General features: G+C 37.1%; 39 protein-coding genes and 1 riboswitch. Of the genes, 3 read left to right on the forward strand and 36 right to left on the reverse strand.

Going from position 1 to position 46805, the window contains the following annotated elements; translation table 11 throughout:
- Positions 1-57: 57 nt before the first annotated feature.
- From ACYPXO_RS07710 to ACYPXO_RS07745, 8 genes are all read right to left on the reverse strand, one after another.
- Complete coding sequence (locus ACYPXO_RS07710) at positions 58-507, reverse strand: hypothetical protein (RefSeq protein WP_459640007.1); 450 nt, start codon at positions 505-507, stop codon at positions 58-60.
- 39 nt (positions 508-546) lie between these two features.
- A complete protein-coding gene (locus ACYPXO_RS07715; protein ID WP_459640008.1) occupies positions 547-2121 on the reverse strand; it encodes an ABC1 kinase family protein in 1575 nt (524 codons plus the stop codon).
- 13 nt (positions 2122-2134) lie between these two features.
- On the reverse strand, positions 2135-2461 hold the full coding sequence (locus ACYPXO_RS07720; RefSeq protein ID WP_459640009.1) for a phasin family protein: 327 nt from the start codon (positions 2459-2461) through the stop codon (positions 2135-2137).
- 33 nt (positions 2462-2494) lie between these two features.
- Positions 2495-2866 (reverse strand): diacylglycerol kinase family protein, encoded by a 372-nt coding sequence (locus ACYPXO_RS07725; protein ID WP_459640010.1) that lies wholly within the window; start codon positions 2864-2866, stop codon positions 2495-2497.
- Between the two features lie 76 nt (positions 2867-2942).
- Positions 2943-3617 (reverse strand): CPBP family intramembrane glutamic endopeptidase, encoded by a 675-nt coding sequence (locus ACYPXO_RS07730; protein ID WP_459640011.1) that lies wholly within the window; start codon positions 3615-3617, stop codon positions 2943-2945.
- Positions 3618-4141: 524 nt separating this feature from the next.
- Positions 4142-4273, reverse strand: a complete 132-nt coding sequence (locus tag ACYPXO_RS07735) for a hypothetical protein (protein ID WP_459640012.1) — start codon at positions 4271-4273, stop codon at positions 4142-4144.
- Positions 4274-5614 carry a radical SAM protein gene (locus tag ACYPXO_RS07740; RefSeq protein ID WP_459640013.1) on the reverse strand — a complete coding sequence of 447 codons (1341 nt, stop codon included), beginning with the start codon at positions 5612-5614 and terminating at the stop codon, positions 4274-4276.
- A 24-nt stretch (positions 5615-5638) separates the two neighbouring features.
- Complete coding sequence (locus ACYPXO_RS07745; RefSeq protein WP_459640014.1) at positions 5639-5791, reverse strand: hypothetical protein; 153 nt, start codon at positions 5789-5791, stop codon at positions 5639-5641.
- A 121-nt stretch (positions 5792-5912) separates the two neighbouring features.
- Here ACYPXO_RS07745 and ACYPXO_RS07750 point away from each other — a divergent pair, with 121 nt between their 5' ends.
- Positions 5913-6119 carry a helix-turn-helix domain-containing protein gene (locus ACYPXO_RS07750; protein WP_459640015.1) on the forward strand — a complete coding sequence of 69 codons (207 nt, stop codon included), beginning with the start codon at positions 5913-5915 and terminating at the stop codon, positions 6117-6119.
- 77 nt (positions 6120-6196) lie between these two features.
- Here the strand turns inward: ACYPXO_RS07750 and ppdK are convergent, their stop codons facing one another.
- Both ppdK and ACYPXO_RS07760 read right to left on the reverse strand, forming a co-directional pair.
- Positions 6197-8821, reverse strand: coding sequence for a pyruvate, phosphate dikinase (gene ppdK / locus ACYPXO_RS07755; protein ID WP_459640016.1), 2625 nt, complete (start codon positions 8819-8821; stop codon positions 6197-6199).
- Positions 8822-8962: 141 nt separating this feature from the next.
- A complete protein-coding gene (locus tag ACYPXO_RS07760) occupies positions 8963-10258 on the reverse strand; it encodes a Gfo/Idh/MocA family protein (protein ID WP_459640017.1) in 1296 nt (431 codons plus the stop codon).
- A gap of 151 nt (positions 10259-10409) precedes the next feature.
- On the opposite strand from ACYPXO_RS07760, the gene ACYPXO_RS07765 reads away from it, so the two are divergent.
- Positions 10410-11309, forward strand: coding sequence for a helix-turn-helix domain-containing protein (locus tag ACYPXO_RS07765; protein ID WP_459640018.1), 900 nt, complete (start codon positions 10410-10412; stop codon positions 11307-11309).
- A gap of 93 nt (positions 11310-11402) precedes the next feature.
- Here ACYPXO_RS07765 and ACYPXO_RS07770 read toward each other — a convergent pair whose 3' ends face one another.
- The 6 genes from ACYPXO_RS07770 to ACYPXO_RS07795 form a co-directional block, all read right to left on the reverse strand.
- On the reverse strand, positions 11403-12170 hold the full coding sequence (locus tag ACYPXO_RS07770) for a transposase (RefSeq protein ID WP_459640019.1): 768 nt from the start codon (positions 12168-12170) through the stop codon (positions 11403-11405).
- A 115-nt stretch (positions 12171-12285) separates the two neighbouring features.
- Positions 12286-13674, reverse strand: a complete 1389-nt coding sequence (locus tag ACYPXO_RS07775) for a glycine--tRNA ligase (protein ID WP_459640020.1) — start codon at positions 13672-13674, stop codon at positions 12286-12288.
- A gap of 146 nt (positions 13675-13820) precedes the next feature.
- Positions 13821-14567 carry a DNA repair protein RecO gene (gene recO / locus ACYPXO_RS07780; protein ID WP_459640021.1) on the reverse strand — a complete coding sequence of 249 codons (747 nt, stop codon included), beginning with the start codon at positions 14565-14567 and terminating at the stop codon, positions 13821-13823.
- Positions 14503-14667: a hypothetical protein gene (locus ACYPXO_RS07785; RefSeq protein WP_459640022.1), complete on the reverse strand. Its 165-nt coding sequence runs from the start codon at positions 14665-14667 to the stop codon at positions 14503-14505. Before ACYPXO_RS07785 ends, recO begins: the two co-directional genes overlap by 65 nt.
- 91 nt (positions 14668-14758) lie before the next feature.
- Positions 14759-15655, reverse strand: a complete 897-nt coding sequence (era, locus tag ACYPXO_RS07790; RefSeq protein ID WP_459640023.1) for a GTPase Era — start codon at positions 15653-15655, stop codon at positions 14759-14761.
- A 23-nt stretch (positions 15656-15678) separates the two neighbouring features.
- The gene (locus ACYPXO_RS07795) at positions 15679-18603 is read right to left on the reverse strand and encodes an insulinase family protein (RefSeq protein ID WP_459640024.1); all 2925 of its coding nucleotides are present in this window, start codon (positions 18601-18603) and stop codon (positions 15679-15681) included.
- A gap of 170 nt (positions 18604-18773) precedes the next feature.
- Here ACYPXO_RS07795 and ACYPXO_RS07800 point away from each other — a divergent pair, with 170 nt between their 5' ends.
- Complete coding sequence (locus tag ACYPXO_RS07800; protein WP_459640025.1) at positions 18774-19400, forward strand: GNAT family N-acetyltransferase; 627 nt, start codon at positions 18774-18776, stop codon at positions 19398-19400.
- 50 nt (positions 19401-19450) lie between these two features.
- On the opposite strand, the gene ACYPXO_RS07805 is transcribed toward ACYPXO_RS07800, so the two are convergent.
- The 20 genes from ACYPXO_RS07805 to clpB form a co-directional block, all read right to left on the reverse strand.
- A complete protein-coding gene (locus tag ACYPXO_RS07805; RefSeq protein ID WP_459640026.1) occupies positions 19451-21238 on the reverse strand; it encodes an aminopeptidase P family protein in 1788 nt (595 codons plus the stop codon).
- 76 nt (positions 21239-21314) lie between these two features.
- Complete coding sequence (locus ACYPXO_RS07810) at positions 21315-21671, reverse strand: DUF952 domain-containing protein (protein WP_459640027.1); 357 nt, start codon at positions 21669-21671, stop codon at positions 21315-21317.
- A gap of 21 nt (positions 21672-21692) precedes the next feature.
- Entirely contained in the window at positions 21693-23258 is a 1566-nt protein-coding gene (locus tag ACYPXO_RS07815; protein WP_459640044.1) for a Na+/H+ antiporter NhaC family protein, read from the reverse strand.
- Positions 23259-23443: 185 nt separating this feature from the next.
- Positions 23444-23614, reverse strand: a riboswitch (Lysine riboswitch).
- Between the two features lie 131 nt (positions 23615-23745).
- Positions 23746-27285: a pyruvate:ferredoxin (flavodoxin) oxidoreductase gene (gene nifJ / locus ACYPXO_RS07820; RefSeq protein WP_459640028.1), complete on the reverse strand. Its 3540-nt coding sequence runs from the start codon at positions 27283-27285 to the stop codon at positions 23746-23748.
- A 129-nt stretch (positions 27286-27414) separates the two neighbouring features.
- Entirely contained in the window at positions 27415-28332 is a 918-nt protein-coding gene (gene lgt / locus ACYPXO_RS07825) for a prolipoprotein diacylglyceryl transferase (RefSeq protein ID WP_459640029.1), read from the reverse strand.
- Positions 28333-28353: 21 nt separating this feature from the next.
- Entirely contained in the window at positions 28354-29451 is a 1098-nt protein-coding gene (ychF, locus tag ACYPXO_RS07830; protein ID WP_459640030.1) for a redox-regulated ATPase YchF, read from the reverse strand.
- A gap of 30 nt (positions 29452-29481) precedes the next feature.
- Entirely contained in the window at positions 29482-30141 is a 660-nt protein-coding gene (locus ACYPXO_RS07835) for a thiamine diphosphokinase (protein ID WP_459640031.1), read from the reverse strand.
- Complete coding sequence (gene rpe, locus ACYPXO_RS07840) at positions 30134-30796, reverse strand: ribulose-phosphate 3-epimerase (RefSeq protein WP_459640032.1); 663 nt, start codon at positions 30794-30796, stop codon at positions 30134-30136. Before rpe ends, ACYPXO_RS07835 begins: the two co-directional genes overlap by 8 nt.
- A 2-nt stretch (positions 30797-30798) precedes the next feature.
- Positions 30799-31677, reverse strand: coding sequence for a ribosome small subunit-dependent GTPase A (gene rsgA / locus ACYPXO_RS07845; protein ID WP_459640033.1), 879 nt, complete (start codon positions 31675-31677; stop codon positions 30799-30801).
- 15 nt (positions 31678-31692) lie between these two features.
- Entirely contained in the window at positions 31693-33735 is a 2043-nt protein-coding gene (gene pknB, locus ACYPXO_RS07850) for a Stk1 family PASTA domain-containing Ser/Thr kinase (RefSeq protein WP_459640045.1), read from the reverse strand.
- Positions 33732-34472 carry a Stp1/IreP family PP2C-type Ser/Thr phosphatase gene (locus ACYPXO_RS07855; protein WP_459640034.1) on the reverse strand — a complete coding sequence of 247 codons (741 nt, stop codon included), beginning with the start codon at positions 34470-34472 and terminating at the stop codon, positions 33732-33734. The genes pknB and ACYPXO_RS07855 overlap by 4 nt, the downstream gene beginning before the upstream one ends.
- A gap of 10 nt (positions 34473-34482) precedes the next feature.
- Entirely contained in the window at positions 34483-35526 is a 1044-nt protein-coding gene (rlmN, locus tag ACYPXO_RS07860) for a dual-specificity RNA methyltransferase RlmN (RefSeq protein ID WP_459640035.1), read from the reverse strand.
- A 1-nt stretch (position 35527) separates the two neighbouring features.
- Positions 35528-36877: a 16S rRNA (cytosine(967)-C(5))-methyltransferase RsmB gene (rsmB, locus tag ACYPXO_RS07865; RefSeq protein ID WP_459640036.1), complete on the reverse strand. Its 1350-nt coding sequence runs from the start codon at positions 36875-36877 to the stop codon at positions 35528-35530.
- Positions 36870-37577: a zinc metallopeptidase gene (locus ACYPXO_RS07870; protein WP_459640037.1), complete on the reverse strand. Its 708-nt coding sequence runs from the start codon at positions 37575-37577 to the stop codon at positions 36870-36872. The genes rsmB and ACYPXO_RS07870 overlap by 8 nt, the downstream gene beginning before the upstream one ends.
- 26 nt (positions 37578-37603) lie before the next feature.
- Positions 37604-38533, reverse strand: a complete 930-nt coding sequence (gene fmt, locus ACYPXO_RS07875) for a methionyl-tRNA formyltransferase (RefSeq protein ID WP_459640038.1) — start codon at positions 38531-38533, stop codon at positions 37604-37606.
- A gap of 1 nt (position 38534) precedes the next feature.
- Positions 38535-39008 carry a peptide deformylase gene (gene def, locus ACYPXO_RS07880; protein WP_459640039.1) on the reverse strand — a complete coding sequence of 158 codons (474 nt, stop codon included), beginning with the start codon at positions 39006-39008 and terminating at the stop codon, positions 38535-38537.
- A gap of 13 nt (positions 39009-39021) precedes the next feature.
- The gene (gene priA, locus ACYPXO_RS07885) at positions 39022-41250 is read right to left on the reverse strand and encodes a replication restart helicase PriA (RefSeq protein WP_459640040.1); all 2229 of its coding nucleotides are present in this window, start codon (positions 41248-41250) and stop codon (positions 39022-39024) included.
- Positions 41228-42712: a UDP-N-acetylmuramoyl-L-alanyl-D-glutamate--2,6-diaminopimelate ligase gene (locus ACYPXO_RS07890; RefSeq protein WP_459640041.1), complete on the reverse strand. Its 1485-nt coding sequence runs from the start codon at positions 42710-42712 to the stop codon at positions 41228-41230. The genes priA and ACYPXO_RS07890 overlap by 23 nt, the downstream gene beginning before the upstream one ends.
- A 19-nt stretch (positions 42713-42731) precedes the next feature.
- On the reverse strand, positions 42732-43928 hold the full coding sequence (locus tag ACYPXO_RS07895; protein ID WP_459640042.1) for a Y-family DNA polymerase: 1197 nt from the start codon (positions 43926-43928) through the stop codon (positions 42732-42734).
- Between the two features lies 1 nt (position 43929).
- A complete protein-coding gene (gene clpB / locus ACYPXO_RS07900) occupies positions 43930-46515 on the reverse strand; it encodes an ATP-dependent chaperone ClpB (RefSeq protein ID WP_459640043.1) in 2586 nt (861 codons plus the stop codon).
- Positions 46516-46805: the final 290 nt, after the last annotated feature.

Raw genomic sequence — 46805 nt, forward strand, 5'->3', positions numbered from 1 at the left:
ATTGTCTATACTTAAATTTCTTTATTTTATTCATATCTTTCAGGCAAAAGTAAAAATTTATCTAAAAAAAGTATAATATGTAATCATTCCGACAGCAAATAATAAAAGTAAACATTCGCCCCATATATTGATATACATACCTGCTATTTTTCCTTTTATTATTCCTCTTTTTTGTTGAACAGAATAATACAACTCTACTTCTTTCCCTTTTTCTTTTCTATTAAATTTTTCTTGCAGCATAGCCACATTTCTTGGACGAATATTCCAAGTATGTAATGTGGGAACAAAAGTCGTATTTTCCTCATCTTCCAATGCAACAACCCAAGTATATACTCGACAGTCCCCTACCCTATACAAATATGTACTTCCCGTACGCAATAAACCTACTACTCTTCCTTTTCTTAAATCTTTCTTTTTTACTATTTTTCTAATTTGTTTCCAGTCCTTATATCCTTCCCAACTGATTACTATTAAACTAGCAACACTAAAAATCCATACAAACTTCATACCCTCTCCTTTGCTTTTATAAGCAACTTGAAATTCTGCTTACTTTTTAGAAAAAATATGCTTCAAAAATACATACATTACAATAGCAAAGGCAATCAAATATCCAAACGCCCCCAGCGCCGGAATCCCCCAGATTTTCGGTTTCATGTTCGTCGTACATATAATGCTGGAACTAATCAAAAGCGCCATTACCCAAAGTCCCATTACTATATTTCGCACGAGTCTTCTCAGAAGTCTTTCCAATTCCATAGAAGCGTGTAAATCTAGATTAATCTTTGTCTGCCCTTTCAAATACCCCTGTAAAATATCAGAAATCAGCGATGGAATATTTAGCGCCTTATGAAATGAACGATAAATTGTTTTTCCACTGTTTTTTAATTCCTGTTTCCAATCCTTTTCTTTTAGCATTTTTCCTGCCATATGTCTGGAAGCAATCTCTACCATATTTAATTGTGGGGCAATGTCAGCAATCACGCCTTCCATGTGCGTCATCCCTCTGGCAAGCATCGTCAAGCCATGGGGCATAATAATTTTATTCTCTTTCATTACATCCATAAGACTCATTGTCACTTTGGCTATATCAATATTTCCCATTTCTGCATTTCCATACTGTGTAAGCAGATTACTGATACCTTCATACAGACAACTCTGGTCCGGCGCTTCCTTAAAATCACCGAGAGCCATTACTGCATTTTGAATCATACCGATGTCACCTATCGCAATTCCCTCTACTGCTTTTCCGATTAACTCTCGATCCCGTTCTGTCAAGCGTCCCATCATCCCCATATCAATCCAAATAATTTTTCCATCCCGAATTTTCACATTGCCCGGATGGGGATCTGCATGAAAAAATCCGTCATCCATTACCTGCTTAATATAGTGGTCAATCAATTTTATTCCAACTTCTTCCAAGTCATATCCGTCAGCCAAAAGTTTCTCTTTATCATCTACGGCATATCCGTTAATATATTCCATAACAAGAACGTAATGGTTTGTATATTCGTGATATAATTTCGGCACTCCAACAAAAGCAATATCTTTATTTCTCCGGGCAAATTCTTCCAAATTTGCCGCTTCTGTAAGAAAATTCATTTCCTCTTTCGTAACAGCCCACAGTTCATCCAATACCATATCCAAATCGACCATATCTTTTAAACTGACCGGTGGAAGTAATTTTACAGCACGATGCAAAAGTCCTATATCTCTTGACATCTTGTCATAAATCCCTTTTCGCTGTATTTTCACAACAACTTCTTCACCGGTCTTTAATGTTGCCTTGTGAGCCTGTGCAATCGAGGCAGAACCAAGCGGTTTTTCATCAATTGCAGAAAAGATTTCTCTCCACGGACATTCATATGCTCCCTGTAACACTTCCTCCACTTCCGAAAATAGCATCGGCGGAACTTCAGAGCGAAGTTTCATTAACTCATCACAATATCGTTTCGGCAAAATATCAGAGTGCATGGACATAATTTGTCCCAACTTAATAAAAGTCGGTCCAAGGTCCTCCAAAATTAAACGTAGTTTTTCCGGAGATACTCCTCTTGTAATATTATGTTTTCGGAGTACCTCCGTCATTTCTTTCAATCTTTCTTTATATTCCTGCCGATTCATCTTTCACATCTTCCTATTCTGCCCGTTCATTCTCCGCTTCTTCTTTTTCCATTGCGTGTAATCTTTCTTTTAAATCTGCTATCTGCTCCGGTGTCATTTTTTCCAAAAGTTCATCCAATTCCTCCGGTGATGATGGTTTTACTGAAACATTTACATTTTCCTTAACTGTCTTTTTAATATTATGTTTCAGTTCTTCATTCAACGCCTTCCCCTGCTCCACTGTCAGTTCACCTTTTTCCACCATATCATCCAACAACTCTTTTGATTTTTCTGCTGTTGTTGCTACCGCACCAATACCTGCTAATAATAATTTTTTAATGTTTTCTCCAAAACCTTCCATAATAATAACTCCTTTCTTATTACAACCTCATTGTCATATAAGCGCCAAAATTTTCGGAACAAAAATAATAATTCCTACTCCTGCCGCCATAAGCGCCGCAATCAGAACAGCGCCCGCAGCCGTATCCTTTGCAAGTTTTGCAAGTGGTTTTCTCTCTTCCGTAACCAAATCTACCACCGCTTCAATTGCCGTATTGACAAGTTCCAGTGAAAGAATCAATCCAAACAATATCAGACATATGCACCATTCAACTATTGAAATTTGTACCAAAAATCCTGCTGCCACAACACATATCATTACCAAACAATGAATTTTCATGTTCCTTTCTTTCTTAATTCCGGCAAAAATTCCTTCAAAAGCATATCCAAAACTTTTATATAGTGGATTTTTCTTTTCCTTCTTCATACTTTCACCTTCTTGTCCCAGATTTTCTTTTATTATACTACAAAATCAGTTTTTAGTGGTATTTTTTAGTTATTTTTCATATTTTCTTTGTTTTCACAAAAACTTTTGTTTTTATAAAAGGGACAAAACAAATCATCAGCGAAATAAGAGCCAATGTTGCAACTATATAGGCATTTTTTTGATTTGTATCTACCAATATATACGAACTATTTATCAAAAAATGCAAAAATGCCACTAACCAAACACTTTGTGTTTTTTCAAAAACATACCCTAAGAATATTGCGAAACATATACAAATACCTATTTGAAATATATTTTGTATAATCCAACTATCAGGTAAATAAAAAAACATGGAAACCGGAACGTGCCAAATTCCCCATATAATACCTAATAAAACTATTCCCTTTTTCATTCCATATTTCTTTTGCAAAAGTGGCTGCAAAAATCCTCGCCAACCATACTCCTCACCTATAAAAAATATGTATGTTAAGAAAAAAGTTATAACAATAAACGGGCTTTGTATAAGCATAACTAAATATTCTTTTATTATATTGGCTTTTCCGCTTATTCCTAACAACCATTGCATTCCCCATTGCAAAATGCAAGAACTAAATAGCAACAATATAAGTAAGCCTGCATATATAAACCACTGTTTTATCGTTGCTGTACCTATTGACATTTTGTATGTTCTTAATTTCTTATCTTCTTCAAGTAAATAGCAGACAGAACATACAGCTAACCCAACTGCCATAACAATTTTTCCCCACAACTCCGACTCCCAAAAAAGATTTCCTATACAACCGCAAACACTCAATAGAGTAACTCCCAAAAATCCGTTAAAAAATTTTTTTGGGACTTCACTGCCTTCTGTTTTCGTTTTCAAAATGGATATAACGGCTGCCGCCATTGGCAAAAGCATATAAACATTAACATAAAACGTCATATCCATACCTTTATTGAATGCAAATTTCATCAAAACACCAAAACCAAATGTCAATCCTATTTCTGTGAGCATAAATATTTTAAACGCCTTATGTTCTACTTCGTTCCACATACGAACCTCTCCTTTGCTAAAATTTTTCTCGTACTATCCCTAAAAAACTCAAAAACTCTAATTATAGTCTGAGTTTTATATCTATCACATTTTTATTTTAGATTTTTCTTATTTAATTGTCAAATTATTATTCTTTTTTAATTTATTTCATACAAAAAAGACTGACGCATCACTGATGCACCAGCCTTTTGCAAATTGATTTTTTATAAATGAAACTATGTTTAGTCCTCACGAGATGTTCCATTAAATGAACATTGTTTAGCCCCACATAACTGCGGATGATTTTTACCACATCCTGCCATACTTTCCATAATGGCTTCTTCAGATACAACTGTAATTTTTAACTTATCCATCTATGTCACCTCCTCCACATCATGCTCTACAAACCACTTTTCTATTAATTTTGCATGATTACAATGTTGAATATTACTATTCAGGTAATCTTCGTTTTCTATTAAATTATTACCCGCACACTGCTCAGTGCAATATTCACAATAACTATGTTTAAAGCATTCCGAAAAATCCTTTATTTTTGTGTTCAACCATTGTTTCAATACAGGATTTTCCGATATGGAAGGCAACTCTGTGTAATGACATAAGAAAAGTCTAAAACTGACACAAGGATAAATATTTCCTTCTGCACTGCAATATAAACCATACCGCCCTGCACCACATGGGTTTTGCTCCGGTGAGCGTCTTAATAATTCTCTTTTGCCTATGTATCTTTTCGGATTTGAAAAGAATACTTGTTGAACATCTTTTTCATCTGGCATATATGCAAACACATCACAACAGCCATCCACTTTTCCACATAATGAAAAATCTATTTTACACGGTTTTCCAGCATTAAGTTTCTCCAAAAAAGAGCGAATTTTTTCAATGCGTCCTATATTCTGTTTCAAAACAACACATTTCAATTCAAACGGTATATGATATTTCTTTAAAAATTTAATTCCATTCATCGTTCTACTGTACGAACCTTGCACAGTAGTTATCAAATCATGCTCTTTCTCTATATCACTGTACAAACTGATACTTACTTCTTTTATCCTATAACCGCTAAGTTGTTTTACCACATCCTCCGTAAGAAGCATTCCGTTGGTAAACAGGCTGATTAACATTTTCTTTTGTGAAATATATTCCAATATCTCAAATATATCTCTCCGTAACAAAGCCTCTCCGCCACTCAATATCACATGAAACACACCCATATCATAAATCATGTCAACTAACGCTTTTACTTCTTCTGTATTTAGTTCCTTGGAATACTGATATGTTTCAAATGGGTGATAACAATGTACACATTTTTCATTACATTTATTTGTCAGGTCTATGTGAAAATTGTGATACAACCCATTCTTATGTAACTCTTCGATAAATCGACTTAACATGGCGTTATCTTCTGTTTTCTTATTTCCTATTGACTCGCCTGTGAAATTCTGTTTTCTATCAACATTTGCAGAAATAAATATTTCCAGTTGTTTCTTAAACTCTTCCACATCTTCCGTTTTCAACTCATTTGTTTTTAACCAGTTATCTAATTCTATTGCATTCTCTTTTAATAATAATTCCAATAATTCTGCTGACAATCCTTCTAAAAACATATATTTTCTACTATTACAATTAAACAAAATTGCCTTTTTTTCTTCTTTTAATTGATAAATTCTATACGCTACCGTCTTACTTATTTTCATGTCCACATCTCATTCTTTTCTTTTTTACCTATCCTTATTCATAAGCATACTCACGCCTATGGATACCGCAGTAGTTAATGCTGTAATGATAACTGTCTTTCCTGTTTCCTTAACAAATTCCAACGTTTCTTCTTTTTTACTCTTTTTTTCTTCTCGGTAAACATCTTTTGTACTCATTTTCACACCTCAGCAAAATATAATTTATTCTTCATTTCAATTATAGTCGTAATACGACTATTTTTCAATAGTCATGACAAGACTTTTTATAATTAAAGAAAATAAACAGGGAGAAGTGTTAATGATATTTGAACGGATTAGAAATCTTAGGGAAGATAGCGATAAAAAACAACAGGAACTGGCTGATTATCTTAATATAAAGCAGACAACATATTCTAAATATGAATTGGGTAAAGTAAATATTCCCGTTGAAGTTTTTATAAAATTAGCAGATTATTATGACGTGTCTGTTGATTATCTTCTTGGCAGAACAAATGAGAAAAAATAATATTCTCCTTATACGATAAAAATTCCCTGTGTTTCAAATGAAACACAGGGAATTTTTTATTTGCAATTCACAATATATTATTTATTGTTGATAGCAGCCTGAGCAGCAGCTAATCTTGCGATTGGTACACGGAATGGTGAACAAGATACATAGTCTAAGCCAATTTTGTGGCAGAATTCTACAGAACTTGGATCTCCACCGTGTTCTCCACAGATACCTACGTGAAGGTTTGGATTAACTGGTTTTCCTAATTTGATAGCAGTTTCCATTAATTTACCTACACCAATCTGGTCTAATTTAGCAAATGGATCGTTCTCAAAGATTTTTGCATCATAGTAAGCATCTAAGAACTTACCAGCATCATCACGAGAGAAACCATATGTCATCTGTGTTAAGTCGTTTGTACCGAAGCAGAAGAAATCTGCCTGTTTTGCAATCTCATCTGCTGTAAGAGCAGCTCTTGGGATTTCAATCATAGTACCAACTTCATATGCAAGTTCAACACCTGCAGCAGCGATTTCAGCATCAGCTGTTGCTACTACCATATCTTTAACATATTTTAATTCTTTTGAATCACATGATAACGGAATCATGATTTCAGGTTTTACTGCCCAGTCGCTGTGTGCTTTCTGAACATTGATAGCAGCACGGATAACTGCTCTTGTCTGCATTTTAGCAATTTCAGGATAAGTTACAGCAAGACGAAGTCCTCTGTGTCCCATCATTGGGTTGAATTCATGTAAAGAATCAATGATTGCTTTAATCTGTTCAACTGTTTTACCCTGAGTATCTGCAAGTTTCTTAATATCTTCTTCAGTTGTTGGTACGAACTCATGAAGAGGTGGATCTAAGAAACGGATTGTAACTGGATGTCCTTCTAATGCTTCATATAATGCCTCGAAATCTCCCTGCTGTTCTGGAAGGATTTTTTCAAGAGCTGCTTCTCTTTCTTCTAATGTTTCAGAACAAATCATTTCACGGAAAGCATCAATTCTGTTTCCTTCAAAGAACATATGCTCTGTACGGCAAAGACCGATACCTTCAGCACCAAGTTCACGTGCTTTTCTAGCATCTGCTGGTGTATCTGCATTTGTTCTAACTTTTAATGTTCTGTATTTGTCAGCCCATCCCATGATTCTTCCGAATTCACCAGCGATTGTAGCGTCTACTGTTGGGATAATTCCATCGTAGATGTTACCTGTTGAACCGTCAAGAGAGATAGAATCTCCTTCATGATATTCTTTTCCGGCTAATGTAAATTTCTTATTTGCTTCATCCATTGTGATATCACCACAACCAGATACACAGCAAGTACCCATACCACGAGCAACTACGGCAGCGTGAGATGTCATACCACCACGTACTGTTAAGATACCCTGAGCGGCTTTCATACCTTCGATATCTTCTGGTGATGTTTCAAGACGTACAAGAACAACTTTTTCTCCTCTTGCAGCCCATTCTTTAGCGTCTTCTGCTGTAAATACGATTTTACCGCAAGCAGCTCCCGGAGATGCTCCAAGTGCTTTAGCAACTGGTGCAGCAGCTTTCAATGCAGCAGCATCAAACTGTGGGTGAAGTAATGTATCTAAGTTACGAGGATCAATCATAGCAACTGCTTTTTCCTCTGTAATCATTCCTTCATCTACTAAATCGCAAGCGATTTTTAAAGCAGCCTGTGCTGTTCTCTTACCGTTACGTGTCTGTAACATATAAAGTTTTTTATCTTCGATTGTGAATTCCATGTCCTGCATATCTCTGTAATGATCTTCCAATGTATTACAGATTCCTACGAACTGTTCGTAAACTTCAGGCATAACTTCTTTTAACTGATCAATTTTCTGTGGTGTACGAACACCGGCAACAACGTCTTCACCCTGAGCGTTCATTAAGAATTCACCCATTAAGTGTTTTTCACCTGTAGCAGGGTCACGAGTAAATGCAACACCTGTTCCTGATGTTTCACCCATGTTACCGAAAGCCATCATCTGTACGTTAACGGCTGTTCCCCAAGAATATGGGATATCGTTGTCACGACGGTAAACATTAGCACGAGGGTTGTCCCAAGAACGAAATACGGCTTTTACTGCTCCCATTAACTGTTCTTTTGGATCAACTGGGAAGTCTTCACCGATTTTTTCTTTGTATTCTGCTTTGAACTGATTAGCAAGAACTTCTAAATCTTCTGCTGTAAGGTCTACGTCCTGAGTAATACCTTTTTCTTCTTTCATTTTGTCGATAAGTTCTTCAAAGTATTTTTTACCTACTTCCATAACTACGTCAGAGTACATCTGAATGAATCTTCTGTAGCAGTCCCAAGCCCAACGTGGATTTCCTGATTTTTCTGCTAATACTTTAACAACTTCTTCATTTAAACCAAGGTTTAAGATAGTATCCATCATACCTGGCATAGATGCTCTTGCTCCTGAACGAACAGATACAAGAAGTGGATTTTCTTTATCTCCAAATTTCTTTCCAGTAACTTCTTCCATTTTTACGATTGCATCCATGATCTGTTCCATGATTTCATCGTTGATTTTTCTTCCATCCTCATAGTACTGAGTACAAGCATCTGTTGTAATTGTGAAACCTTGTGGTACAGGAAGACCTAATTTAGTCATCTCAGCAAGGTTAGCACCTTTACCACCAAGAGTGTTTCTCATGGTTGCGTCACCTTCGGTGAACATATAAACCCATTTTGCCATGTCTTTACGACCTCCTACATAATATTTTTTAATAAAAAGTATTTCTTCTTATTATTAACATATTGCAATACGATAATCTACCGCACATATATTTTATACGGTTTGTCAAGGTTCGTCAAGGTCTTTTCGACAGAAAACTATTTATTTCCCGTTTCTGTATTTATCTAAGAAAACCACCTTTCCACCGTTTATTCTGGACTCTTCAGCAGCCAATGCACAATAATGGCTTTCTACCGATTGTTCCACAGAAGTTGTTCGTTTTGTAGGTCCTGTTTTATTTATGAGCATATCCAAAAATTCCTCAACCATTCTGTTGTCCCCGCCACCATGTCCTGAGAAATCTGAAGCAATTTGGGATATATCAATTACTTCCGTATCTTTTCGTCCAAACACTGTAATTTTAATTGTATTTTCCGTCATATCTGCAATAATTTCACCTTTAGTTCCCATAAATTTCGCATAACGACTTCCTGTAGCGGTAAATCCGCACATTGTATGGCTAATTGTCGTTCCGTCTGTCATTTTCATATTAACAACCTGATGATCGACCACATTGTTATCACAATGATACACACATCTTCCATACGGACCTGTTTTTATCGCTTCTGCAATTGTTTCTACGCTCGGATGTAACGTCAATACATCTAACGGCCATTCTTTGTATCCCGTTTTTGCACCGATTTTATGGTGATCCAAATAAATTTTTTCCGCATCATACGGGCAATTTTCTTTCGCCTTACATCCGTCCATACAACGAAGCGCCGCTCCTTCCGGAGCACATTCTTCTTTAAATAAATATGTATCGCCAAATGATGAAACAGATTCACAAGTTTTGCCTGTCAACCACAGAAGTAAATCCATATCATGACAGCATTTCTGTAAAATCATCGGACTTGTTGTTTCCGAATTTCTCCAATTTCCACGAACAAAACTGTGTGCCTGATGCCAATATCCTACATTTTCGATAGACATTACGGAAACCACATCCCCAATAACCCCTGTATCTAAAACATCTTTCAATTTAGAATAGATTGGCGTATATCGAAGAACATGGCATACGATTACCTGTCTGTTACATTCTTTTGCTACCTTTACAATTTCCCTGCACTCTTTTGGTTTCGGTGAAATCGGTTTCTCCAGTAAAATGTGGTATCCCTTTTTTAATGCAGGAATCGCCTGTTCAACATGCTGTTTATCCTGCGTTGTGATAAACATAATATCTGCTAATTTTTCCTGTGCAATCAACTCTTCCGCACTGGAAAAACACATTTTCTCCGGTATATGATATTCTTTTGCTACTTCCTCCACCTTCGCAGGATCAATATCCGCAATTGCCACAATTTCCATTTTATTCGGAAATAGTTTTGCTGTCGGTGCATATGTATCTTTTCCTCTACTTCCGAGTCCCGCCAACGCTACTTTTAATTTTTTACTCATCTTCGTCCTCCCTATCCATTTTATAACTTTTATTATATGTTTTCTTCTTCCGATTGGCTTGTTATTTTATACTGAAAACTTATCTTTTTATCTTTATTTATTCCTCTCGCTCTGCTAAAATAAAAAAACACTCAATAGCAGGAGGTAAACTATGGCTTACGTCAGCACAAAATTAAAAAGAGAATTTCAAATCGAATCTATTGTAACTATTCACTATTTTGAATATATGAATGATTTTGTTTTCACCGGAGAAACTCATGATTTTTGGGAATTTTTATATGTAGATAAAGGGAAAGTGTCTGTACAGGCAGATACCAAAGAACACACTCTGACAGCAGGAGATATTATTTTTCATAAGCCAAATGAATTTCACGCCATTCAATCTATCAGTAAAAAATCGCCGAATCTTGTGGCTGTTTCTTTTTACTGCAATTCCCCTGCCATAAAATTCTTTCACAATTTTCACTGCACGCTTACTTTAGAAGAACGCATCCTTATTTCTAAAATGATTGCAGAAGCAAAAAACGCTTTCTCTTCTCCCCTCTACCTTCCATCCGTAGAACAGGTGAAAATTTCTGAAAATGCACCTTTCGGCTCACAGCATTTGATTTCTCTTTACTTGGAATTACTTTTAATTACTCTGAAACGAAATCACCTTGAAAATTCCGTTTCTCCCTCTTTCGTCCGCTCTTCTGCCAGAAACAACCTTCCTGATGAAATTGCATCCTTTATGAAAAGACATATCTGTGACACCCTCACTATTTCTACTATCTGCGAAACCTTCTCCGTAAGTCGTTCCGCTCTACATACAATATTCACTGCTAAATATCATTGTAGCCCTATGGCATATTTTCATAAGCTGAAAATGGATTACGCAAAAGAACTTCTCCGCAGTGAAAAAATGAACTGCACAGAAGTCGCACATTATCTTTCTTTCAGTTCTCTTCAGTATTTTTCAAAACAATTTAAAAAAGCAACAGGAATGTCTCCTTTGGAATATATTTCTTCTGTAAAAGGCATTTCCCATTCTTTGTCTTGTGTGTCTAAATAGTGTTTGGGGACGTAGTTTTTTTGTATTTTACTACGTCCCCAAACACAAAATGCCCTGTCCCTTTTTACAGAACACCCTGTCCCCTTTTTATTATTATCCACCAATGATTTTTCTCTTCACAAACAAATATAGGTTCTCGCTCCTTGCAGAAGAAACTTTCATCTTATCAATTAACCTTCCCTTATACTCTTCACGCAAAGTTTTTTCCTCTATAATTTCTTCTATTTTAGATAAATTCTTTTCCATTTTCATTTGTTCCAAAATATTTAAAGCAATTTCCTGCCTTTGTAAATTTATATCTTCTTTCACATCATCAACCACTACATATTGCTTTTTATTATGAAAGTTTACAACATCTTCCCATTCTTCAAATTTTCTTTGAAATATATTCAATGCGTTTTCATGTAGTAAATCTCTTTTGAATAACCGATACTCGCCAATACTACTATATTTGTATTGTAAATAACTATTTTCACTATTACATTTCATTGGGTTCAAATGAATATAACGCACACAATTCCAAAAATATCGTTCATTTTCTATACATTCACTCTTAAATCGATTTTGGAAAACGTGTCCATTTCTATTATGTTTATAATTATAATATTCTGCGTATTTTGCCAGACATTTGGCCATGAATACGGCTAAAACTGCCAATTCAGATTTGATAATTAGATGTACATGATTAGACATAATACAATATGCATAAATTTCTACTTCATCTTCTTGAAGATATTTTCGCAAAATTCTTTTGAAATAATTCTTTTCACGTGTTTGATTAAAAATTTTTTCTCTATTTATTCCTTTTGCTATCACATGATAAAATCCGGTAGCACTTTTTCTTCTTCGTTGACGCGGCATATTTCACCTTCCCTTTTTATTCTCCATTTAGGGACGGGGTATTCTGTAAAAAGGGACACCGTATTTCTCATTTGGGGACGTAGTCAAACTGAAAAAAACTACGTCCCCAAATGAATTAAAACTCAAACTTCTTCTCGAAATATGCTTTCAAATCTTCAATTTTAATTCTTTCCTGCTCCATCGTGTCACGATCACGGACTGTAACTGCTCCATCTTCCTCAGACTCAAAATCGTAAGTTACACAGAACGGTGTTCCAATTTCGTCCTGACGGCGATAACGTTTCCCAATATTTCCTCTGTCATCAAATTCGCAGTTATATGTTTTTGATAATTCAGCAAATACTTTTTCTGCACCTTCATTTAATTTCTTAGAAAGTGGCAATACACCGATTTTAATTGGAGCTAACGCCGGATGGAAATGCATTACTGTACGGACATCTCCACCTTCTAATTCTTCCTCATCGTAAGCACTGCAAAGGAATGCTAATACCATACGGTCTGCACCCAAAGAAGGCTCGATAACATATGGAATGTATTTTTCTTTCTTTTCATCATCAAAATATGTCATATCCTGTTTTGATACTTCCTGATGCTGCGATAAATCATAATCTGTTCTGTCAGCGATTCCCCATAATTCTCCCCATCCGAATGGGAATAAAAATTCTACGTCTGTTGTCGCTTTACTATAGAAACAAAGTTCTTCCGGAGAATGATCTCTTGCACGTACTTCGTCTTCTTTTAATCCAAGTGAATATAACCAATCTAAACAGAATTGTTTCCAATATGCAAACCATTCAAGGTCTGTTCCCGGTTCACAGAAAAATTCTAGTTCCATCTGTTCAAATTCTCTTGTTCTAAAAGTAAAGTTACCCGGTGTAATTTCGTTACGGAATGATTTTCCGATCTGTCCGATTCCAAATGGGATTTTCTTTCTTGATGTACGCTGTACGTTTTTGAAGTTGACAAAAATTCCCTGTGCTGTTTCAGGACGTAAATATACTGTATTTTTTGCGTCTTCCGTAACACCTTGGAATGTTTTGAACATTAAGTTGAACTGACGAATTTCTGTAAAGTTATGTTTTTTACAAGTTGGACATGGAACTTCATGTTCTGCAATCCATGATTCCATCTGTTCTTTTGACCAGGCGTCTACACTTTCTGTTAGTTCAATTCCGTTTTCTGCTGCAAAGTCTTCAATCAATTTGTCAGCACGAAATCTTTCTTTACATTCTTTACAATCCATTAAAGGATCGCTGAATCCACCCAAATGTCCTGATGCAACCCATGTCTGTGGATTCATTAGGATAGCACAGTCAACACCTACGTTGTATGGATTTTCCTGAATGAATTTTTTCCACCATGCTCTTTTTACGTTGTTTTTCAATTCTACACCGAGATTACCGTAATCCCATGTGTTTGCCAGTCCTCCGTAAATCTCTGAGCCCGGATATACAAATCCTCTTGATTTTGCTACTGCTACAATTTTTTCCATTGTCTTTTCCATTCGCTTTCTCTCTCCTTCGCATTTTATTTTTAACTTACAGACACATAAATATTTCCGCAATAAATATTCTTTTTATGTAATTTATACATTCTATAAATTGTTAATTATTATACAGTTTTTCTATAAGATTGTAAATGTTTACTTTTTTACTTTAGACAAATTTCCAATATTTCCAGAGATTTGAATGTTTTATCCACATAAAAAGAAAGGTATCCCGACACAATTTTTTTCAACTTTTTCAGTACATTTTCCGATACCGTAAATGTATACAATTTTTCAATGGATGAGCCTGCGATGTACTGCATAGCATACAACGTGGACGTATCTATTTCCACCACATCGTTTACTTCTTTGATACAATTTTTGCAAATAATTCCACCCTGTCTTACACTGAATATAAATGGCGCTTCCCCATTTCCACATTTTACACATTGAAATACTTGAGGTCCTTCCCCGTTAATATACACTGCTTTCAATTCATAAATGCAACGTATCAACTCATTTGAAATATTTTTCTTCGTCAATGCCCGAAAGGTCTGATACAACAATTTAAGCATTTCCGTTTCATCTTTCTGCTCTCTTGTATAATATTCCGCAAACTCCATAAAATAGAACCCGTAATATGTAGCCTCCATATCATTTTTCAGTTCCTGAAAATAATTGGAAATATGAACCTGCATAATATTATAAGAATTTCTTCCTTCATATAATGTAAATTCTCCAAAGCAAAAAGGACTTACAGCACCTCCAAACTGGCTGTTCGGTCTTCTTGCCCCTTTGGCAAATGCTGAAATCCTTCCTTTTTCCTTTGTCAGAATTACAACTCTTTTATCGTACTCCCCTATTGGAGTCACTGACAGCACAATACCTGTCACTATCACCGGCTGATTCACGATTGTATTCCCCTGTCTTTTCCATTCTGCTCTCGCAGTATTCTAAATAATCCTCGATTTTTCCCGTCTTGGAAAATTTATCCCACGCTGAAAGTTCCATCGAATCACCTCTTCTTCTGTTCCTTTATTTTTAGGTTCTCCGATTATGCCTGCTCTATACCAGCAAAAAACTTCCAGCATTTCCAAAAATATTATTCATCTTTTGTGTATCCAAAGTTTTTAATAAGGAAATCACTATCTCTCCAGTCTTTTTTTACCTTTACCCACAATTTCAAATTTACCTGCATTTCCAGCATTTTTTCAATTTCATAACGGGCGTTTGTTCCTATCTTCTTTAACATACTTCCCTGTTTTCCGATAATAATTCCTTTGTGGGAATCTCTCTCACAAATGATTGTCGCCTCTATTTCCACGATTTTTCTTTTAAACTGCATTTTTTCAATAGAAACCGCAATTCCATGTGGAATTTCTTCATTTAATGCGTGTAATGCCTTTTCGCGAATAATTTCCGCAACAATCTGTCTTTGTGGCTGATCTGTGACTGTATCTTCATCATAAAACTGTGGTCCATATGGGAGATACTGAAATAAAACTTTCAATAATTCATCTGTATTTTCCCCATTTTTTGCTGAAACCGGAACGATTGCCGCAAAATCATAGATTTTTTGATATGCATCAATAAAAGCAAATACTTCATCTTTTTTTACCATATCCACTTTATTGATAACGAGAATAACAGGAGTTTTTACCCTTTTCAACTGTTCTGCAATGTGTTTTTCCCCTGCTCCGATAAATGTAGACGGCTCTACAAGCCAAAGCACAACGTCCACTTCATTTAATGTGCGTTCCGCAACATTTACCATATATTCTCCCAGTTTGTTTTTCGCCTTATGGATTCCCGGAGTATCCACAAATACAACCTGTCCCTGCTCTGTTGTCAGCACAGTCTGAATTCTGTTTCTTGTTGTCTGTGGCTTATTTGATGTAATTGCAATTTTCTGTCCAATCAAATAATTCATCAATGTTGATTTTCCCACATTTGGTCTTCCGATTAAAGTTACAAAACCTGATTTATAATCTGCTTTCATGTTTACCTCTCTTTTTTGTATATTTAAAATAAATCTTTTATCTCATCAAACAACGATTTCTGCTCCTCAATCTTTTCTTCGCCTCCGATAACACAAAGTTGGTTTGCGTTAAGCACCGCCTCAACTATATCGGCAAGTTGACGAATGTCTTCCTGCGTTGCATCCAATATCTGTTTTCTCTCCATCTCTATCATTTCTTTTGAAACACGATTCATATAGAGATTTAGTGAACGGTCACCTTTTGCCACCGGATTCATCGGCTGGTCTATATTGCTGATTGTTCCGATAATGTATTTTGTCATATCCCTGTCAGTCACATTAAAATTGCGAAGATAGTCTGTAATTCCCTCATAGATTTCATTTGTCTTTTCTAAATTCGGGTCACGGTAAGATACGAAATATCCATCTCCCAAGCGATTGAAACTGCTCATACATCCGTATGCTCCACCTTTCACCCTGACATTCTGCCATAAATAATCGTAACTCAAAATCACTTTCAAAATTTGAAGTGCTCCCGTATAGTCTACTCCCTGATCAATAAAGTTTCCTGCTCTCGCCACATATTGTACTTTAGATGAAGTTTTAAATCCTTCATTTTTCTTCTCACAGTGCAGTACACAAGGTGTACTTTCCACATTTTCCTTATATAAATCAACTTTCAAATCTGCAATGAATTTGTCCATATTTGTAAGACCTTCTTCGGATGCCGTATAACTAATCATCATATTATCGGCTCTGAAAAGTATTTTGCATAATTTTTGCAGATTTTGAATTAATTCTTCCTTCTTCTCATCGAAGTGCTCGCAAATATCATTTACCGTCTGATAAAATCCGATTCCGTTTGTAATATCCTTAAATTTTGCTAACGGTGAAGCATAAGACATCGCACGAAGTGCAGAAGTTAAATGCCCTGCCGACTGAAAACGCATTTGTAATCTTGATTTTGTCATATCCAAAATTTCTTTCAAACGCTTTTCATCATCCAGTTTAGAATTCACTAAAATTTCTTTCATCATGGCGAATGCAACCGGTAGTTTATTATACAACGCTTTTGACTTCATCTCAAAAGTAGCTTTAAATTCTTTTTCTTTCGCTTTCGTCACATCCGGATACATTTCTAATGAAGTGCCGATTCCACCTGTATGAACATTAATTTCATTAAACAATTCCCCATACTCATAATTCTTTGTGTCAATAATCCCCAAAACAGACTGTAAAATACCTACATAAGATAACATTCCCGCCGGAACTGCCGATAAATCAAACAATAAGTCCACATAACCGATACCGTTTGTTTCAATATTATGGTAAATCATCAATGTATCGTTATAATATTTTTCCTCATTATAAATCGGTGCAATTTCTCTTGAAATATCTTCTCTTTCAAGCACAGGAATTGTCTTTAACTCCTCTTCTGTGGACGGTTCTTCCTGATATGCAATTAATTGCGCCGTTCTTTCTACAAGTTTGTCAACTTCTTCTTTTGAAAGACTTGCCTTATATGCCTGTAATTTCTCATCCAGTTCTTTTTCCAATCTGGCAGTACGTCCTTTCTCTGCTTTTACAACTACAATAGATGCATGTGTGTTATCCAACAAATACTTCTGTATTAACTGCTCAAAATAATCTGTATTTACCTGTTTTTTCAAGAAGTCAAATGTTTCAATGGCATCTAAATGGATAAACGGTTTCTCATCATCATAGAGCCAACTGTCAAAAATCTGTAATCCATACATAAGCCCTTTAGGAAAGTTTCCAAAATCGGCTTCACGATAACGGAATTCGTGATAATTAATTCCCGCCTCAATTGCCTTTTTATCCATGCCGTTTTCCACAATGGCTTTCAATGTGCTTTCAATAACGGAAATAAATTCTTCTTTCTGCTCAATATTTGCATTTTTTGCCACAATAGAAAATACCGGCTGATAAATTCCATTGTCATATGACCCCATAATATCTCTTCCAATTCCTGCATCTACAAGCGCTTTCTTAAGTGGTGCTCCCGGTGCAGAAAGAAGTGCATAGTCTAATATTTCAAATGCCAAATATAAATTTCTGTCTAAACTTGTCCCTATAACTTTGTTATAAGATAAATAGGTATTATCTTCTTCTGATTCGTTGCTTGAAACAGAATATGATATTTCCACTTCTTTTCTCTCTGTAAATGCTTCCTGTTTTTTAATTTCCGAGTCAATTTCTATCGCATCAAACTGACTTAAATACTCTTTATCGAGCCACTCCAGTTTTTCTGCCATATCCATATCTCCGTACAGATAAATGTAACTATTAGACGGATGATAATATTTTCTGTGGAACTCCAAAAATTGTTCATAAGTAAGTTCCGGAATAACTTCCGGATCTCCACCCGACTCATTTCTATAAGAAGTATCCGGAAAAAGTGAATTTAATACAACTCTGTCCAAGACTCCCTCCGGAGAAGAAAAAGCGCCCTTCATCTCATTATATACAACACCGTTATATTCTAACTTTCCATCCGCACTGTCCAGTTTATAACTCCAACCTTCCTGACGGAAAATCTCGTCATGCTCGTAAATATTCGGATAGAACACCGCATCCATATAAACATGCATCAAATTTTGAAAATCTTTATCATTGCAACTTGCAATCGGATACACTGTTTTATCCGGATAAGTCATCGCATTTAAAAATGTGTTCAAAGACCCTTTTACCAATTCAACAAACGGGTCTTTTGACGGAAATCGTTTAGAACCGCACAAAACGGAATGTTCCAAAATATGTGGTAACCCTGTGCTATCCTTCGGCGGTGTACGAAATCCGATAGAAAACACTTTATTCTCGTCATTATTTGAAAGAAGAACAACTTTCGCCCCACTTTTTTTATGTTTTAATATATAGCCTTCCGACTGTAAATCTTTCAGATGATGTTCCTGAAGTAATTCATATGCTGCTAATTCCTGTAACTTCATATATCTCTTCTCTCCTATTTTCATTCTTTTTACATTTTTGCCAATTTAGTTTATTATAACACCTTTTCCACAAAAAAAGAAGTTTGTCACAATAGTTTTATATCTATTGACTTTACAGCAACTGTATAGTTTATAGTTTGATACGAAAGCACATTTAGGAGGAATAATTTATGGAAAAACAACTTACATTTAGATGTTATAAAAAAGAAGATTTTAAGGTAATCAAAAATATTATCCGTGAGGCATGGAAATACGATTCTTTTGCCAGCCCTAAAATCGCCGATAAAATGGCTGCTGTCTTCTTAAACAGTTGTCTGGCAAATCAAACTTTTACACAGGTTGCCGTGCTGGATAATACACCTGTCGGAATTATTATGGGAAAAAATATCAAAAAATTCAAAAATTCATTCACCCTTTTGCTTAAACGAACCATTTCTATTTTTGATCTGCTATGCAGAAAAGAAGGGAGAAACGTTTCCAAAATCTTTGGAAATGTAAATGGAATTGACAAAGAACTTCTAGAATCTTCTCCTATACAATATGATGGAGAAGTTGCTTTCTTCGCCGTGGATAAACAGTGTCGTGGCTATGGAATAGGCAAGCAATTATTTTCTAAATTAAACGATTATATGGAGAGTGAATGTGTAAAAAACTATTACCTATTTACTGACACAAGTTGCAATTACGGTTTCTATGAACATCAGGGCATGGTCAGACGATGCGAAAAACAACACACTTTTGAAATCAAAAATCAAATCGGTAATATGACCTTTTTCATCTATGATAACGTAAAATAAAATCATAAAAGCGGAAGTCCCGATTGGATTTCCGCTTTTTGTAATCTTTTCTAAATTTCTCTTGTATATTTTTTCAACCATTCTGTTTCTTCTTCATTTAAGTATGGAGAAATCTTTTCAAATACCTGTTTGTGATAATCATTCAACATTTTCTTATCCTCTGCTGACATAATATCAGGATTGATTGCATCTAAATCGATTGGCACAAATGTCATTGTTTCAAAATACATAAACTGACCATATTCATTTGCTTCTCCCTTGCGGACAATCAATTCATTTTCTGTACGGATACCATGAGAACCTGCAATGTAGATACCCGGTTCATCCGTAACAACCATACCTTCTTCAAACGGTGTTGTTTCACTTGGTCTGTACTGCCATCTAATTCCTGAAGGGCCTTCATGAATATTTAATAAATATCCTACTCCATGTCCTGTTCCGTGATTGAAGTTTAAATTCATATCCCAGAATGGTTTTCTTGCAAGAATATCTAAGTTTACACCCATTGCTCCATACATAAATTTTGCATTTGCAAGATTTAACATACTTTTTGCAACTGTTGTAAAGTGCAATTTTTCAATATCACTTACTTCACCTAATGCAAATGTTCTTGTAATATCTGTAGAACCTTCATAGTAGTTTCCGCCTGTATCTGTCAAGAACAATGCTCCTTCTTTTAATTCTACATCTGTTTCCGGTGTAGAAGTGTAGTGTACGATAGCAGCGTGTTCTCCGTATCCGCAGATTGGCTCAAAACTTGGCCATAAGAAACCTTCCTGTTCTGCACGGAACTGTTCCAATTTCTCAGATGCACTCATCTCAGTAATTGTCATTTTACCAACATTTTCTTTTACCCATTTCATGAATTTTGTCATTGCAACACCGTCTTTGATATGAGCATTTCTTGTGTTGGCAAGTTCTACTTCATTTTTCATCGCTTTCATTAATACTGTAGGATTCTGTCTTTCTACTGTATGAACATTTTCTCCGATGTTGTAGTAAAGTGCATAGTTTAATCTGTCTGGATCAATAAGCAATGTATCATCTGCACCATATGTCTTCATTGCCTCATAAATATCGTTATATGGATGAAGCACAACATTTACTTTATCGAAGTTTGCTCTGATTTCATCATTTAATTTTGTTTCATCCACATATAAATCAACCTGATCCATTGTAATAACAAGATAACTTAATAATAATGGAGAGTATGCAACGTCATTCCCTCTGACATTCAATGTCCATGCAACATCATCTAATGATGTGATAACATGAACGTTTGCTCCAACTTCTCCCATCACTTTTCTGATACGTGCCAACTTAGATTCTGTACTTTCTCCGACAAGTTTTTCATCTAATGCAAATGCTTTTTCTGTAGACAATGCCGGACGGTCTTCCCAAACTTCATCTACTAAATCATAAGCATAATTGACACTTCCGCCTTTCTTTGATGCGGCATTTGCATATTCTTTTCCTTCATCAACCGCAACAAGACGTCCGTCAAATCCTAATGTACCGTTTTCTTCTAATTTATCTGATATAAATTCAAGAACTGTAGGAACTCCCGGATTTCCCATACGATAAAGGTCTACGCCCGAACCTTCTAACTGCTGTTCTGCCTGAAGGAAGTATCTTCCGTCTGTCCAAAGTCCCGCTTCTGTTTTAGTAATTACCGCAGTACCGGCAGAACCTGTAAATCCCGTGATAAATTCTCTTGCCTTGAAATGTTCTCCAACATATTCACTTTGATGATTATCTGCTGATGGAACAATGTACATATCAATGTTTCTTTCTTCCATCAATGCACGCAATTTTGCGATTCTTTCTGTAACTTTCATGTCACAACCTCCTTATTTTAAGGGCCGGTTTTCACCGTCCCTGCCATTTTAATTACATACATAATACCACAATTTTTTACTTATCCGCAATATGTTTTAATTCTTCGTTCTTTATCCACGTTCCGTCTTCCCTCTTTAAATATGGCAGAACATTTTTAATTGCTTCCTTTTTTATCAATCCGTAAATATGTGGATATTCTCTTCCACATTTTTCTAAGTCTTCCCATTTTACAGATACATCAAGATTGCCCGTATCAATCACAAGTAACACCAACTTTTCTTTTTCGTTATCAAAATGAGGTGAAACTCTCCAAAAGTATTCGATAGAAGAACAATGAATAAATGAATTGTTTTCCAACAATATTTTTCCGAAATAATCATCTTCTCTCATTTCTTCATACAGTTTTTCTTTTATACAATGTAAAATCAACATAGAACTCTCTCCTCTTATATTTTATGCACTTTTTGTTCTTTTCTTAATCACAACCAGTACTGACAACATCAACACGATACCAAAAGGTAATGAAATCCATGCTGATTGTACAAATCCTGCAACAATATATGTCACGAATGTAACTGCTGCTGCAGTCATTGCATACGGCAACTGTGTAGATACATGATTTACATGGTTACTCCTTGCTCCCGCCGATGCCATAATAGTCGTATCTGAAATCGGTGAACAATGATCCCCACAGACTGCTCCTGCCATACAAGCAGAAATAGAGATAATCATAAGTTCAGGATCATTTGCAAATGCCTGAACAACAATCGGAATCAAAATGCCAAATGTTCCCCATGAAGTACCTGTAGCAAACGCCAACAAACAGCCAATTAAGAAGATGACTGCCGGCAAGAAATTCATAAAACTTCCGGCTGAACTTTTTACTAATCCTTCTACATATACTGCTGCTCCCAAACTATCCGTCATTGCCTTTAACGTCCACGCAAATGTCAAAATCATAATTGCAGGAACCATCGCTTTAAATCCTTCAGGAATACATGACATACAATCTGAGAAACTCAACACTCTACGAATCATATATAGCACAATTGTAATAACTAATGCAAAGAAACTTCCAAGCACAAGACCTACTGAAGCATCACTCTTTGAAAATGCTGTCACAAAATCTCTTCCATCAAAAAATCCACCTGTATAAATCATACCGATTACACAGCATACAATAAGCGAAAGAATCGGAATAACTAAGTCGATTACTTTTCCATTATGATTTACCACTTCTGTTGACGCATTTTCATATGGTCTGTCAGGAGTTGTGTAAATATCTCCCTTCTTCGCATTATCCTCATGTATTTTCATTGGACCGTAATCAATTTTCATGGTCACAATGGCAATCATCATTACGATTGTAAGTAAAGCATAAAAGTTATATGGAATTGCTTTAATAAAAATAGAAAATCCATCTTCACCTTTTACAAACCCTGTGACTGCTGCCGCCCATGAAGAAATCGGTGCGATAATGCAAATTGGAGCCGCTGTTGAGTCAATTAAATATGCAAGTTTTGCACGAGATACATTATGTTTATCCGTTACCGGACGCATAACACTTCCTACTGTCAGACAGTTAAAATAATCATCAATAAAAATCAATACGCCGAGAACAACCGTAGCCAACTGGGCTCCCACTCTCGTTTTAATATGTTCTCCTGCCCAACGTCCGAATGCCGCTGAACCTCCTGCTCTGTTCATCAGTGCTACCATCGCTCCCAAAATAACAAGGAACACTAAAATTCCTACGTTATACTCATCTGAAAGTACGCTGATAATGCCTCCTTGGAAAATATGGGTAACCGTTCCTTCAAAGGAAAATCCCGAATAGAACAATGCACCTACTAAAATCCCAACAAACAAAGAACTATACACTTCTTTTGTAATTAATGCCAGCGCAATCGCTACAACCGGCGGAATTAATGTCCAAAATGTCGCATATAATTCCGGTTTTGGCGGTTCCTCCGCCGCAAATACTGTCATCGAACACATCATTACACATAATAAAACCATGCTCACAACAGCAAGTATTTTTCTTCTTGAATCTTTTTTCATCATAAACCCTCTCTTCATTCTTTTTATTTTGAATGACTGAAATAAACTGCTCACTTCTTAGAATGAAAAAAACCATAGACTTTCTTGAGGAACGTCTATGGTTATGTATACAATGAAATATATACGACATATGATATATTCTAATCTATGATAGCGCTCCACACTTCTGTGACAGTACGTTGTATCTTATACAACGTCCCAGAACAAATCCTCGGACAAAAAATTTATTCTTCGGCATCTTTCCCTTTCCTGCTTAGAAGTCTGTCCCACTTACACTAAACAGTACTCTTTAAAAATGCACCTCTATCTTTCAGTTATTCAATTGCTTTTGATTTTAGCATACTTTTTATGAATTGTAAAATGTTTTTTATATTTCTTTCATCAAAATTTTATATGCAAAGACAGCACGATCATTTTTTTGACCGTGCTGTCTTACTATTTCATTCTATTCTTCATTTCCATAAAGAGTAATTAATTTGTTCAAATAAGCATATCTTTCTTTTGCTGCTTTTTCTGATTTAGCAAATAATTCTTCTGCTCTTTCCGGATTCATTCTTGCTAAAGCGTTGTAACGAACTTCGCCGTCTAAAAATTCTCTGTAACTTTCAGTTGGCTCTTTACTGTCAAGAGTAAATTTGTTTCCTTCTGCTGCCGGATTGAAGCGGAAGTTGTGCCAATATCCTGATTTTACTGCTAATTCTTCTTCTGTCTGCGCTTTGTTCATACCCTTCTTAATACCGTGGTTGATACATGGAGCGTAAGCAATAATTAATGATGGTCCCGGATATGCTTCTGCTTCTGCGATTGCTTTTACTGTCTGGTTAAAGTCAGCACCCATAGCAATCTGTGCTACATATACATAACCGTAACTCATAGCAATACTTGCCATATCTTTCTTCTTCACTTCTTTACCTGCTGCTGCAAACTGAGCAATTGCACCTGTAGGTGTTGATTTAGAAGACTGTCCACCTGTATTAGAGTAAACTTCTGTATCGAATACCATAATGTTGATGTCCTGACCTGATGCTAAGACATGGTCAACACCGCCAAATCCGATATCATAAGCCCAACCATCTCCACCGAAGATCCACTGTGATTTTTTCGCTAAGAAATCTTTGTTATTTAAAATATCTGCTCTTAATTCACATCCGCAGTCACAATTTTCTAACGCAGCAACTAAGTTATCTGTTGCTGTTCCGTTTGTTGCACCACAGTTGAATGTATCTAACCATTCTTTTCCTGCTGTAACAACTGCTTCATTCTCTCCGCTTTCAACTAATTTTTCTACTTTTGCTTTTAAGCCGTTTCTTAACGCTTTTTGCGCTAATAACATACCATAACCGAACTCAGCATTATCTTCAAATAATGAGTTAGACCATGCAGGACCTTGTCCTTTTTCGTTTACTGTATATGGTGTAGATGGTGAAGAGTTACCCCAGATTGAAGAACAACCTGTTGCATTTGCAATGTACATTCTGTCACCAAATAACTGTGTGATCAATTTTGCATATGGAGTTTCTCCACAACCTGCACAAGCACCTGAGAACTCAAGTAATGGCTGTTTGAACTGACTTCCTTTTACTGTAGTTTCTTTGAATTTAGCAACCACTTCAGGTTTTACAGGAATTTCTCTTCCATAATCAAAGAAATCTTGTTTTCCTGCATTTGCTTCCATATTTTCCATTACAAGTGCTTTTTCACCCTTCTTACCAGGACATACGTTAGCACATGAACCACAACCTGTACAGTCATAAGCAGATACCGTCATTGTGAATTTCAATCCCGGCATACCAATCATGTCGATTGTTTCAAGTCCTTCCGGTGCATTTGCTGCTTCTTCCTCTGTCAATGCTACCGGACGGATAACTGCATGAGGACATACATATGCACAACGGTTACACTGGATACAATTTTCAGGTTTCCATACAGGAATATCTACTGCAATACCACGTTTTTCATATGCAGATGTACCTGATGGTGTAGAACCGTCAACATATTCTGTGAATGCAGATACCGGAAGAGAGTTTCCTTCCTGTGCATTTACTTTTGCCTGAATATTTTTAACAAAATCTACTACTTCAGGTTTTCCACCTTTTACTTCTGGTGTAAATAAACCTTCATCTTCTGCTGTTTTCCAAGATTCAGGAACTTCGATTTCTACTACCTGTTTTGCACCTGCATCGATAGCGTCGTAGTTCATCTGAACAATCTTGTCACCTTTTTTACCGTAAGAAGCCTTTGCTGCCGCTTTCATTAATTCGATAGCATGGTCTTCCGGAATGATATTTGCAAGTTTAAAGAATGCTGACTGAAGAACTGTGTTGATACGTCCGCCAAGTCCGATTTCTTTACCAATCTTAATACCGTCAATTACATAGAATTTGATATTGTGGTTTGCAATAAATGATTTTACCTGTCCTGGTAAATGTTTTTCCAAACCTTCCATATCCCACGGGCAGTTCAATAAGAATGTACCGCCGTCAACTAATTCCTGAACCATATTATATTTGTTAATATAAGATGGATTGTGGCAGGCAACAAAGTTAGCCTGTTTAATTAAATATGTCGATTTGATTGGACTCTTACCAAAACGAAGGTGTGACATTGTTACACCGCCTGATTTCTTAGAGTCGTAATCAAAATATGCCTGAGCATACATATCCGTATTATCACCGATAATCTTGATAGAGTTTTTGTTTGCCCCAACAGTACCGTCAGCACCAAGTCCCCAGAATTTACAGTTAATTGTACCTTCAGGAGTTGTAACTAATGGTGCCCCAACTTCTAATGATAAGTTTGTCACATCATCTACGATACCGATTGTAAATTTCTGTTTTTCGTTGTTGTCATATACTGCAACAATCTGAGCCGGTGTTGTATCTTTAGAACCCAAACCGTAACGTCCTGTAAATACAGGTACTGCATCAAATTTTGTTCCTTTTAATGCTGCTACAACATCTAAGTATAATGGTTCTCCAAGTGCTCCCGGTTCTTTTGTTCTGTCAAGAACTGTAATCTGTTTTACAGAGTCAGGAATTGCATTTACTAATGCTTCTGCACAGAACGGTCTGTAAAGACGAACTTTAACAACGCCGACTTTGCGTCCTGCTGCCATTAAATAATCAACTGTTTCATCGATTGTATCACATACAGAACCCATAGCAACAATAACGTGTTCTGCATCTTCAGCACCATGATAGTTGAATAATTTATAGTTTGTTCCAATTTTTGCATTAACTTTATCCATGTATTCCTGTACGATTCCAGGCATTGCGTCATAATATGGATTACAAGCTTCTCTTGCCTGGAAGAAAATATCAGGGTTCTGTGCTGAACCTCTCTGACATGGATGATTTGGATTTAAAGCGTGTTTTCTGAATGCGTCGATTGCATCCATGTCTGCCATATCTTTTAAATCTTCATAATCCCATGTTTCAATTTTCTGAATTTCATGAGAAGTTCTGAATCCGTCAAAGAAATTAATAAATGGAATCTTTCCTTTGATTGCTGAAAGATGCGCAACCGGTGTTAAGTCCATAACTTCCTGTACACTTGATTCGCAGAGCATTGCACAACCTGTCTGACGACAAGCATAAACGTCTGAGTGGTCACCGAAAATAGATAACGCATGGCTTGCTAAAGCACGAGCGGATACGTTAAATACACCCGGTAACTGTTCTCCTGCGATTTTGTATAAGTTAGGAATCATAAGCAATAATCCCTGAGATGCTGTGTATGTTGTTGTTAAAGCACCTGCTGCTAAAGAACCGTGTACAGTACCTGCAGCACCTGCCTCTGATTGCATTTCTGTAACTTGAACAGTCTGTCCGAAAATATTTGTTCTACCTTGAGTAGCCCATTCATCTGTAGCTTCCGCCATAACGGATGAAGGTGTAATTGGGTAAATAGCGGCAACGTCAGTAAAAGCATACGAAGCGTGTGCTGCTGCATGATTACCGTCCATGGTTTTCATTTTTCTTCCCATTGGTTTGTCCTCCTTCAAATTTTCATGTTGAATTTTCACATATATTTATATTATAATCCCATAAAAAATAAAAGTCTAGTGATTATTTGTTCCTTTTAGAAAACAATACAATAATCACCAGACTTTTCTTTATTTTGGAAATCTTAATTTATTTTTTTTCTTTTTAGAGTTCATTCGGAAAAATCCTCTTCCCTGTCCGTCGCCCGATTTATAAGTAACGGCAAGAAGCACCATCGCTATAATAACAGATACAACCGCTATAACCTGAGATACAGGTAAATCAAAAATAATTGTTCTCAGTTTATCCACTCTTCCCATTTCAATGAAAAATCTTCCCGCGCCATAACCGATAATGTAAAGAAGGAAAATTTCTCCTTTATACACTTCAAAGCGTCTATAGATAAGAAGCCCAATCAAAATAATCAGACAAAGAATAATCTCATACAGAAATGACGGGCTGACCTGAATCATATTTATTCCGTCTATCTTTTCTACATTCTGACGCATTTTCTCCGTCACATCCACCGCTCTGACCGAATCAATCGGCAACTGCATGGCAAAAAGACCGTCCGTGTATTCTCCAAAAGCTTCCCTGTTAAAGAAATTCCCCAGTTTCCCTAAAATCTGCCCAATGAGCAGTGCTGGAACAATTGTGTCCAACACTTTCCATACAATAAGTCCCTGTCTTTTACTGTAAATAAATACCGCTATCACTCCTGCTATCAACGCTCCGTAAAACGCCAGCCCTCCCGAGCGAATGTTGAATATTTTCATCCAATTTCCCTTAAACTGTTCAAATCCGAAAAGTACATAGTAAAGCCTTGCACCGATTACACCGGAAATCACAACAAATATAGAAAGGGTCAAATATTCTTCCGCCTCTTGTCCGCTTCTGTGCGCAAGCCACATAGTAAGGGCAATGCCAAACAGAAGAGCAACTCCGAGTAAAATCCCAAAATATGTAATTTCAATCCCGAACAGATTTATTTTTTGCCCTACATTTTCCCAATGAATATTTAAATTAGGGAAATTAATCATCTTATTCATACTCTTTCCCCCTCTTATCTTTTATACATTAAATCTAAATAAAATAATATCTCCGTCTTTTACAACGTATTCTTTCCCCTCTAAACGAACAAGCCCCTTCTCCTTCGCCGCAGCGTATGTTCCACATTCCATTAAGTCATCGTAACTTACAATCTCTGCACGGATAAATCCACGTTCAAAATCTGTATGGATTTTTCCTGCTGCCTGCGGTGCTTTTGTTCCTTTTTTAATTGTCCATGCGCGAACTTCCGGCTCACCAGCTGTCAAGTAACTAATTAAACCAAGCAGACTATAACTTGCACGAATTAATTTTTCCAATCCTGATTCTTCTAATCCTAAATCCTCCAAGAACATTTTCTTTTCGTCATCATCTAACTCTGCAATTTCCTGTTCAATTTGAGCGCATACAACAAATACTTCGCAATTTTCTTTCTTTGCATATTCACGAACCGCACAAACTCCTTCGTTGTCAGCAGCATCATTTGCCAAATCATCTTCGGCTACATTTGCAGCGAAAATAACCGGTTTGTATGTGAGAAGGTTATAACTTTCAAGCCATTCCAGTTCATCGTCATCTTCGACTTCAAAACTGCGAGCCATATTTCCTTCTTCCAAATATGCTTTTAAGCGTTCTAAAAGTGCCAATTCCTTCGCAACTGTTTTATCGTTTCTTGCCACTTTTACCGCTTTTGCAATTCTTCTCTCTAAAATTTCAATATCAGAGAAAATTAATTCCAAATTAATTGTTTCAATATCACGAAGAGGAGCAATACTTCCGTCTACATGGACAATATTACTGTCCTCAAAACAACGAACAACATGTACAATCGCATCTACCTCACGAATATTTGCCAAAAACTGATTTCCCAGTCCTTCGCCCTTTGACGCACCTTTTACAAGTCCCGCAATATCTACAAATTCAATGGCTGCCGGAACGATTTTTTTCGTATGGTACATTTCTCCCAAAACATCCAATCGTTTATCCGGTACAGTTACAACACCAACATTTGGGTCGATTGTACAGAACGGATAGTTTGCTGATTCTGCTCCCGCTTTTGTAAGGGAATTAAACAATGTACTTTTTCCTACGTTTGGTAATCCCACGATTCCTAATTTCATTTACTTTATCCTCGCCTTCATTTTATTTTTCTAGTTTTCCTCTTTTGCTTCTATCAAAATAACAATTCCTTCCGAAAATGTTATCTTCACCTGTTCTTCCTGTGCCTGATTGCTGACGCACAGGCTATCATACGGACATAATCTATGATTGTGCAACGGATATTTTGCTCCGATTATAGAAAAGTTTTCTATACATCTGTCCAACGGAAATACGGAAAAATATTTCCCGTACATTTTAGATTTTTCCAGCACCGACTCATGTTCTATAAGATAAATCCTGTTGTTTTCATCAATTATCTCTGCATGAATTCCTTTTTTGTGCGGAATTGCCAACACCTGAATATTTGCAAGAACATGATCTATTCTATTTCCCGTCGCTCCCAGAAGGATAATCTCCTCACAGTCTAGTTCCATCGCCTGACAAACTGCAATCTCCGTATCGGAAAAATCTTTTTCCGGATTAAATTTTCTAATGGAAACATCCGTATTCTCCCGATAAAATTGTACAATTTCTTCTGAAAGACTGTCAAAATCTCCAACGATATAATCCGGTGTTATATGATTCTGATATAGAAATTCCACGCCCCTGTCGACTCCGATAAGGACATCATGTTTCAACTCTCTCAATTTTTCGGATACAAATTCTTCTTGAATCATCCCACCGCTTACAATCACTGCACGCTTATTCATATTTGTTCAAAATCTCCATAAACTCTCTTGTATTTTTCTTCGCGTCCCCTTTGAAAACGGCCGAACCGGCTACAATAATATTTGCTCCTGCTTTTAACACATTTTTTACATTTGATGTATAAATGCCACCGTCAACCTGAATGTCCGTATCCAATCCATATCTGTTAAGCATCTCTCTTGTCATACGGATTTTTGTTAGAGAATCTTCAATAAATTTTTGTCCGCCAAATCCCGGATGTACTGACATGATCAGTATCATATCCACTTCATTTACATACTCTTCCAAAGCAGACACCGGTGTATCCGGACAAATGGAAATTCCCGCTTTCAATCCACACTCTTTGATTTTCTCAAGAGTTTTATGAACATCTTCACAGGCTTCCAGATGAATAGTAATTAAATCTGCCCCCGCTTTCTGAAACGCTTCCACATATCGAATTGGCTCATTTATCATTAAATGAGCGTCAATCACTTGATTTGTACAACTTTTGATTGATTGTAGCACAGGCATTCCAAAGGAAATACTCGGTACAAATAATCCATCCATAACATCAAAATGCAGATACTCTGCTCCATTTTGTTCTGTTGCCTGAATTTCTTCCCCCAAATTTTTAAAATCCGCCGCTAATATGGACGGCGCTAATATATATTTCATTATCAGTATCTCCTTTTCTCCTGTAATTCTTTATACATTTCCATATAATTTTCATATCTTACCCTGTGAATTTTCCCTTCTTCCACAGCCTGTTTTACCATACAGTTCGGCTCATGAATATGGTCACAGCCATTAAATTTGCACAATCCCTCATACTGTTCAAACTCCGGAAAGTAGTATTTTAAATCTTCTTTCTCAAATTCATTTACATAGAGAGAACTAAATCCGGGCGTATCCATAATATATGACTCCTTATCAATCGGAATTAACTCTGAATGGCGTGTCGTATGTTTCCCCCGCTCTATCTTCTCGCTGATACTTCCTGTTTCCATCTGAATTTCCGACTGAAACAGATTAATCAGAGAGGATTTCCCCACTCCTGAAGGACCTGCCACGGCAGTCGTTTTGCCTCTTAGAACTTCCTTCACAAGTTTTATATTCTCTTCCTCTTTCGCACTTGTAAAAATAATCCGATAACCGCAGGATTCATAAATTTCTTCTAATTCCCGAATTTCTTTTTCCTCAGCAATATCTTTCTTATTAAAACATAGTACAATGGGAATTTTTTTGCTTTCCATCATGACAAGAAATCTGTCCAGTAAATTGAAATGAGGTTTTGGCTTTGTAATGGCAAACACAACAAGTGCCTGATCTATATTGGCTACCGCCGGACGAATGAGTTCATTCTCCCTCGGCAGTAATTTAACTACATTTCCAAGTTTCTTTTCTTCATTTAGTACGTCTATTTCCACGTTATCGCCTACAAGTAATTTTACCTTTTCTTTGCGAAACGCTCCTTTTGCTTTACATTCATAAACGCCAAATTCTACTACGTGAACGTAGTAGAATCCGGCAATTCCTTTTATAATTTTTCCCTGCATTATTTTTTCCTACTGCTAATTATCTGACTCTGTCCCTGTAGTGCCATCTGTTACAGGTCCTTTGCTGATATAAACCGTAATCATTGTTCCCTGAACAACATTCTTACCTGAACCCGGATCACAGGAAATAACCGTATCTTTCGGCAAATCACTGTCTTTATATACTTCTCTGTAACCTAACTGCTGGGATTCCAAAATATTTTTTGCATATGTTTTTGATTTTCCGATAATATCAGGAACAGTAACTTCTACCTGTTTCTTTCCTTTACTTACACGGATTATAATTGTGCTTCCCTCTGTTACACGAGAACCTGCTCGTTTGCTCTGGTAAAATACTTTTCCTTTTTCCGTACTGTCATGGTAATCTTCCTCTACAGAAACTTCAAGCCCTTTCGCTTTTAAAGCAGAAACTGCACTTGCCTGTGTCATACCGATAACATTTGGAACTTCAGGTTTATCCTCACCAAGACTTACAATCAGATTAATTTCTTCATCTAATGCTACTTCCGAGTTAGCGGAAGGTTCTGTTCTGATAACTTCATCTTGTTCATATTCAGAACTTGTTTCAAATCTTGAAGTATCTACTTTTACATTTGTAAATCCCGCTTCTTTTAATATTCTCAATGCTTCACTCTGGTCTTTTCCCGACACATCCGGAACAGACTTTGTTTCTTCTTTTTTACCTGAACTGATTACAACTTTAACTACAGATTTTTTCTTTGCTTCTTTATTTGCTCCCGGAGTCTGTCTGATAATCTGACCTTTTTCATATGTTGTTGATTCTTCTTCTGACTCCACAACTAATTTCATTTCGTATTTTTTGCCTTTTAAAACTTTTTCAGCTTCATCTTCTGTCATTCCTCTTAAATCCGGCACTTTCACTTTTGCATTTTTATCCGCATCCTCTTCCAAATTGATAGACGGACCGAATTTTAAAAGTCCTGTCGCTTTTCCAACAATAAATACAACAATAAATACAATGATAACAACTGCTACAATTGTCAGTATCTTCATCATTTTTGCCATTTTAGGATTTACATCGCCGTTCTTTTTGCGACCTTTTCTATCGTAATCATCATCGTCCTCAAAATCGTCAAAATCATCATCGTCATAGTCGTCTTCTGAGAAATCATCCTCATCGTACGTCATATCTCTTTTTGCTTTGCGAACGTCATCAGGATTAAACATTACTGTTTCATCCATCACACGCATAGGTCCTATAACAACAAAATCCCCATCAGGATCTACAAGTGAGTGCTTTAAGTCTTCTTTTAAAGATGCAATATCCGGATATCTTCTGTCCGCACTTTTCTGCGTACATTTCAAAATAATCTGCTCTAAACTAAACGGAATGTCTTCTACATATTCTGACGGAGGTGTGATTTCTTCCTGCAAATGTTTAATTGCAATAGAAACCGCCGTGTCCCCATCAAATGGAAGATGTCCTGTTACCATCTCATACATCGTAATACCGAGAGAATAAATATCACTCTTAAAATCGCTGAAACCACCTCTTGCCTGTTCCGGCGAAGTGTAATGTACAGATCCGAGCGCATTTGTACTGATTGTATTGGATGATGTCGCTTTTGCGATACCAAAATCCGTTACCTTTACTTTTCCTTCTTTGGAAATCATAATGTTCTGCGGTTTAATATCTCTGTGGACAATATTGTGTAAATGTGCCGCCTCAATTCCATTTGCAACTTGAATAGCAATACTGATTACTTCTTTCGGCGACAAAACGCCCTTCTTTGTAATATAATCTTTTAGAGTGATCCCTTCCACAAGTTCCATTACCATGTAGTATAATCCGCTTTCCTCACCTACATCGTATACATTTACAATGTTAGGATGCATAAGCCCTGCTGCCGCCTGTGCTTCAGATTGAAATTTTCTTACAAAAAGTTCGTCCTCTCTGTATTCCTTCTTCAAAATTTTAATTGCTACAAAACGGTTTAATTTATGGTCTTTTCCTTTGTATACGTCTGCCATTCCGCCCGAGCCGACTTTACTCAGCACTTCATAGCGATCCCCTATAAAAATTCCATCTTTCATTATACATTCACCTCACACACAAATGGTTCGACAAGCACAATTCCAATATTGTCCTTTCCGCCGTTCTCATTTGCTTTTTCTACTAATTGCATTGCAGTTTCAACAATATCTCTTCCGCCTTTGACAATTCTGAAAATCTCATCGTCATCCACCATATTGGTCAGGCCGTCTGTACACATTAAAATAACATCGCCTTTCTGCAAACGATATTCAAAGAAATCTACTTCTACATCATCCTTCGCCCCGATTGCTCTTGTGATAATATTTTTATCCGGATGATGTTTCGCTTCTTCTTCATTTATTCCCCCTAAACGAACCATTTCTTCCACGAGCGAATGATCCTTCGACAACTGTTTTATCTCATCTCTGATTAAATACAGTCTGCTATCTCCGACATTGGCAAAATACAGTGTATGCTCAATAATCGTTGCAACTACTAAAGTTGTACCCATTCCTTCCATTTCGGTATTCTCTCTCGCCTTTTCCACAATTTTGCGGTTGGCTTCCTGAACAGCCTCAGTAATAATCACCTCCGGCCCCATTCCCGAATTGTTTCTAATATGTTCTTCTAAAACCTGCACTGCATATTTTGACGCAAAATCTCCTGCCTTATGACCGCCCATACCGTCTGCTACAACAAACAAATTCGGAATGTGACCGACAGGTTTATCTGTTACATATACATAATCTTGATTTACTTCACGCTTTCTGCCTATGTCCGTCAATGAAAATGTCTTCATAAACTTCTCCTTATATTTTACTTTCCTCCGAATAGCGTCTTCGAAGTTGTCCACAGGCCCCGTCAATATCTGAGCCCATTTCTCTTCTTATAGTAACATTTATTCCACTTTTTTCAAGTTTATTTTTGAATTTTTCCGCATTCTGCCGTGTCGGTTTTTCAAAATTTCTCTCCTTAATCGGATTTACCGGAATAAGATTTAAGTGACAGTTTCTCGGTTTTAAAATAGTTATCAATTCTCTTGCATCTTCTTCCCTGTCATTTACTCCCTGTACAAGACTGTACTCAAAAGTAATTCTTCTTCCCGTCTTGTCAAAGTAATAATCACATGCTTCCAATACTTCTTTTAGGTCATATTTGTTTGCCACCGGCATCAATTCTTTTCTCTTTTCCTGTGTTGAACCATGAAGTGAAAGAGCCAATGTAATCTGAAAATTTTCTTCCGCAAGGCGTTTCATGTTCGGAACAATCCCACAGGTAGATACAGTAATATTTCTCTGACTGATATGTAATCCGTTTTCATTGCTGATTAATTTGATAAACTGGACAAAATTATCATAGTTATCTAAAGGTTCTCCCGTTCCCATAATAACAATATTAGAAACGCGTTCTCCCGAAATTTTCTGTATCTGATAAATCTGTCCCAACATTTCTGACGGTGTTAAATTTCTTGCAAGCCCGTCCAAAGTAGATGCACAAAATCTACATCCCATACGGCAGCCTACCTGAGAAGATATGCAGACGGAATTACCATGTTTGTAACGCATCAATACACTTTCCACTACATGATTATCCCGCAGGGCGAACAAAAACTTATTTGTTCCGTCCATTTTAGAAACCTGTCTTTCTACCATTTTCACCGGATAAATTTCATAATCCCGCTCCAGTTTTTCTCTCAATACCTTTGATAAGTTTGTCATCTCATCAAAAGAATCCGACAGTTTCTCATGTAACCAACTGTATATCTGTTTGCTTCGGAAAGCCTTTTCACCTATGCTTTCCATTTCTTTCTTTAACTCTTCTGGTGTATAAGAGCGAATATCTTTCTTTTCCATGCTAATCCTTTCTGAACTTCGCTATAAAAAATCCATCACTGTCATGTATTCCCGGAAGCAATTGAAGACAGCCTTCTCGTACAGACAGTTTTAATTCTTCACAAAGACTGTCCTCTACAGAAACTGAACTGTATTCCGGATACTGCTGTAAAAACCATCGTACATTTTCCATATTTTCTTCTTCATTAATTGTACAGGTACTATATACGAGTGTTCCTCCCGATTTCACATAATTCTGCGCAACTGACAAGATTTTTTTCTGTAATTCTCTTAGTTCTTTTTGAGTTTCTCTTGTCATCTTATATTTAATATCGGTCTTTTTACCCAAAACGCCAAGACCTGAACATGGCAAATCCGCAAGAACAATATCTGCTTTTTCCTTAGATGCCTCATCATAGATCAGCGCATCCTGCTGCACCGCACGGATATTCTCCATTCCAGAACGCTCAATATTATCTTCTATCAGATTTACTTTGTACTCCGTCAAATCTCTCGCTTCTACCAAACCTGTTCCACACAGTTTGTCTGCCATATGTAGTGCCTTTCCACCCGGCGCAGAGCAGACGTCAATAACATAATCATTTTCTTTCGTATTCGCAATCTCCGAAACAAGCATGGAACTGATATCCTGTACCTGAAAATCGCCTTCCCTAAAACTTTCCAAATCGCCAAGATAATTATATCCCGAAATTTCCAGTGCATATGGAAGATAAGGATGTTCTTTCACCTGCACATTTTCCTCTGCCAGTTTCTTCATCAAGTCTTCTTTAGAAATCTTATGGAGATTGCAGCGGATAGTTGTTCCTTTTTCCAAAAGAAATCCTTTCAGCATTTTCTCTATTGTTGACCAATCATAAGATTTTTCCCATTCTCTTAATATCCAAATCGGCATAGAATATTTTACCGACATATATTCTATCATATTCTTTTTATCGGGGTATTGAATATTGCTTACATTTCTGTCAATATTCCGTAACACTCCGTTCACAAATCCTTTTAATTGGAAAAACCCTTTCTTTTCCGCCAATTTGACTGCCTCGTTACAAACAGCAGAATTAGGAACACTGTCCATATATTTTATCTGATAGACAGAGTTCCTAATAATCGTGCGGATGACCGGTTTCATTTTATTTACCTTTACTTTTGAAAACCGATTAATAATATAATCTATCTCTATCAAATGTTCCAGCGTTCCCTCCACGACCCTTGTAATAAAGGCACGTTCTTTTTTATCCAAATATTGATATTTCTCCATCGTATTTCTAAGAACAATGTGGCTGTATCCGCCTTCTTTTGTAATCTCAAGTAAAATTCCTAAAATGATTTCTCTTTCACTAATCTGTTTAGTCATCTCCCCTTCTTCCTCCTGCAATCAAAAGAATACGGACTAACTGTAAAATAGACGCTGCCGCACTTGCCACATAAGTCAACGCCGCCGCATCCAATACCTTTTTCGTGTCAGCCACTTCATTCTGATACAACATTCCGCTGCTTCCTAAAATTCTCACTGCACGTCTTGACGCATTAAATTCTACCGGAAGCGTAACAAGTTGAAACAGTACGGAAAGAGAAAATGCTATAATTCCTAAATGAATAAATAAATCTGATGAACGACCCGTAATAAAAAATCCTAACAAAATTAACGGCCATGCAATTGTTGCTCCAAAATTTGCCACAGGTACTAATGCTCCTCTGAATCGTAACGGAGCATATCCCGTTGCATGTTGAATAGCATGTCCGCACTCATGTGCCGCAACACCTACAGCTGACACTGATGCTGATTGATATGTGCTGTCTGATAAACGAAGCACTTTATTTCTCGGATCATAGTGGTCTGTCAAATGCCCTGACACTCTCTCAATTCGCACATCATATATATTAGCATTGTGTAAAATTCTCTCTGCCGCATCCCTTCCTGTCATACCGGAATGATTTGCCACACGCTGATATTTTGAAAATGTGCTTTTCACACGTGCCGATGCGATAAGACTGATTATCATTCCCACAATAATTAAAACATATGTCGGGTCAAAATACATTGGATAATACATAATAATTACTACCTCTACTTTCTAGACTATCCTAATTTTGTCTGTTCTTTTATGGAATATCCTCTTAAAAATGCCCCCGCATCCATTCTCTTCTTTCCCGGAATTTGCAACTGCGTTATTTTTAAAAGTCCTTTTCCCGTCTGCACGAAAAATCCGTCCTTTTCTACTTTCACAATTGTTCCCGATTCACTTTCCTCTTCACCTTCAAAAACTTCCGCTTCCCAAATTTTCATCACTTTATCTTCCCACATAGTATATGCACTTGGCCACGGATTTAGTCCTCGAATTAATCTTTCGATTTCTTCTGCCCCAGTACTCCAATCAATATTTCCTAACTTTTTATCCAGCATTCTCGCATACGCTGTAGGAGTTTCTCCCTGCTTTTCTCCCACAATCGTCTTTTCTTCCAACGCTTTCAGCGTATCCACGCAAAGTTTTGCCCCTGCTTCTGCCAGTTTATCATGAAGACTTCCGCCGGTTTCTTTTGGTAAAATCGGCACTTCTGTCTTAAGAAGCATATCTCCCGTATCCAGCCCTTCGTCCATCTGCATCGTTGTTACACCCGTAACACTTTCTCCATCAATAATAGACCACTGAATTGGTGCTGCCCCACGATATTTCGGAAGAAGAGATGCGTGTACATTAATACATCCATACGGTGTCATCTCCAAAATTTCTTTTGGCACAATCTGCCCGAAAGCAACGACAACCATAACATCTGCCGGATATTTTCTTAACTCTTCTATACTTTCAGCGTCACGAATTTTCTTTGGCTGAAATACAGGTATACCATGCTTCAACGCAACTTCCTTAACCGGAGTAAACTGCATTTCTTTTCCTCGTCCCTTAGGCTTATCCGGCTGTGTAACTGCCAGCACTACTTCATGCCCTGCACGAATAAGTTCTTCCAAAGTTCCAACAGAAAAATCCGGTGTTCCCATAAAAATTACTTTCATCTTACTCTTCCTCCTCATAGGAAACGTCATGAAGTTCGCCTTCTACCTTGTCCACATATAACTTTCCTTCCAAATGATCAATTTCATGGCAGAATGCTCTCGCAAGAAGTCCTTCCCCTTCTATCTCAAAAGGCTGCATATCAATATCACACGCTCTTACTTTTGCATAGAACGGTCTTGTTACCTGACCCGCTTTTCCCGGAACACTAAGACAACCTTCGTCACCTGTCTGTTCTCCGCTTGTTTCGATAATCTCCGGATTGATAAGAAGAATCGGTCCTTCCCCTACATCAATCGTAACAATTCTCTTTAAAATACCTACCTGTGATGCTGCAAGACCGACGCCCATCTCGTCATACATTGTGTCAAACATATCATCAATTAGTTCCACTGTTCTCGGTGTAATTGTTTTCACTTCTTTACATCTCTTTGTTAAAACCTCATCACCTATTTTTCTGATTTCTCTAATAGCCATTGTCTGCTCCCTTCTAAAATACATTTACCGGATTAAAATCAAATTGAATTTTTATTCTTTGAAATCCGGAATTCATCTCAATATACTTTTCTAAAAAATCTTTCATATCTATTAGCATATCATATCTTTCCTGTTTTATATAAATTAATTTTCTGTAAACATCATTTATTTTTTCTACATAAGGACTTACAGGACCGATAATCTGATATTCTTTTCGCTTATTTACTCTATCCGCATACTCTTTTAGAAAAAATGCTCCTCTCTTCAGTAACTGTTCATCTTCGCTCGTCATATATATTGCAAGGAGTTGCTCTGCCGGAGGATACCCCATTAATTCCCGATAATTCATCTCAGCCTCATAAAATGCTTCATAATCCTGTTTTGCCGCTGTCTGAATACAATAATGTTCAGGACTGTATGTCTGAATAACCACTTCACCTTTCTTCTCTCCGCGTCCGGCACGACCGCCTGCCTGCGTCAGCAATTGGAACGTCCTCTCTCCCGCCCTATAATCATTTGCATAAAGCGACAAATCTGCTGCTAATATGCCGACTAAAGTTACGTTCGGAAAGTCATGCCCCTTTACAATCATCTGTGTTCCAATCAAAATATCTGCTTCTTCATTTGCGAATGCTGACAAAATTTTCTCATGTCCGTCTTTCTCCTTTGTCGTATCCATATCCATACGCAAAACCTTTGCAGTTGGAAATTCCTTTGCTACAATTTCCTCGATCTGCTGTGTTCCCGCCCTGAATCCTCCGATATGTCGGGATTTACATTCAGGACAGGTTATCTGCATCGGTTCTTCGTAACCACAATAATGACAGACCAGTTTGCCATTTTTATGAGCGGATAGTGCTACATCACAATGAGGACATTTTGCTACATAACCGCAGGAACGGCAGGAAACAAATCCCGCATATCCCCTTCGGTTAATAAATAAAATAATCTGCTCCTTTTTCTCTAACCTTTCTTCCATCAGACTTCGCAGTTTATCGCTTATAATTGAGCGATTGCCTTTCTTCAATTCCTCCCGCAAATCTACGGTATACATTTCCGGAAGATTTTGCCCCGTCGCTCTGCTTCTTAATTCCAACAGCGTATACTCTCCGCAGAGTGCTTTATAATAGGAATCAACCGATGGAGTCGCTGAACCAAGAACAACACTCGCCCCCTCCATTTCGGCTCTCTTTCTTGCAGTTTCTCTTGCATGGTATCTTGGAATTTGCTCACTTTTATAAGTTGCCTCATGTTCCTCGTCAATGACAATCAATCCAAGATTTTTAAATGGAGTAAAAAGTGCCGAACGCGGACCGATCATCACATCAATCTCTCCATTTTTAGCACGCATCATCTGGTCATATTTTTCTCCGTCTGACAATCGTGAATTCATAATGGACACCCTATCGCCAAACCTCCTATAAAACCGCATAACCGTCTGATAAGTGAGAGAAATCTCCGGAATAAGAAAAATCGCCTGTTTTCCTTCTCCTACGATTTTCTCAATCATTTCCATGTACACTTCCGTTTTACCACTGCCTGTAATTCCGTGAATGAGGTAAGTTTTCCGCACTCCGCTACAATAGTCTTTCTCAAATTGTCTTATGGCATTTTCCTGTTCCTCTGTGTAAGTAAAAGAAATCTCTTTTGTATTCGTATGCTTAATCGGATTTCGATATACACGCTCCGACTCCACAGACAAAATATGTTGTTCCTCCAGCACTTTTATAACATTTCGGGAAACATTTAACTTCTTTACAACAAGACTCTCCGGCAATTCTTTATTATCCATAAGTTCTGCCAGCACTCTCGCCCTCGCCTTCATATTCTTATGCAAAAATTCTTCCAATTTTTGTTCCGTTTCTTTCTCATTTAAAAGAAGCCTGATTGTCCTGTTTATTTTTGCCCGACTTTTCTGTTTGACCGGAAGAACGGTTTTCAGTGCCTGTATCATTGTCCCGCCATAATTTTCTTTTATCCAACCCGCAAGCACTACAAGCCTTCCTTCTATCTGCACTGCCTTATCAGAAATGTCATGTATTTCTTTCATCTTACTGCAGTCATAATTACATTTTTCGGAGAAACCTACAATATAGCCCTTTTTCTCCTTATTTCCCACACCAAAAGGAACGAGGACTTCCATGCCCTCCTTTACCCTTCCTTCCAGTTGCGTTGGAACAATATATTGAAATACTCTGTCTACACTCTCGTGTGCAATGTCAATGATAATGTCTGCATACATTTTTCTTTTCCTCATCTATAATTTCACATACCATTTCTCTGTCTGTCATACGGTATTTCATTCCTTCAATTTCCTGATATTCTTCATGCCCTTTTCCTGCAAGCACAATAATATCATCTGCCCCCGCTCGCTTTATCCCATAACGGATGGCTTCCATACGATTGCAGATTTCCAAATAATTGCCGTTACCTGCATCCACCCCTTCTCTGATTTCACTCATAATCTGAAAAGGGTTCTCATATCTTGGATTATCAGAAGTAATAATCGTAAAATCCGCCAATACTCCCGACACCTTTCCCATCTCATATCTGCGTTCTTTTGCCCTATTTCCACCACAGCCAAAGATGCAGATAATATGACGGGGATGATATGAGTGTACCATTTCTAAAATACTTTGTAAACTCATAGCATTGTGGGCATAGTCTATAAGAATAATCGTCCCCTTACCTGTACATATCTGCTCTACTCTTCCCTTCACCTGCATTTCTTCCAAGGACTCCCTCATTATATCAAAGGAAACACCAACCCTTTTGCAGACCGCTATGGCACATAGTGAATTATAAATGTTAAATCTGCCTGCCATAGATAAACTGATTTTTCCAAATATTTTCCCTGTAAGGCAATATTGTATCCCCAATTTACCATCCCTTTTTATTACTTTTTCATCTGTCGCACAGTAATCCGCCTTTGGTGAAAATCCAACCGTTTCCACTTCACAGTTAGAATAGCGAAACATTTCTTCCCAATATGAACTCTCCATATTGGCAATTCCTACCTTACTCTGCGTAAATAACTTTGCCTTGCAGTTTTTATATTCCTCAAAATCTTTATGCTCAAATTTACTGATATGATCTTTTCCTAAATTAGTAAATACACCAATATCAAACTGAACCTCATCCGTTCGGTGCAATTTCAATCCTTGCGAGGAAACTTCCATAACTGCCACATCACATCCAGCCAAAGCCATCTCTCTCAAGAAACATTGTATATCTGTGGATTCAGGAGATGTATTTTTAGAGGGTATGCTTTTTTCTCCTATGCGTACTTCAATCGTCCCGATAAGTCCGACTTTATATCCCGCATTCTTTAAAATATGGTAAATCATATAGGCTGTCGTCGTTTTCCCTTTTGTTCCCGTAATGCCTATCATAAACATTTCCTTAGATGGCTCACCATAAAAAACGGCTGCTACTTTCGCCAGAGTTTTTCTTACGTTTTCCACTAAAATCAACGTGATTTCTTTTGGTACTTCTATCTCTCTGTCTGATAAAATAGCAACCGCACCTTTTTCCACTGCTTCTCGGACATAAAATGCCCCATCTGTCACCGCACCTTTTATACAGACAAACAATGTATTTTTTTCCACTTCTCTTGAATTATGAGTTACCTTCTCAATCTCCAACTCGTCATTTCCCTGTCGTATACTGTATTTTATCGGTTGCAGCAGATTTGTCAGTTTCATAATACACTGCCTTTCCTTACTATTTTAGAAATATTCCGCGTTTTACGGCGTCTTCTCCAAAACGTTTTCGTATCTCATCCAGTGCTTTATCTAATTTTCTATGTTTTTCATCTTTCGGTTTTTCCATTTGTATATCAAATATACTCAATTGCTCCGGTGCCGTTTCCTCCACTAACTTAGATGTGCGAATGCCCAGAAGCCTTATCGGTTCACCATTCCACAGTTCATCAAAAAGTATACAGGCATTATCATACAAACTTTTATCTTCATACACCGCTTTTCTCATCTGCTTTTGATGAGAAACACTTTGGAAGTTATAGTATTTAATTTCCACACTGATCATCTGTGCCTTCTGCCCTGCTTTTCTAAGTCTTTTACCAACACTTTCAGAAAGCCAAAGAAGAACTTCTTTTGCCTCCTCTTTATCAACAACATCCTTTGCCAGTGTTGTAGAGTTTCCAATTCCTTTTGCTGCAGTTTCTTCCGACTGCACCTTTGTCGTATCAATTCCGTTCGCAAACTCCCAGAGCATTTTTCCATGACTTTTCAGGTGTAATTCCAATATGCGTGGATTTGTTTTTGCAAGTTCACCTATCGTTTTTATTTCAAGTTTCTTTAAAACCTCCACACTCGCCCTTCCTGCCATATAAAGACTTGATACAGGAAGCGGCCACATCTTCGCTTCTATTTCCTCTGGAAAAAGTGTATGGACACGATTCGGCTTTTCAAAATCTGATGCCATTTTTGCCAGCAGTTTATTTGTTGAAATACCGATATTTACTGAAAATCCAAAAGTATCCCATATTTTATTTTTGATTTCCAATGCCGCATCCACAGGAGAATTATATTTATATGCAATTCCCGTAAAATCCATATAACACTCGTCAACACTTACCTGCTCAATATCTGATGTGTATTCTCTTAAAAACTCCATTAGTTTCTTACTATATATACTATACATTTTATGGTCCGGTGGTTCCATAACTAAATTCGGACACTTACGAAAGGCATTCGCAACAGGTTCTCCTGTGCGAATGCCATATCTTTTAGCAGGAACAGACTTCGCCAAAACAACACCATGTCTTGACTCCTGATTCCCACCGATAATGGCAGGAACTTCCCTCAAATCTGTTTCTGCTCCCTGTTTTAATTTTTCTACCGCTGTCCAACTTAAATAGGCTGAATTTACATCAATATGAAAAATAATCTGTGCCATCTTATCCTCTTACACTTGCTCTCAATTCATTGTTTTCCACATCGATTAAAATTGTATCCTGACTCCTTACCTTATCCGCCAAAATAAGTTTTGCCGCAAGGGTTTCTACGTGTTTCTGCAAATACCTCTTAAGCGGTCTTGCGCCGTACATCGCTTCATATCCTCTTTCCGTAATCATTGTCTTTGCTTCCTGCGTTAGTTCAATAGAAATCTCTTTCTCCTCTAATCGATGATTAATGTCTTTTACCAATAAGTCAATGATGTCACAAATATTCGATTTCGTCAACGGTTTAAACATAATCGTTTCGTCCAAACGGTTCAAAAACTCCGGTCTGAAGTGATTACGCAAATCTCTCATAACCAATTCTTCACTTTCTTTTTGAATATTTCCATTATCATCAATTCCGTCCAACAGATAGGCAGAACCGATGTTTGATGTCATAATCAAAATTGTGTTTTTGAAGTCCACTGTTCTTCCCTGTGAATCTGTAATACGTCCGTCATCAAGTACTTGCAACAATACGTTAAATACATCCGGATGTGCCTTTTCTATCTCATCAAACAGAACAACCGAATATGGTTTTCTCCTTACGGCTTCTGTCAACTGTCCACCCTCGTCATATCCTACATATCCCGGAGGTGCTCCGATTAATCTGGATACGGAATATTTCTCCATGTACTCACTCATGTCAATTCTGACCATATTATTCTCATCATCAAACAAACTTTCTGCAAGAGCCTTTGCAAGTTCTGTTTTACCTACACCTGTAGGTCCTAAAAACAGAAATGAACCGATTGGTTTGCTCGGGTCTTTGATACCCGCTTTAGAACGGATAATTGCCTCTGTTACTTTTGTAACTCCTTCATCCTGTCCAATAACACGTTTATGAAGTTCTTCTTCCAAATGAAGTGTTTTATTTCTTTCACTTTCATTTAATTTAGCAACCGGTATGCCTGTCCATCTGGAAATAATCTTCGCAATTTCTTCGTCTGTTACACTTTCATGAACAAGAGTCAATTCTCTTGCTTTTACCTTGTCTTCTTCCTCAGCAAGTTGCTTTTGTAACTGCGGCAGTTTTCCGTACTGCAATTCAGCTGCTTTCTCTAAATCATAAGAACGCTGTGCCTTTTGAATATCTTTATTCAAACGTTCCATTTCCTCACGGATTTTCTGTACCTTTTCTACGGAAGCCTTCTCATTATCCCACTGTGCTTTCTTACCCGCAAATTCATCACGGAGTTCTCCCAGTTCTTTCTGTAAATTGACAAGTCTGTCCTGACTTAACCTATCATTTTCTTTCTTTAAGGCAGCCTCCTCAATCTCTAACTGCATAATACGTCTTCTCAGTTCATCTAATTCTGTCGGCATGGAATCTAACTCCGTCTTAATTAAAGCACAAGCCTCATCTACTAAGTCAATCGCTTTATCCGGAAGAAAACGGTCGGAAATATATCTGTTTGATAATACTGCTGCCGATACTAACGCACCATCTGTAATCTTCACACCATGAAATACTTCATATCTTTCCTTCAATCCACGCAAAATGGAAATGGCATCTTCAACAGTCGGTTCTTCCACCATAACCGGCTGAAATCTTCTTTCCAGTGCAGCATCTTTTTCAATATATTGTCTATACTCATCCAAAGTTGTCGCACCAATACAGTGTAACTCACCTCTTGCAAGCATCGGCTTCAACATATTTCCGGCATCCATTGCACCGTCAGTTTTACCTGCTCCTACGATTGTATGCAATTCATCAATGAAAAGGATAATCTTTCCGTCACTGTTCTTTACCTCTTCCAGTACCGCCTTCAATCTTTCTTCAAACTCACCCCGATATTTTGCTCCCGCAACTAATGCACCCATATCAAGTGCAAAAATTGTTTTATTTTTCAATCCTTCCGGCACATCTCCACGAACAATACGCTGTGCCAATCCCTCAACAGCTGCTGTCTTACCTACTCCCGGTTCTCCGATTAATACCGGATTGTTTTTTGTCTTACGGGAAAGAATACGGATAACATTTCTTATCTCTGCATCTCGCCCGATAACAGGATCTAATTTCTGTTCCCTTGCACGCTCCACCAAATCTGTTCCGTATTTATTCAACGTATCATAAGTTGCCTCAGGGTTATCGCTTGTCACTCTCTGATTACCCCTTACCGTAGAGAGCGCCTGTAAAAACAACTCTCTCGTAATTCCAAACGCTTTAAAAATTTCTTTCATTTCTCTATTTGGATATTTTAATAAGGAAAGAAAAATATGCTCTACAGAAACATATTCATCTCCCATCTGTGTCGCTTCATCATCTGAATGGATAAGAACTTTATTCAAATCCTGACCGATATAAATCTGACCGCCCTGTACCTTCACCCTTTTTCTGAGGGCTTCTTCCACACGATTGATAAATAATTCTTTCTGTATGTTCATCTTTTCCAGTAATTTTAAAATCAAACTATCTTCCTGTGTAAGAAGAGAGTACAATAAATGTTCCTGTTCCACTTCCTGATTGCCGTAATCATAAGCAACCTTTTCACATCCCTGCACTGCCTGCAATGATTTCTGTGTAAATTTGTTTATATTCATATGTCACTCCTCCTCTTTTTTGTTTGTTCTATATTATGTATAACATTTGTTGTTAGCAATGTCAAGTGTTGAGTGCTAATATTTTTGTTATTTTTTTGCAAACCCTTTAAAATCAATGGTTTGCAGTATCTTATTCCTTTTGAAATTGTGATTTTTTCTGTTTTGACACCAATTTTAATCAAAAAATCCGTTACCCCAAAACTAACTGCTTAAAATTATAACTTTCATAAGACATTTTACATATTTACCATTTTGATCACAGTAAACCAAGTTGGTCCTATGTCAAGATT

It is taken from the genome of Faecalimonas canis (genome assembly GCF_054601575.1).

Excerpts from the sequence above, each read along its gene's own strand:
- ACYPXO_RS07800 (WP_459640025.1), top strand. The coding sequence starts at position 18,774 with ATGGAAAAACAACTTACATTTAGATGTTATAAAAAAGAAGATTTTAAG.
- ACYPXO_RS07720 (WP_459640009.1), bottom strand. The coding sequence starts at position 2,461 with ATGGAAGGTTTTGGAGAAAACATTAAAAAATTATTATTAGCAGGTATT.
- ACYPXO_RS07815 (WP_459640044.1), bottom strand. The coding sequence starts at position 23,258 with ATGGTTTTATTATGTGTAATGATGTGTTCGATGACAGTATTTGCGGCG.
- ACYPXO_RS07895 (WP_459640042.1), bottom strand. The coding sequence starts at position 43,928 with ATGGCACAGATTATTTTTCATATTGATGTAAATTCAGCCTATTTAAGT.
- lgt (WP_459640029.1), bottom strand. The coding sequence starts at position 28,332 with ATGAATAAGATGATTAATTTCCCTAATTTAAATATTCATTGGGAAAAT.
- ACYPXO_RS07785 (WP_459640022.1), bottom strand. The coding sequence starts at position 14,667 with ATGGAACTTTCAGCGTGGGATAAATTTTCCAAGACGGGAAAAATCGAG.
- ACYPXO_RS07715 (WP_459640008.1), bottom strand. The coding sequence starts at position 2,121 with ATGAATCGGCAGGAATATAAAGAAAGATTGAAAGAAATGACGGAGGTA.
- ACYPXO_RS07760 (WP_459640017.1), bottom strand. The coding sequence starts at position 10,258 with ATGAGTAAAAAATTAAAAGTAGCGTTGGCGGGACTCGGAAGTAGAGGA.
- ACYPXO_RS07795 (WP_459640024.1), bottom strand. The coding sequence starts at position 18,603 with ATGAAGTTACAGGAATTAGCAGCATATGAATTACTTCAGGAACATCAT.
- ACYPXO_RS07745 (WP_459640014.1), bottom strand. The coding sequence starts at position 5,791 with ATGAGTACAAAAGATGTTTACCGAGAAGAAAAAAAGAGTAAAAAAGAA.
- ACYPXO_RS07770 (WP_459640019.1), bottom strand. The coding sequence starts at position 12,170 with ATGCCGCGTCAACGAAGAAGAAAAAGTGCTACCGGATTTTATCATGTG.
- rpe (WP_459640032.1), bottom strand. The coding sequence starts at position 30,796 with ATGAAATATATATTAGCGCCGTCCATATTAGCGGCGGATTTTAAAAAT.
- ACYPXO_RS07750 (WP_459640015.1), top strand. The coding sequence starts at position 5,913 with ATGATATTTGAACGGATTAGAAATCTTAGGGAAGATAGCGATAAAAAA.
- clpB (WP_459640043.1), bottom strand. The coding sequence starts at position 46,515 with ATGAATATAAACAAATTTACACAGAAATCATTGCAGGCAGTGCAGGGA.
- ychF (WP_459640030.1), bottom strand. The coding sequence starts at position 29,451 with ATGAAATTAGGAATCGTGGGATTACCAAACGTAGGAAAAAGTACATTG.
- ACYPXO_RS07725 (WP_459640010.1), bottom strand. The coding sequence starts at position 2,866 with ATGAAGAAGGAAAAGAAAAATCCACTATATAAAAGTTTTGGATATGCT.
- priA (WP_459640040.1), bottom strand. The coding sequence starts at position 41,250 with ATGTATGCAGACATTATCATTGACATTGCACACGAGAGTGTAGACAGA.
- rsgA (WP_459640033.1), bottom strand. The coding sequence starts at position 31,677 with ATGCAGGGAAAAATTATAAAAGGAATTGCCGGATTCTACTACGTTCAC.
- ACYPXO_RS07810 (WP_459640027.1), bottom strand. The coding sequence starts at position 21,671 with ATGTTGATTTTACATTGTATAAAAGAAAAACTGTATGAAGAAATGAGA.
- ACYPXO_RS07710 (WP_459640007.1), bottom strand. The coding sequence starts at position 507 with ATGAAGTTTGTATGGATTTTTAGTGTTGCTAGTTTAATAGTAATCAGT.
- ACYPXO_RS07870 (WP_459640037.1), bottom strand. The coding sequence starts at position 37,577 with ATGTATTATCCAATGTATTTTGACCCGACATATGTTTTAATTATTGTG.
- ACYPXO_RS07775 (WP_459640020.1), bottom strand. The coding sequence starts at position 13,674 with ATGGAAAAGACAATGGAAAAAATTGTAGCAGTAGCAAAATCAAGAGGA.
- ACYPXO_RS07855 (WP_459640034.1), bottom strand. The coding sequence starts at position 34,472 with ATGAAGACATTTTCATTGACGGACATAGGCAGAAAGCGTGAAGTAAAT.
- ACYPXO_RS07890 (WP_459640041.1), bottom strand. The coding sequence starts at position 42,712 with ATGAAACTGACAAATCTGCTGCAACCGATAAAATACAGTATACGACAG.
- ACYPXO_RS07735 (WP_459640012.1), bottom strand. The coding sequence starts at position 4,273 with ATGGATAAGTTAAAAATTACAGTTGTATCTGAAGAAGCCATTATGGAA.
- def (WP_459640039.1), bottom strand. The coding sequence starts at position 39,008 with ATGGCTATTAGAGAAATCAGAAAAATAGGTGATGAGGTTTTAACAAAG.
- ACYPXO_RS07835 (WP_459640031.1), bottom strand. The coding sequence starts at position 30,141 with ATGAATAAGCGTGCAGTGATTGTAAGCGGTGGGATGATTCAAGAAGAA.
- era (WP_459640023.1), bottom strand. The coding sequence starts at position 15,655 with ATGAAAGCAGATTATAAATCAGGTTTTGTAACTTTAATCGGAAGACCA.
- ACYPXO_RS07740 (WP_459640013.1), bottom strand. The coding sequence starts at position 5,614 with ATGAAAATAAGTAAGACGGTAGCGTATAGAATTTATCAATTAAAAGAA.
- ACYPXO_RS07730 (WP_459640011.1), bottom strand. The coding sequence starts at position 3,617 with ATGGCAGTTGGGTTAGCTGTATGTTCTGTCTGCTATTTACTTGAAGAA.
- ACYPXO_RS07765 (WP_459640018.1), top strand. The coding sequence starts at position 10,410 with ATGGCTTACGTCAGCACAAAATTAAAAAGAGAATTTCAAATCGAATCT.
- rsmB (WP_459640036.1), bottom strand. The coding sequence starts at position 36,877 with ATGACTAAACAGATTAGTGAAAGAGAAATCATTTTAGGAATTTTACTT.
- ppdK (WP_459640016.1), bottom strand. The coding sequence starts at position 8,821 with ATGGCAAAATGGGTTTATATGTTCACCGAAGGTGACGCAACCATGAGA.
- ACYPXO_RS07805 (WP_459640026.1), bottom strand. The coding sequence starts at position 21,238 with ATGAAAGTTACAGAAAGAATCGCAAAATTGCGTGCATTGATGGAAGAA.
- fmt (WP_459640038.1), bottom strand. The coding sequence starts at position 38,533 with ATGAAAGTAATTTTTATGGGAACACCGGATTTTTCTGTTGGAACTTTG.
- nifJ (WP_459640028.1), bottom strand. The coding sequence starts at position 27,285 with ATGGGAAGAAAAATGAAAACCATGGACGGTAATCATGCAGCAGCACAC.
- rlmN (WP_459640035.1), bottom strand. The coding sequence starts at position 35,526 with ATGGAAAAGAAAGATATTCGCTCTTATACACCAGAAGAGTTAAAGAAA.